A 55718-nucleotide genomic window follows, 5' to 3' on the forward strand; every position below is an offset into this window, starting at 1 on the left:
GCCGCGCGCGTCGAAGGCGGCGAGCGGCACCAGCATCACTGTGGGGTCGAGCACCTCGGCCTCCTCATGCGGGCCGACCGTGCCGAAACCCATCTCGACCATCGGCGCGCCGCGCACCAATTCGCGAAAGACGATGGTGGTCTTGTCGAGGATCGCCGGCAGGCAAAGCCTTGCCCCTTGCTCGCGCAAGGCAAACATCAGCGGCCGGACGTCGACTTCCGAACGCATCGGCCAGAAGCCGGAGACGATCTGACCAGGCTCGACAGCGAGGTGATCGCGCGCCGTCTCCGCCATTTCGAGAGCGATCTCCACCCGCCAGAATTCATCGAGCGCGTCGCGGCGAGCCAGCGCTTCAATGCGCAGGTGTTTCTTCAGGCTTCGTGATTGCATCGTCATGGCGCCTTTATAAAAGCGTCAGTCCCAGATTGTCACTCACCCTAAACCGATGTCGCACTAATGTGCTTCCATGTCCCACCTTTATCCCGCGATCGAACCCTATGAGCACGGCACGCTCGATGTCGGCGACGGCTGCCGCATCTATTGGGAATGCTGTGGCGCGCCGCGGGGAAAACCGGCTGTTGTCGTGCATGGCGGGCCGGGCTCGGGCGCATCAGTGACAGCACGGCGCTATTTCGATCCACAGATCTACCGCATCGTGTTGTTCGACCAGCGCGGCGCCGGGCGCAGCCTGCCCCATGCAAGCGAACCCGGAGTTGACCTTTCGGCAAACACGACCGCTCATCTCGTCGCCGATATCGAACGTCTACGGCTTCATCTCGGCATCGACCGCTGGCTGATACTGGGCGGCTCGTGGGGCTCGACCTTGGCTCTGGCCTACGCCCGGCTGTATAGTGAGCGCATCACCGAAATGATCCTCAACAGCATAGCAACGACGACGCTTGCGGAGATCGACTGGATCAACCGTGGCGTCGGTGCCTTCTTTCCCGATGCCTGGCAGCGCTTTTGCGAAGCGGTGCCGGCCAACGACCGCGCGGGCGATCTTGCCGACGCCTTCCACCGCCTGCTCATGCACCCTGATCCCGATATCCATCACCAGGCAGCCCGCGACTGGTGCGACTGGGAAATGGCCATCGTTGCCGTTCGCAGCGACCACACGCCGAATCCGCGCTACCAGGAGCCGGCCTTCCGGCTGGGCTTTTCCCGCCTTGTCACCCACTACTGGCGCAACCGGGCCTGGCTGGAAGATGGCATCCTGACGCGCGATGCAGATCGGCTCGGGCACATCCCCGCGGTTCTGATTCATGGCCGGCTCGATCTCGGCGGTCCCCTGATAACGCCGTGGACCCTGCACCGAAACTGGCCCGGCAGCGAACTCGTCCTTGTCAGCGACGCCGGACACGATGCGCGCGACCCCGGCATGAGCGAGGCTATAGTCGCGGCTACAGACAGATTTGGCAGGCACGGATAGTGCCCGGTAGCGACTGTATTCGTTTGGGGAAAGTGACGATCCACACAACCGGTGGAGAGAGCGATCCCGGGAACCTACAAAGTAGGTGGGCGCCGTGTGAGAAAACCCACGGGTCTTCCCAGGGACAGCTCCCTAAGGATCGTTAAGGCCCCGGGGAAAATGTTCTCCTGCCGGGAAGCACAGACCGTCCCACCCAATATAGGCTGCTGGTCGACCAAGCGCCAGTGAGACTGGCATTCTTTCCGTGTCGGGTTCACAGCCTCGCCGCCGCCAAAAAGCCACCCTTGCACAGGCAGGGCAGCGTCCTTACGGTCGTCATGACCAACCAGGGAGCAACAATGCGTTTCGAAGGCACGGCGGCCTATGTCGCCGACAAGGATCTGATGGTGGCGGTCAACGCGGCGATCGCGCTGGAACGGCCCTTGCTGGTCAAGGGCGAGCCCGGCACCGGCAAGACGGAACTCGCGCGCCAAGTTGCGGCGGCACTCGGCCTCGACCTCATCGAATGGCACGTCAAGTCAACCACAAGGGCGCAGCAGGGCCTCTACGAGTACGACGCCGTCTCGCGGCTGCGCGACAGCCAGCTTGGCGATGACCGCTTTAACGACATCAGGAACTACATCAAGCGCGGCAAGCTTTGGGAGGCTTTCGCGGCCGGCAAGAAGGTCGTGCTTCTGATCGACGAGATCGACAAGGCCGATATCGAGTTCCCCAACGATCTGCTGCAGGAGCTCGATCGGATGGAGTTCTTCGTCTACGAGACCGGCGAGACGATCCGCGCCGCGGTCAGGCCGATCGTCATCATCACCTCCAACAACGAGAAGGAGCTGCCGGACGCCTTCCTGCGCCGCTGCTTCTTCCACTATATCCGCTTCCCGGACGTCGACACGCTGCACAAAATCGTCGACGTGCACTATCCCGGCATCAAGCAGAACCTGGTGCGGGCGGCGCTGACGCAGTTCTACGAGATCCGCGAGGTGCCCGGCCTGAAGAAGAAGCCATCGACCTCCGAGGCGCTCGACTGGATCCGCCTGCTGGTCGCCGACGACATCGCGCCGGAAGACCTGCGCGCCGACCCGAAGAACGCCCTGCCCAAGCTGCATGGTGCGTTGCTGAAGAACGAACAGGACGTGCATCTGTTCGAGCGGCTGGCCTTCATGGCGAGGCGGCAGGGCTAGGGCGATCCGCGCAGGTGTCGAGCGGCTACGAGCAGACCTCGCCAGCGGTCTGAGCGGAATGCTGCCCCCTTCCCTCCTTCGGCGCGACAGTCTTCGCGCCGAAGATGATGAAGCTGATGACGGCGAGAGCAAGAACGCCGATCCCGCTATAGAGCATGACCCAGCCAAAACCGTTGACCAGGGCGGCATGCGCGATGGCGCCGGATGGATCGAGGGTCGCGAGCCTGGGCGAGCCCTGCGCGAGGCTGTCGAGGTTTCCGGTGGCGATCTTTTCCGCCAGCGCGCAATTCGCCGGGGTCGAAGGCGCCGGCTCGAAGAGAAGCTCGGGGCGCGTTTGATCGAACGAACCCCGCGCCGCGTTCGCCTGTCGGCAAGGGGAGCGGTTTTTCTCCCGGCGGCCCGCGAATTCCTTGCCGCCCACGAACGCGCCATCACGGAGTTTTCCGAGGCGCCGTGTCGCCTTGCACTCGGCTTTGTCGACCACGTCGCGGGGCCCGAGCTTTCCATACTGATAGCCCAGCTTCATGCCCACGATCCGTCGCTCGCGCTCAGTATAAGGATCGATACCAGTTCTTTGCTGGAGGAAGCTTTCGATCGCGGCGAACTCGATGCGGTGATCGTGCACCAGGAAGATGACAGTCGCGGGGGCGAAGCCTTGTCGCGCACCCATTATGGCTGGTTCGCGGCCCCAGCCTTCGAATGGCGACCCGGAACACCCTTGCGCCTGGCTCTTTTAAGCACCGTATGCAACTGCCCGGACCGCCTGAGAGCGGTCGAGGCGCTGGATAAAGCAGGCATTGCCTGGAACGTGGCTTTCGTCGGCGGCGGCGGCGCGGCTGTCAACATCGCGGTATCGGCCGGCTTCGTCGTTTCCGCCCTCGCCCAGCGTGTCGTTCCCCCTGGCTTGGTCGAGGTAGGCCGCGAACTCGGCCTGCCACCCATTCCCCCTTCCGAGATCGTCTTGCATTCGCACGCCTTGGCGCCGCGGGCGCGAGAGGCGCTGCATATGCTCGCGACCGCTTTTCGCGAGTATAATTTGCCGGCGGGGTAGGCCGGCGGGGTAGGCAAGGGTGTTCCTGATCCCGGTTCTGTTGGTATGGATCGGGTCCAGACTTCAGAGAGGGATCGAAATGACCGAGATCACTGTCCGCCCGCTTGCTCAGTCCGACCACGCCGACTGGCGGCGTCTGTGGACCGACTACCTGACCTTCTACGAAACCAAGCTGCCGGAGGAAGTCTACGTCGTCACCTGGAAGCGGCTGTTCACGGCGGGTGAGTTCGAGCCGAAGGGTTTTATCGCCACGCTTGACGGCAAGGCCGTCGGCCTGACCCATTATCTCTATCACCGCTCCTGCTGGGCGGAGCAGAACAACTGCTATCTGCAGGACCTGTTCGCCGACCCGGACGTGCGCGGCAAGGGCATCGGTGCGGCGCTGATCGAGGCGGTTAAGCAGGAAGCAGCCGGGATCGGCGTCAAGAATGTCTACTGGATGACGCACGAGACCAATGCCACGGCACGCAAGCTCTACGACCATGTGGCGCGCCGGACCGGCTTCATCGAGTATGATTTGCTGTAGATAGACCATGTTCATCCCCTTCTTCCTCGAACTGAAGGCAGCGCGCGTTCCCGTTTCGCTGCGGGAATATCTGTCGCTGCTGGAGGGGCTGGAAGCCGGGCTGGTCGACTATGACGTCGAGGGTTTCTACTATCTCGCCCGCACCGCACTGGTGAAGGACGAACGCCATATCGACCGCTTCGACCAAGTGTTTGCCCATGTCTTCAAGGGTGTCGAAGCGCTCGGCGGACCGGATGCCGTGGACGTCGCGAATCTCCCGGAAGAATGGCTGCGCCGCCTCGCTGAGAAGCACCTGACCGACGAGGAGAAAAAGCTGGTCGAGGCACTCGGCGGTTTCGAAAAGCTGATGGAGACCTTGAAACAGCGGCTGGAGGAGCAAAAAGGCCGCCACCAGGGCGGCTCGAAATGGATCGGCACCGGCGGCACCTCGCCCTTTGGCGCCTATGGCTACAATCCCGAAGGCGTGCGCATCGGCCAGCACGAAAGCCGCAACCGCCGCGCTGTAAAAGTCTGGGACAGGCGCGAGTTCAGGAATTTCGACGATGCCGTCGAACTCGGCACCCGCAACATCAAGATCGCGCTGAAGCGGCTGCGCCGCTGGGTGCGCGAGGGCGCCGAGGAGGAGTTCGACCTGCCCGGCACCATCCACGCCACCGCCGAGCATGGCTATCTCGACGTGCGAACGCGGCCGGAACGACGCAACGCCGTGAAGCTTCTGATGTTCTTCGACGTCGGCGGCTCGATGGACGACCACATCAAGAGTGTCGAGGAGCTGTTTTCGGCCGCCCGCGCCGAATTCCGCCAGCTCGAATATTTTTATTTCCACAACTGCCTCTATGAGGGCGTGTGGAAGGACAATCGCCGCCGGCATGCCGAGACGATCCCGACCTTCGACCTGCTTCACAAATATGGGCCGGACTACAAGGTGATCGTGGTCGGCGACGCCTCGATGAGCCCTTACGAGATTGCGCACCCCGGCGGCTCCGTCGAACACTGGAATCCTGAAGCAGGCAGCGTCTGGCTCGGCCGCCTGCTGCAGCAATGGCCCAACGCGGTATGGCTGAACCCCGAGAGCCAGAAGAACTGGGGCTTTACCCATTCGATTGCCATGATCCGCGACATCTTTGGCGGCCGCATGTTCCCGCTGACGCTGGCCGGGCTGGAAGGCGCAACGAAGCAGCTTTCAAGGAAGCATTAAATAGCTACTGACAGGAAAAACGATGACCTGCTTTCTCTGCCTGCAATGCGGCGTCCAGTTCGCGGCAACAGAGGCACCGCCGAACCGCTGCCCGATCTGCGAGGACGAGCGGCAATATGTGCGCTGGGAAGGCCAGGCGTGGATCACACCGCAAGAGCTCGCTGCCGGTCACCGGGTTATGGTCAGGGACGACGCCGGCGTTCTTGCCTTCGGCATTGAGCCGCGCTTCGCCATCGGCCAGCGCGCGTTGCTGGCGCAGACGCCGCACGGCAACGTGCTGTGGGACTGCATCTCGATGGTCAGCGACGAGGCGGTGGCCGAGATCAACCGCCGCGGCGGCCTGGCAGCGATCGCCATCTCGCACTGCCACTTCTACTCGGCGATGATCGAATGGAGCGAGGCGTTTGGCGGCGTGCCGATCTATCTCCATGCCGACGACCGCCAATGGATCCTACGGCCGCACAAGGCGATCGTCAGTTGGGAGGGCGAGACGCGCGCGATAAACCCATCGCTGACACTCATCCGCTGCGGTGGTCATTTTGCCGGAAGCCAGGTGCTGCACTGGAAGCGCGATGGCGGCAACGCCATCCTGACCGGCGATACGGTGCAGGTGACGCCGACGCGCCGCCATGTCAGCTTCATGTACAGCTATCCCAATTACATTCCGCTCAACGCAGCGGCCGTGCGCCGCATCGCGGTGGCGCTGGACTCGTTCGCATTCGACGATATCTACGGCGCATGGTGGAACCAGAATGTCATTGGGGATGCAAAAGCGGCATTCGATACATCGGTCGCACGCTATCTTGCAGCCATCGCATGAAAGCGCGATCGAAAATGCGGGCAAACCCGGTAACAAATGCCTATCTTGGTGCGAATATGAGCTTGCAATCAACAACGAGCCGGCAAGGCTGAGGAGATCAAATGGACACCCACACCTACCCCGTCACCCGCACCGACGCCGAATGGCGCGCCCGGCTGACGCCGGAGCAATACGCCGTCATGCGCGGCCACGGCACCGAGCGGCCGGGAAGCTGTGCTTTGCTCTACGAGAAGCGCGCCGGCACGTTTTCCTGCGTCGGCTGCGACCAGCCGCTGTTCGAATCCAAGCTGAAGTTCGAGAGCGGCACCGGCTGGCCAAGCTTCAACGACCCGGTGCCGGGCTCGGTCGAGAACACCGTCGACCGCAGCTATGGTATGGTCCGCACCGAATGCCATTGCGCCCGCTGCGGCAGCCATCTCGGCCATGTCTTCGAGGACGGCCCGCCGCCGACCGGCCTGCGCTACTGCATCAATGGCGTGGCGCTGAAATTCGAGCCGGCGGCTTAAGCCCAACACGATCGCTGGATGGATGGGAAGGGCGGCTGCGGCTGCCCTTTTTGGTTGCGCGGCAGGAAGCCCGGCGAACGCGCCAGGCGCCATGTCCGCGCTGTCAGACCACAACCACCAGGATCAGCCACAATGTGGCGCCAAGCGTCATCAATGAGGCCTTGGCGCCTCTAACCTTTTCCGTGGTCCGCCATACGGCAAAGGTCAGAAAGATGCTGTAGGGCACAGGCGCGAAATGCACCGCCAGAGCCAGTGCGAGCGGCAGCTTCAGTGTGAGCAGGATGATCGCGGCCACCGACGATGCGACGTTGATCGCGGTGCCGACAAGGACGAGGTCGCGCCAGAACAGTCGATCGAGCGGCACCAGGCCTTGCCAGCGTGCGCGGAAGAAGCCCCCGCTTGCCGTGTCGTTCTCGTCTTCGGGAAGCTTTGAAACGTTCATCAGGCGCAACCCTCTGTTCGGCTTCGGCAGGGACGTCAAACGCAAAAAACTGTCAACACCAGGCGACGATGGACATGTGACCTGACCAGATGTCATCACACGGTCGCGAAACCTTTCTACGCCGCTTCTTTTCGATATACTTTTGCCAAGCGGCGACGTCCCGACGGAATTTGCCGCCCAATCATCCAGTCGCCTGCCGGGGAGGTCTTGAGATGAGCGACAATTTCTACAATGTGCTGTTTCTGTGCAACGCCAATTCGGCGCGATCCATCATGGGGGAAGCCATCCTCAACCGGATCGGCGCCGGTAAGTTCAGGGCCTTTTCCGCCGGCTCGCAGCCGAAGGGCACGGTCAATCCCTACGCACTTCAACTGCTCGAAACCCTCAGCTTCGACACCGGCTTCGCCCGCTCGAAAAGCTGGGACGAATTCGCCGCGCCCGACGCACCGGAAATGCACTTCGTCTTCACCGTCTGCGACAACACCGCGAACGAAGCCTGTCCTATATGGCCCGGCCATCCGATGACGGCACTCTGGGCGATACCGGACCCGGCCAAGGCCCTCGGCACCGATGCCGAGGTGCACCTCGCCTTCGCCGATGCCTTTCGCATGCTCAGCAATCGCATCTCGCTGTTCGTCAATCTGCCGATGGGCACGCTCGACCACATGACGCTGCAGCACCATCTGGACGAGATCGGCCGCGATACGGCGAAGTCGAACTGATCGCAAAACGCTCGCCGTGTCGGCGTCCGGCAGGCGCGAATTTCACGCTCAGGCCTGGTCTCCGTCCGCCAGAACCTCGGTGACCACGCGCTCGATGCGCGAGGCCTCCGTCACCAGCCAGTCGGTCATCGCCGGCCAGTTGTCCTCGGCAAAGCAATTCACCCGCCACATCGAATTGATGCCAAGGCCCTCGCAACTCTGTTCCGGCCTGAGCTTCAACTTGCCTTCGATCGCCGATTGGAACGGCTTCAACCGCGACCACGCTCCCGTGGCGCCGAACTTCTCGTTGCGCCCAAAGAAGACGCCGACATGGTTCTGCGCCGGCGCGACATACATGGAAAGGACCAATGCGAAGTCGGGCAGCCCGCGCTGCCAGAACCAGGGTCCGCGCCTCGCCAGCAGAGCCTTTTCCTCCGGATGCCGTTCGTCGAACAGCGTCCAGAAGCCGCGCTGGCGGAATTCAGAGGCGCGGCGGGCGCCGAAGTCGAATTCGCTCATGGTTCGATGCCGCTCCAGCATCACGCCCAGGCTGAGACTGTTGCCAGCCTCTAGAGACTGTTTCGAAATTCGCTTCGGCGAGCCATCAGATGGCCGCCGGAGTAGAATTTCCGAACAGGCTCTTACACCATGCCGAGCGCGGCCTTGTACAGGTCGAGGATGGTTTCCTCCTCCTGCCGCTCGGCCTGATCCTTCTTGCGCAGCCGGATGATGGTGCGCATCGCCTTGGTGTCGAAGCCGGTGCCCTTGGCCTCGGCGAACACTTCCTTGATGTCGTCGGAAATGGTCTTCTTCTCTTCCTCGAGCCGCTCTATGCGTTCGATGAAGGCACGCAGCTGGCCGGCGGCTACAGTCTGGCTGGTCTCGGTGATATCGTCGGCCATGTTTTTCTCCACGTCTTTTATGCATCACGACTCGGAAGCCGACCGTGACGGATTTGAGCGGGTTCGATGCCCGACCAAGCGCGGCGGGTCAAGATAATATCGGTGCGGCATGAAGGGTTGGGCACACCCAGAGGTGTGTTGAGATTCAGGTCAGGCCAAGTCGGAGTCGAGACGGGCGCGAAGACCAAACAAGGTGGCTTCCGAGAACCGAGTGGAGCGTACTTAAAGTACGTGAGCACCGGAAGCGCAGGAAGCCGGCGTTTGCAGGCCGGCATCACCTGAATATCAACACACCTCAGTTGAAGGCGATCAAAAGATCCTTCGCATCGATCTGATCGCCGGCCTTGACCAGCACCTCGGCGACCGTGCCGTCGCGCTCGGCATGCAGCGCCGTCTCCATCTTCATCGCTTCGATGGAGAGCAGCACGTCACCGGCCTTCACGGCCTGGCCGGCGGCAACCGAAAGCGCCGAAACGACGCCCGGCATCGGCGCGCCGACATGCGCCTCGTTGCCCGGCTCGGCCTTGCGGCGGGCCTTGGCGGCGGACGCGCCATGCGCCCTGTCGGGCACCTTGACGCGCCGCGGCTGGCCGTTGAGCTCGAAGAACACGGTGACCATGCCTTTGTCGTCGACATCGCCGATGGCCAGGCAGCGCACCACCAGCGTCTTGCCCTTCTCGATGTCGACGAAGATCTCGTCTTCCGGCTTCATGCCGTAGAAATAGGTCGGCGTCGGCAGGACGCTGACCGGTCCGTAGGTCTCCTGCGCGCCGGCGAAGTCGGAAAACACCTTCGGATACATCAGCCACGAGGCGAATTCGAACTCCGAGAGCTTGCGCTCGAGCTTCTCCTCGATTTCCTTGCGACTGGCCTTGAGATCGGCCGGCTTGAGCAGCGAACCGGGCCGCACCGTGATCGGTCTGTCGCCCTTCAGCGCCTTCTTCTGCAGCGCTGCCGGCCAACCGCCGGGCGACTGGCCGAGATCGCCGCGCAGCATCGAGACGACCGAATCCGGAAAGGCGATATCCCTGGCCGGATTTTCGACATCGGCAACCGTCAGATCCTGGCTGACCATCATCAATGCCATGTCGCCGACGACCTTGGACGACGGCGTCACCTTGACGATATCGCCGAACATCAGGTTGACGTCATGATAGGTCTGCGCCACCTCGTGCCAGCGTGTCTCGAGACCGAGCGAGCGCGCCTGTTCCTTGAGATTGGTGAACTGTCCGCCCGGCATTTCATGCAGGTAGACTTCCGAGGCCGGTCCCTTGAGGTCGCTTTCGAAGGCGGCGTACTGGTTGCGCACCGCTTCCCAGTAGAAGGAGATCTTGCGGATCCATTGCGGATCGAGGCCCGGGTCGCGCTCGGTGCCCTTCAGCGCCTCGACGATCGAGCCAAGGCAAGGCTGCGAGGTGTTGCCTGAGAAGGCATCCATCGCCGCGTCGATGGCATCGACGCCGCTCTCCACCGCCGCCAGCACCGTCGCCGCCGACAGGCCCGACGTGTCGTGGGTGTGGAAATGGATCGGCAGCTCGGTCGCCTCGCGCAGCGCCTTGAACAGCGCGCGGGCAGCACTCGGCTTGAGCAAACCAGCCATGTCCTTGACGGCGATGATGTGGGCGCCGGCCGCCTGCAATTCGCCAGCCAGGCCGACATAGTATTTGAGATCATATTTGGCTCGCGCCGGGTCGAGTATGTCGCCGGTGTAGCACATCGCCGCTTCGATCAGTTTGCCTTCGGCGCCGACCGCGTCCATGGCGACGCGCATGTTCTCGACCCAGTTCAGGCAGTCGAACACGCGGAACAGGTCGATGCCGCCGCTTGCTGCCTGCTTGACAAAATGTTGCACGACATTGTCGGGATAATTGGTGTAGCCGACGCCATTGGCACCGCGTAGCAGCATCTGCAGCAACAGATTGGGCGCTGCCTCGCGCACCAGCGACAGCCGCTCCCATGGATCCTCGGTGAGGAAGCGCATGGCGACGTCGAAGGTGGCGCCGCCCCAGCATTCAAGCGACAGAAGCTGCGGCAGGGCGCGCGCATAGGTGCCGGCGATGCCGGCGATGTCATGCGTGCGCACACGTGTCGCCAGCAGCGACTGATGACCGTCGCGCATCGTCGTGTCGGTGACCAGCACCTCCTTCTGCTCGCGCATCCAGGCGGCGAATTTTTCCGGTCCGAGCACGTCCAGTTTCTGCTTGCTGCCGCCCGGCACATTGCCGTTGAGATACGGCACCACGGGAGCGGCCGCGTCGGCCTTCGGCTGCGGCCGGCCGCGCGTCTCGGGATGGCCGTTGACCGACACGTCGGCCAGATAATTGATGAGCTTGGTCGCGCGGTCCTGGCGCTTGACCTGCTGGAACAGTTCCGGCGTCGTGTCGATGAACTTGGTCGTGTAGGAATTGTCGGCGAAGCTCGGGTGGTTGATGATCGCTTCGAGGAAGGTCAGGTTGGTCGCGACGCCGCGGATGCGGAACTCGCGCAGCGCCCGGTTCATGCGGGCAATGGTCTCGGCCGGCGTCGGCGCCCAGGCCGTCACCTTCTCCAGCAGTGGATCGTAGAAGCGGGTGATGACCGCGCCGGAGTAGGCGGTGCCGCCATCGAGGCGGATGCCGAAGCCGGTGGCTCCACGATAGGCGGTGATGCGGCCGTAGTCGGGAATAAAATTGTGCTCGGGGTCTTCGGTGGTGATGCGGCACTGCAAGGCATGGCCGTTCAGCCGGATGTCCTGCTGCGCCGGCACGCCCGATTCCGGCGTGCCGATGGCAAAGCCGTCGAGGATGTGGATCTGCGCCTTGACGATGTCGATGCCGGTCACCTGCTCGGTGACGGTGTGCTCGACCTGGATGCGCGGATTGACCTCGATGAAATAGAACTTGGCGGTATCGGCATCCTGCAGGAACTCGACCGTACCGGCACCGATGTAGCTGGTCTCGCGCGCGATCTTCAGCGCGTAGCCGCAAAGCTCCTCGCGCTGCGACATTTCGAGATATGGCGCCGGCGCCCGCTCGACGACCTTCTGGTTGCGGCGCTGGATCGAGCAGTCGCGCTCGAACAGGTGCACCGCATTGCCATGCGTGTCACCCAGCACCTGCACCTCGACATGGCGGGCGCGCTCGATCAGCTTTTCGAGATAGACCTCGTCCTTGCCGAAGGCCGCTTTCGCCTCGCGCTTGCCTTCCATGACCTCGCGGGCAAGATCGGCCTCGGAGCGGATGGCGCGCATGCCGCGCCCGCCGCCACCCCACGATGCCTTCAGCATCACCGGATAGCCGATCCCCTTGGCCAGCTTCTTGACCGCGTCGATGTCGTCCGGCAACGGATCGGTGGCGGGGATCACCGGCACGCCGACCTCGATCGCCAGATTGCGCGCGGCAACCTTGTTGCCGAGCCGGCGCATCGTGTCCGGCTTCGGCCCGATGAAGGTGATGCCGGCGACCGCGCAGGCTTCGGCGAATTCGGGGCTTTCCGACAAAAGCCCGTAGCCGGGATGGATGGCATCGGCGCCCGAAAGCCTGGCGACGCGGATCACCTCCTCGATCGACAGGTAGCTTTCGATCGGTCCCATATCCCGGGTCAGGTGCGGTCCGCGCCCGACCTGGTAGCTCTCGTCGGCCTTGAAGCGATGCAGCGAATACTTGTCCTCCTCGGCCCAGATCGCCACGGTTTTGAGGCCAAGTTCGTTGGCGGCGCGAAAGACGCGAATGGCGATTTCGGATCGGTTGGCGACGAGGATCTTCGTAATGGCCAAGGACGAACTCCGGACAGTGTCGGGGAGGAAACTGGGCGTCATGATTAGCGCGAAAATGCTGCAGTGCAAACAAAATTGACGCTGAATTAAATCGATTTAAACGGAATCTTTGCGCCAAAGCTGGTCGCATTCGGTCGAACGCGCAAGAAAGCGCCGGCGCTGCCGTTCAAGGCATGATCCTTTTCCGGCTAAAGGCCGGCTGTATCGGCTTGCCGGGTTCATCTGAAAGGGAGCAAGGCTCAAAAGAAAAATGCCCGGCGCGAAGCGCCGGGCATTCCATAAAAATCGAGGCCGACAGGCTTACATCTTCTGGATGTAAGTGTACTTGCCGTCGTCGCCCTTCTTCCATTCGTACATGACGTAGCCGGGCAGCGTCGGATCGCCCTTGGCGTCATAGGACAGGTCGCCGAGCACGGTCTTGAACGGGCCATTCGCATGCAGCGCCTTGGCAACTTCCTGCGGGTCGTTCGACTTGGCGGCCGTCGCTGCTTCCGAAAGCGCCTGCACGGCAGCGTAAGCGTAGAGCGTGTACGCTTCCGGCTCGAAACCCTGCGCGCGGAACTTCTCGACGAGTTCCTTGTTGGCGGGGATCAGGCGCGGATCCGGGCCGAACGTGTTGAGCGTGCCCGCAACCGCGTCGCCCGCGATCGAAGCCAGCTCGTTCGACACGATGCCGTCACCGGAGATCAGCGTCGCCTTGAGGCCCTGGTCAGCCGCCTGGCGGATGATCAGGCCGGCTTCGGTGTGGAGGCCGCCCCAATAGATGATGGAGACGCCGGCTTCCTTCATCTTGGCGATCAGCGCCGAGAAGTCCTTGTCGCCGACATTGATGCCTTCATACATGACTTCCGTCACGCCCTTGGCGTTCATCGCCTTCTTGGTTTCGTCGGCAAGGCCCTGGCCGTAGGTGGTCTTGTCGTGAACGACGGCGATCTTGGCGTCCTTGAAGTTCGCGGCGAGATAGGCGCCGGCAATGCTGCCTTGCTGGTCATCGCGTCCGCAGGTGCGGAACACGTTCCACAGGCCACGCTCGGTGAACTGCGGGTTGGTCGCGGCCGGCGTGATCTCGACGATGTTGTTTTCCGCATAGACTTCCGATGCCGGGATCGAGACGCCCGAGTTGAAGTGGCCGACCACGAACTTGACGCCGTCGCCGACGAACTTGTTGGCGACCGAGATGCCCTGCTTCGGATCGGAGACGTCGTCGCCAACCTCGAGCTTGATCTGCTCGCCATTGATGCCGCCCTTGGCATTGATGTCGGCGACAGCCGCTTCCGCACCCTTCTGAAGCTGTGCGCCGAAGGCTGCGTTCGGACCGGTGATCGGACCGGCGACGCCGATCAGTACATCAGCCCACGCGTTGCCGCCGAACGCGACGAGCGCGGTCAGGGCGACGGCGGACAAAAGTGACTTTTTCATTTAAACGCTCCCATTTACGGAGTGGGCGTGGATGAAGCTTTCATGCGATGCCCACCCTTATCGCAGAAAGCATAGTTTGCCGATTTTCAGGCCCTTGTCACGCCGATTCATCCCCGAAGCGGCGTTAATGATGAACGTCAACCTTTCGGTTTCCAGCTCAAGATTGAAGCTCTTTCATAGAGCCAATTATACTGCGTCACCATCTGGTTGGTGCGCGTGTATTGATAGCCGACGAAGCCGAGGATCATCAGCACGATGGTGTCGACAATGTAATAGTGCAGCGAGAACATCGTGCCGCCGAACAGCGCGTGATGGATGAAGCGGATGCCGATGCCAAGGCCGAGCATATAGGCGAACAGATGCATGAAGCTGCGCCATGTCTGAGCGCTGGCCTTGCCTGTCATCCAAGCCGCCCAGCCGCCGAGCAGACAGGTGACGAAGAAGAATTGCCAGATCGACGGCTCCTCGTAGAGAATGCCCTGCATGGTGAAGTCTCCTGAGCTCAGTGGTGTCCGCCTTCGAGATAGGCGGCGCGCACTTCCGGATTGGCGAGCAGTTCCTTGCCGGTGCCGCTCATCGTCACATTGCCATTGACCATGACATAGCCGCGCGTGGCGAGCTTGAGCGCGCCGAAGGCGTTCTGCTCGACCAGGAACACGGTCAGCCCCTGGGTGCGGTTCAGCTCACGGATGGCGTCGAAGATCTGCTTGACGATCAGTGGCGCCAGGCCGAGCGACGGTTCGTCGAGCAAAAGCAGCTTCGGCCGCGCCATCAGCGCGCGTCCGATCGACAGCATCTGCTGCTCCCCGCCCGAGAGCGTGCCGCCGCGCTGGGCGATGCGCTCCTTCAGCCGTGGGAACAGCGTGAACACCTTCTCGACGTCCTCGTCATAGTGTTTGAGGTTGTCGAGGCTGGCGCCCATCTGCAGGTTCTCCATCACCGTCATGCGCGGGAAGATGCGCCGGCCCTCCGGCGACTGAGCAATGCGCATGCGCGCGATCTCGTGCGTCGGCATCTGGGTGATGTCGGTGCCGGCAAAGGTGATGGTGCCGGATCGAGCGCGAGGCGCGCCGAAGATGGTCATCATCAGCGTCGACTTGCCGGCGCCGTTGGCGCCGATCAGCGCCACGATCTCACCCTGGTTGACGCTGACATCGACGCCGTTCAGCGCCCGGATGTTGCCGTAATAGGTTTGCACACCCTTGATATCGAGCAGTGTTGTCCCGGCCATCACTTACCCCCTCCACGCTTGCCCGCCACAGGCTTGGCGGTCTTCCCAGAAGCCGCGCTTGCGGTCTTCCCGGAAGCCGCGCTTGCGGCCTTCCCCGAAGCTGCATTTGCAGTCTTCCCGGAAGCATGGCTGGTCGCCACCTTGCCCGCATCGACGCGGCGCGAGAATTCCGTATCCTTGCCCTGGCCAAGCAGCTTGGCCTGCTTGACCCATTCCTCACGCGCGATGCGCCCGTCAAAGGCGAGATAGGCTTCGGCGGCCTCAACGTCGGCCTTTTTCCAGGCGCCGATCTGGTCGAAGTGGAAGATGCCGTGATCGTTGAGCTTCTTCTCGTTGACCGTACCGATGCCCTTGATGCGGGTCAGATTGTCGGCCTTGCCGCCGCGCGGCGCCGCAAGCCGGTTGGAGATTCCCCCAGCCGTCGCCGTCGGAGTCTTCGTTGTTGCAGTCTTCGTCGCTGGCGCCTTGGCGGTTGCCGGAGCTTTGGCGGCCGGTTTGGCAGGTGCGGGCGCCGCGGTCGACTTCACCGCCGTTCCGGTTGCCGCCTTTGACGCCGCTTTCGGAGCAGGCTTTGCTTTCGCCGCTGGAGCGGGCTTCGCGGCCGGTACCGCCGTCAGCGAGGCCGCCTCGTTCGCCGCGGCGAGCGATCTTGCGTCGACCTGACCGGCCTTTGACGCGCCCTTCGCCACCGTGACCCGTTCGCCTTCGCTGTGGCCGACCGTGTCGGTCACCGGCCCGGCGAGAAACGAAGACGACGTTCCCGGGCCGTGCGCGGCATCCGGCCCCGTATCGAGCTGTTCGATGACGTCTTCGTCGCCGACTTCGGTAAGGACCGCCTCAACCTCCTCGTCGTCGACGCCGAGATAGGCGGCGATGACGCGTGGATCGGTACGCACCGATTGCGGACTGCCGTCGGAGATCTTGCGGCCATATTCCAGCACCACGACATGGTCTGAAATCTGCATGACCACCGACATGTCATGCTCGATCAACAGGATCGAGGTGCCCGTGGTGTTCTTGATGTCGATCAGAAGTTCGTTGAGCGCCGCCGATTCCTTTGGATTGAGGCCGGCCGCCGGCTCGTCGAGGCACAGAAGCTCCGGCCCCGTGCACATGGCGCGGGCGATCTCGAGGCGCCGCTGCGCGCCATAGGGCAGGTCACCGGCCGGATCGTCGGCACGGTCGACGAGATCGGCCTTCTCCAGCCAGTGCCTGGCAAGCTCGACCGATTCGGCCGAGGCCTTGCGGTAGCCGCTGAAGCCGAACAGGCCCAGCACCGTATAGCCCGATGCCTTCATCAGCTTGTTGTGCTGGGCAACCAAAAGATTCTCCAGCAGCGTCATGCCCGAGAACAGGCGGATGTTCTGGAAGGTGCGCGCCACCTTGGCACGCGCCGGGATCTCATGATTGGGCAGCCGCTCGAGCAGATAGCTCGAGCCGTCGTTCCGGTTGAGCGTGATCATGCCTTCCGACGGCTTGTAGAAGCCGGTGATGCAGTTGAACACGGTGGTCTTGCCGGCACCATTGGGGCCGATCAGCGCGGTGATCTCGCCGCGCTTGGCGGTGAAGGACAGGTCGCCGATAGCGACCAGGCCGCCGAACTTCATCGACAGATGCTCGACCTGCAGGATGGCGTCGTTCATGGGTGTGACCGCGTTCATCAGCCGTGGCCCTCCTTGGTGAAGGATCCTGACACGGCCCTGCGTATCTTGAGGAAGGCCGTCGGTTCACGGCTGCCGACGAAGCCGCGCGGCTTCCACAGCATGACGATGACCATGGCCATGCCAAACAACAGCATGCGGTAGAGTTCGGGCGTGAAGTCCGGCCCGAATATCTGCTTGAGGAAGTCGAGTTCGCGCAGCGCCTCGGTGCCGCCGATCATCACAATGGCGGCGACGGCGATGCCGACCAGCGAGCCCATGCCGCCGAGCACGACGATCGCCAGGATAATCGCCGATTCCAGGAAGACGAAGGATTCCGGGCTGACGAAGCCTTGCCGTGCGGCGAAGAACGAGCCGGCGAAGCCACCGAACATGGCACCGGTGGCAAAGGCGGTCAGCTTGGTGGTGGTGGTGTTGATACCCAGAGACCGGCAGGCGATCTCGTCCTCGCGCAGCGCTTCCCATGCGCGGCCAACCGGCAGACGGCGCAGCCTGATGGTGACGAAGGCGGTGAGCAGGCAGAGCCCCAGGATCAGATAGTAGAGGAAAATCTTGTAATAGGCGCCCGATTGGGCGATGCCCAGCACCTTGGCGATGTAGTTCGGGTCTGACACGTTGAACGACATCAGGCCGAAGAAGCTGACCTTGGGAATGCCGGAAATGCCGGACGAACCGTTGGTGACCTCGCGCCAATTGATCAGCACCAGGCGGATGATCTCGCCGAATGCCAGAGTCACGATCGCCAGATAGTCGCCGCGCAGGCGCAGCACCGGAAAGCCGAGCATCACGCCCCAAAACGCGGCCATCATGCCGGCGGCGGGCAGCAGGATCCAGAACGACAGGCCGAAATGCGTGCCGAGAAGCGCATACGAATAGGCGCCAATCGCATAAAAGGCGACGTAGCCAAGGTCGAGCAGGCCGGCGAGGCCGACAACGATGTTGAGGCCCCAGGCCAGCATCACATAGATCAGGATCTGGATGCCGAAATTGTCGACCCATTTCAGCGAGCCCTGCAGCCCTCCGACAATCGACCAAGCGTTCAGCGACAGCACCGCGACCACGAGGATCGGGTACAGCACGAGCGCGGCAACGCCGAGCTTTGTGAAGTTGGCATGGATGAAGGCGCGGAAGTAGTAGATCACGCTAGCCAGCACATAGATGACCGCCAGGGCGCGCAGGAATTGCAGATAGCCGGCCGGTTCTGCTCCCACCCATCCGGCGAGAGAGTTGCTCAACACGAACAGCAGCACCGCCGCGACGACAGCCAGTATGAACGCCGGCAACTGGAAGAAACGTGACCCCACGCTGGCCGGCAACAGGCCGGTGGCGACGTCGGTGATCTTCTGGTTGGCCATGAAGGGCTGGCCATAGGCGACATAGAGGAAGCGTCCGACGGCCGTAGCGATCACCACGGCGGCGAGCAGGCCCCAGCGCTCAGTCAGGACCAGTTCATTGGAAATGTTCTGACCGGTCTTCAGCCCGATGAACAGCACGAACAGGCCAAGCGCAATGGCGCCGGCATAGAACGCTTCCTTGAGGGCGCGTTGGATAGGGGTGGCGACGCTGTCGCGCTCCGGAGATACGGTGACGGCCATGATCTCAGACCTTTTCGACTTCTGGCCGGCCCAATATGCCGGAAGGCAGGAAGATCAGCACGATCGCCAGGATCGAGAACGCCGCGACGTCCTTGTAGTCGATCGAGAAATAGGCCGACCACATGCTCTCGATGAAGCCGATCATCAGCCCACCGAGCACCGCGCCCGGCAGCGAACCGATGCCGCCCAGCACCGCTGCCGTGAACGCCTTCACACCAGGCGTGAAGCCGTCCGAGAAGGCAATGACGCCATAATACATCAGGAACAAAGTGCCGGCGACCGCTGCAAGGGCCGCGCCCATGATGAAGGTGATCGAGATCGTCCGGTCGACATCGATGCCGAGCAGCGCCGCCATCTTGCGGTCCTGCTCGCATGCTCTTTGCGCACGGCCGAGCGACGTCTTGTTGACCAGATACCAGAACAGAGCCAGGAGCAGCGCGGTGACGATGACGATGATGATCTGCTTCAGCGACACGCTGATGCCGCCGATGTCGTAGACCTTCGACACCATCGGCGGGATCGGCTTGTTGCGCGGGCCCTGTGTCACCTGGACGAAGTTCGACAGCGCGATCGACATGCCGATCGCGGTGATCAGCGGCGCCAGCCGGAACGAACCGCGCAGGGGGCGGTAGGCGACCTTCTCGATCGTCCAGTTGTAGAGGCTGGTGAGCAGCATCGCCACGATCATCATGACCAGCAGCGCGATGACCACGGGCACCGAATAGAATAGCGCGCCGAGGACGAGGAAGACGATCAGCGCCGTGAAGGCACCCACCATGAAGATGTCGCCATGGGCGAAGTTGATCATGCCGATGATGCCGTAGACCATCGTGTAGCCGATCGCGATCAGCCCATAGATCGATCCCAGCGTCAGCCCGTTGATAAGCTGCTGGACAAAGTACTGCATGTGTACGTGGCTCCCCTGGAATGTCGCCCATGCAGACGCATTCCTTTTCGTATTTCCCCTAGTCGTAAAGTTTCGAGCCCGGATTGCAACGTCATTTTTCAATCGTCGTGCGTGTTTTGCCGACACGCCGTCCGATTGCCCGTTTTCTCCCATCCGGCCCCTGGACTATCGCGGACCCTACCATTGGCATAACGCAATGTCTTTGACGATTCGACCGCATCATGCGCCCCGTTTCGAAGAAATCGCCGTCAAAATTAGGTGATTAGAAGAATCCTTGCGTTGCTGACAGGGTCCGTTTTTCGTTCTGTTCCTTTCCGCTAGGTCAGGATCCGTGGGCGAACGGATCGCGGTCGTCAACGAAGATGGTGTTCAATCCGGTCATCCCTGCCCTGCCGCCGATCGAGGAATGATGCTCCTCGGGCTCAGTAGGCAGATCCGCCATTCCCGCTCAGGACATGCCGCTCGGTGCCATCAAGGGGAGGATTGAAGACGCTGACCAGGATCATGTCGCTGGCAGCATCGGCACGCAGATAGTGATCGTCATGTTCATTGAGCACATAGATCGTGCCTGGCTCGATACGATGCACTTCACCGGACATGCCTTCGACCTCGCCAGCGCCGGCGATGCAGTAGCAGGCCTCGAAATGCCGCCGGTAGTGGAGGCGTGATTCGCTGCCTGCACGCACCACGGTATGGCAGACAGTGAACCCCATGCCGTCCTTTTGTGTCAGCAGGCGGTGGCTGGTGCCATTGCCCCAATCCACGAAGAAGTCAGATTTTTCTACATCAGCCAATTGCCTGGTGAACATGGTCGTTTTCCCTGCGTATCGTCAAAAGCCCGGAGTCTCCGGTTGCGGATCGGGAACAGGCCCGAAATCCGACTGCAGAAATGCCGCAAGATATGCGCGTCTTCAAATGATTGCTTCTCACCTGATATGTTAGTAAATTTTACATATGGAATATGTCCCGCTGAACGCCGTCCGGGCTTTCGAGGCCGCTGCGCGTCATCTCAGTTTCTCCGCTGCCGGCGAGGAGCTGCACGTCACCCACCCGGCCATCAGTCACCAGATAAGGCGACTGGAGGAGTGGTTGGGCGTGCCGCTCTTCCACCGGGACACGCGCAAGGTACGGCTGACGGATGCAGGGGTAATCCTCCAGGCCTCGGCGAGCGGGGCACTTGGCGAACTCGGCGCCACATGCCGGCGCATTCGGCGCAATGCGGCTGTGGCAACCGTATCCGTGGGTTGCATACCTTCCATTGCCAGCCGTTGGCTCGTGCCCCGCCTGCCGGACTTCACCGCCAGCCATCCCGATATCGGCATGCGGGTGGCTTATGCACGGGCCGAGGAAAGGCTCGGCGATGGTGAGAACGATGTGCTGATCACGCTTGGGGCGGATCCGACTCCCGGCGTCACCAGTCTCAAGCTGTTTTCACGCCTGAACCGGCCGGTGTGCAGCCCCTATTACTTCGCCGGTAAGGACCATCTGCGAACACCCGCGGGAATCGCAGGCGCGGACCTTTTGCATGACGAGAACCGTCAGGGCTGGCGCGAGTGGTTCTCCGAGGCCGGACTACCCAATTTCGACGTCGGCAACGGACCCGTCTTCGCCGACTTCAACATTCTTGCAACGGCGGTCATCGCCGGCCACGGCGTGGCGCTTTGTCCAGTCGACGTTTTTCGGGACGAACTGAAGCGGGGCGATCTGATTGTCTTGTCACAGGTCGCAACCAATCGCGACAAGGGCTACTTCCTGACGATGTCGGTCAATGCTTCGCCCGCCGCGATGACCTTCGCCGACTGGTTTCGCCAGGAGGTCTCGGTCAATGCCGCGGCCGATGATCAGTAGATATCACTTGACGACAAAACCATGTGCGAACGGATCGCGGTCGTCGATGAAGATGGTGTTCAATCCGGTCATCCGCGCCCAGCCGCCGATCGAGGGAATGATCGCCGGCTTGCCGGCGACGGTGACGTCCTTTTCGACCTTGCCCTTGAACAGCGAACCGATGATCGATTCATGGACGAAGCTGTCGCCAGCCTTGAGCTTGCCCTTGGCATGAAGCTGCGCCATGCGCGCCGAGGTGCCAGTGCCGCACGGTGAGCGGTCGATCGCCTTGTCGCCATAGAAGACGGCATTGCGGGCGTCCGCACCCTCCACTGTCGGCTTGCCGGTCCACAGCATGTGCGACAACCGGTTGATGCCGGGGTTCTCCGGATGCACGAAGGAGTACTTTTCGTTGAGCCGCTGCCGCACCACCGGGCTCCAGGCGATGAAGTCGCCGGCGGAATAGTCGGCCATGTCGCGATAGTTCTTCTGTGGCTCGACGATGGCGTAGAAATTGCCGCCATAGGCGACATCGACGGTGATCTCGCCGAGCTGCGGGCATTCGACGGTCAACCCTTCGGCATGGAGGAAGGACGGCACATTGGTGATGCGCACCTCCTCGACATAGTCGCCGACCTGTTTGTACTCGGCGATGACCAGGCCGGCCGGCGTGTCGAGCCTGAGCACGCCCGGCGTCTTCGGTTTGATCAGCCCGTGCTCGATCGCCATCGTCACCGTGCCGATGGTGCCGTGGCCGCACATCGGCAGGCAGCCCGAGGTTTCGATGAACAGGATGGCGATGTCGCAATCGTCGCGCGTCGGCGGATAGAGGATCGAACCCGACATCACGTCATGGCCGCGCGGCTCGAACATCAGCCCGGTGCGGATCCAATCATATTCGGCGAGGAAGTGCGCGCGCCGTTCCATCATCGTCGACCCCTGCAGCAGCGGGCCGCCGCCGGCGACCAGCCGCACCGGGTTGCCGCAGGTGTGGCCGTCTATGCAGAAGAAGGATTTCTTGGCCATGACGCTCCTCGAAAAATCAAAACCCGAAAAATCAAAATCGTTGTGGACTGAAGGGGGCCAGATCGATCGGCGGAGTCTGCCCCAGGACGAGATCGCGGATCAACCGTCCCGTGGCTGCCGCCTGGGTCAGGCCGAGATGGCCATGGCCGAAGGCATAGACCACCGACCGGCCTCCCGGCGCGCGACCAATGACGGGCACCGAATCCGGCAACGAGGGACGGAACCCCATCCATTCGCGCCCGCCGGCCGGATCGAGCCCCGGTAGGAATTTCTGTGCCTTCTGCAGCAGCGCCTTCGATCGCGCATAATTGGGCGGCCGCTCGATACCGCCGAACTCAACCGCGCCGCCGACGCGCAGGCCCGTTTCGAGCGGCGTGATGACGAAGCCATGGCCGGAGAAGATCAGCTGCCGCTTCACGTCGAAGGCAGCCTTCGGCAATGTCGTGTTATAGCCGCGTTCGGTCTCCAGCGGAATGCGATCGCCGAATTGCCTCGCCAGCAGATGCGACCATGCGCCGGCGGCAATGATGAGATGCCTGGCCTGCCTGGTCGTGCCGTCGGCCAGCGTCAATGTCGCGCCATGCTGATCCGTCGCGACGCGCTCGATCCGGGCCATTTCAAAGCGCGCGCCCTTGGTCTGCGCGTAGGCCCACACCGCCTTGCCGAGCAGTTTTGGATCGGCGACCGTCTTCCATCCCGGCACGAATGTGCCCTTGATGAAGCGCGGCGAAAGCCCGGGCTGCAAACCTGCCAGTTCCTCGCCCTCGACATGGCGGAAACCGATGCCGAAGCGCTCGCGGGCCGCCCAGCCGGGCAGTGAGGCACGGAACTCGGCCTCGCTCTCGTAGAGTTCGAGCGAGCCGTCCTCGCGCAGCATGCCTCGCGTGCCGGAACGGTCGAGCAGGCCCATCCATTCCGCTTCGGCGAGTTTCATCATGCCCGCCTGGGCGGCGAGGCTCGCTTCGTATTTTGCCGGCGCGCCGGCGCGCCAGAAGCGTATCAGCCAGGGCAACAGCTTTGGCAGATAGGCCGGCGGAATGCTGAGCGGGCCGAGTGGGTCGGCCAGCCATTTCGGCAGCTGCCGGATCATGCCCTTGTGGGCCATTGGCAGGACGTCGGAAAAGGCGAAGGCGGCGGCATTGCCGGAGCTCGTTTCCTCGCAAATGCCGGTGCGGTCGAAGACCGTGACGTAGCGCCCCGCCTCGGCAAGACAGGCTGCGGCGCAGATGCCGATGATGCCGCCACCGACGATGGCGACATCGATTGAAGCATCGCTATTCATGGCTGCACATCGCGATGCATGTACCGACCTTCGCTTCTATCCACACCATGCAGCCTGCGACATTGCCACTCTCAGAACTGCGGCAGTGTCGGCCGAACCGCCAGTGCGTCCTTGACGATCTTCTCGACTGCCTTGCGGCGCTCGCCCGACAGCGGCTGGCGCGGCATGCGCACGCGGTCATTGGTATTGATTGCAAAAACTTCGGCAAGCTTGATGTTCTGGACCAGATAGGTCGAGACGTCGAGATCGAGCAGCGGCCGGAACCAGCGGTAGATGGCGAGCGCCTCTTCGCGGCGGCCCTGCTTCATCAGCTGGTAGATGGCGACCGTCTCGCGTGGAAACGCGGTGACCAGTCCGGCGACCCAGCCGATGGCGCCGACCGACAGCGCCTCGAAAGCGAGATTGTCGACGCCGGTGAACAGGTCATAGCGGTTGCCGAGACGATTGATGATCTCGGTCGAGCGGCGGATGTCGTCGGAGGATTCCTTGATGGCGACAAAGCGCTTGTCCGATGCCAGTTCCTCCATCTGGTCGACGGTGACGTCGACGCGGTAGGCAAGCCGGTTGGAATAAATCATGACCGGCAGGTCGCCGGCCTCTGCGACGGCGCGCAGCGCCGCAACCGTCTCTTCCGCATTGGTGTGATAGATCGGGCTCGGCACCACCATCAGGCCGTTGGCGCCTTCCTTGGCGGCGCGGCGCGCAATGCTGGCCGCCTCGCGGGTGCCGGCCTCATTGACCGTGAGCAGCACCGGCTTCTTGCCGGCGACCTTCTGCGCGGTCTTCAGCACTTCGATCTTCTCGTCCGGCGACAGCATCGGCCCTTCGCCGAGCGATCCGCAGACGATGATGCCGTCGCAGCCGGCCTCCATCTGCAGGCCAAAGCAGCGCTCCATCTCGGCATGGTCGAGGCGGTCGTCGGCGGTGAATTTGGTCGTAACGGCTGGGAAAACTCCGGCCCACATGGTCATCTCTCCATCTGATATATCAGTGGTATATCTGTTAAGAAACCGCCTGTCAATGAGGATTCTCCTATGATATATCCTGAATATATCAGGAGATCGCCTTTGATATCCATGGAATCAACTACGACATTCGAGCCCGCGGCGGCCAAAGCCTACCGCGTGCTCGAGCACATGATCGTCACGCTCGAACTGGCGCCGGCGAGTTTCGTCACCGAGGGCGCCCTGATCGAAAGGCTGGCGCTCGGCCGCACACCGGTGCGTGAAGCAATCCAGCGACTGGCCTGGGAAGGGCTGCTCGACGTGCGGCCGCGCGCCGGCATCGCGATCGCTCCGCTGCATCCCGGCGACTGGCTGCGCGTTCTGGATGCGCGTCGTGGCGTCGAGGTGGTGCTGGCTCGTTCCGCCGCCCGCTTCGTCACCCGCGAGGCCGCCGACATGTTTCACGAGGCAGCCCTTGCCATGCAAAAGGCAGTGATCGCGGGCAATGTGCTTGCCTTCATCCAGGCCGACAAGGCGCTCGACGAAGCGCTGGCGCTGGCCGCCGACAATCCGTTCGCTGCCCGCCTGGCAGCTCCCTTGCAGACCCACAGCCGCCGCTTCTGGTTCCGCTACAAGGCCGACACCGGGCTTGCCGAATCGGCCGAGCACCATGTCGCGCTGATCCGCTCGATCCTTGACGGCGACGAGGAGGCCGCGGCCAAGGATGCCAAGCGGCTGATGGCGCTGCTGCGCGGCCACGCCGAGGTGGCTGCAACGCGCTGATCGGGCGGTTCAGATCCCTTTCGCCGTTGTGGTCACCGCGAGGGTATTCTCCCAGCCCTCACCGGTCGCGATGATGCAGCTTCGGCCCTGCACGTCGGTTACCAGCATGGTCCATGTCCCACTTGCCGAAACATAGATCTCGACAATGGCGGCTTGCCCGACCACACCGTAGCCGATCTGCTTTTGTTGGAAGGCCTGCGCCAGTCCCGCGACAAGATCGCTGTGGCCGCCGCAGACGAATTGCGCCTGCGCGGACAGCGTCGACATCGCCAGCACGGCGCCGATCGCGGCTATCCTGATCCATCGAAACGAAAAATTGTGTGCCATTTGGCACCTCCTTCGCCTTCACGTTCCGGCAAAGGGAGGCACATAGGCAGCCTCAATATGCCGGAGCGTTCCAGGCCGGGTTCGACGTCTTCATCACGTCACTCCTTCTGGTTTCCGGTCTGTCGTCAGGGAATTTTATCACATTCCCTGGATTCGATATGGTGAGGTCCCTATCCGAAAACAAGCGCCATTTAAGGCCTTGCCGCCACCGGCACCACTGGACAGGATTCTTGTCCGCCGGCACAAACGGAACAAGCTAAACTGCGACCATATTCGATCTTGCGGCGCGCTGCAGGGCGACGATCCGCGTCAGCCTTCCACGGGTTCGCGAAGCGCCGCCCATTTCAGCAGGGCGTCGAGAGCCGGGCATAGCGCCTGCCCCCAATCGGTCAGGCAGTACTCGACTTTCGGCGGCACCTGATGATGCACGATGCGGCGCACGATCCCGTCGCCCTCCATCTGCCTCAGTTGCTGGATCAGCATCTTCTGCGAGATCGCCGGGATCGCCCGTTCGAGGTCCGAAAAGCGCAACACCTTGCCGCCGAACAGGTGAAACAGGATCACCAGCTTCCAGCGGCCTTCGAGGATCCGCAGCACATTCTCGACACCGCTCGCCGCGGACAATGGCGTCAGCGCCTCAACTTTATTTTCCGGCCCAACCTTACTTTCGGACGCGCCCTTACTTTTAGGTAAGTACCTTACTTTTTCGTCGGTTCTTGTCATTTTGTCAGCATATCTCATTTTAGGAGCCGGACAAGGCCGCAGACCTTTGCGTCGATGGCGGGATCCGAAACCGGAGATGAAACCATGACCGTAAAACTTCCGCAGCCGCTGACCGATTATTTTGCCGCCAAGAACAGGCACGACATCGGCGCCATGCTCATCCCCTTCTCGTCGGATGCCACGGTCAAGGACGAAGGCGAAACCCATCTGGGTTCGACCGCCATCCGCAAATGGATGGAAGCAACGACAAGCAAATACCGGGTGACGGTTGAGGTCGCCGACGTGACCGCCAATGGCGATGCGTGGCGGATCGCCGGCATCGTCTCAGGCAATTTCCCCGGCAGTCCGGCGACGCTGCACTACAATTTCACACTGCATGACGGCCGGGTCGCAAGACTGGAGATCGGCGCATGACCATTCTGCACGGCGGAGCTTCAGAATGGAAAAAGGCGGGATAAACCCGCCTTCTTCATACTCAATGTTTTCCGGTCTCAGTTCATCGTCGGGATGACGAACTCCGCACCGTCCTTGATGCCTGCCCGCGCGCCCGCAGCCGAAGGCGAGGACGCGCAAGCAAGAATCGTCCGGCTAGTTCATCGTCGGGATGACGAATTCGGCACCGTCCTTGATGCCGGACGGCCAGCGCGAGGTCACCGTCTTGGTCTTGGTGTAGAAGCGGAACGCGTCCGGGCCATGCTGGTTGAGGTCGCCGAAGGAGGACGCCTTCCAGCCGCCGAAGGTGTAGTAGGCGATCGGCACCGGGATCGGCACGTTGATACCGACCATGCCGACCTGGACCCGCGAGGCGAAATCGCGCGCCGCGTCACCGTCACGGGTGAAGATGGCGACGCCATTGCCCATCTCATGGTCGTTGGCGAGCTTGATCGCACTCTCATAGGTCGGCGCGCGCACCACCGAGAGCACCGGACCAAAGATCTCTTCCTTGTAGATGCGCATGTCTGATGTGACGTTGTCGAACAGGCAGCCGCCCATGTAGTAGCCATCCTCGTAGCCCTGCATGGAGAAGCCACGGCCGTCGACGACCAGCTTGGCGCCTTCCTTGACGCCGGTGTCGACGTAACCCTTGACGCGCTCCAGCGCCTGCGCCGTCACCAGCGGGCCGAAATCGGCCGAAGAGTCGGTCGAAGGTCCGACCTTCAGGCTTTCGACGCGCGGGATCAGTTTTTCCATCAACCGGTTGGCGGTGTCGTTGCCGACCGGGACGGCCACCGAGATCGCCATGCAGCGTTCGCCGGCCGAGCCGTATCCGGCGCCGATCAGCGCGTCGACGGTCTGGTCCATGTCGGCATCGGGCATGATGATCATGTGGTTCTTGGCGCCGCCGAAGCACTGCACGCGCTTACCGGCGGCAGTGCCGCGCGAATAGATGTAGTGGGCGATCGGCGTCGAGCCGACAAAGCCGATGGCCTTGATGTCGGGATCGTCGAGGATCGCATCGACCACGCCCTTGTCGCCATTGACGACGTTGAGGATGCCGGCGGGCAGGCCGGCTTCGATGAACAGTTCGGCGATGCGCATCGGCACGCCCGGGTCGCGCTCCGACGGTTTCAGGATGAAGGCATTGCCGCAGGCGATAGCCGGCGCGATCTTCCACAGCGGGATCATCGCCGGGAAGTTGAACGGCGTGATGCCGGCGACGACGCCGAGCGGCTGGCGCATCGAATAGACATCGATGCCGGGGCCGGCGCCGTCGGTGAATTCGCCCTTCATCATATGCGGTGCGCCGATGCAGACCTCGACCACTTCCAGGCCGCGCTGGATGTCTCCCTTGGCGTCGGCGATCGTCTTGCCATGCTCGCGGGCCAGAATATCGGCCAGCAGGTCATAGTCGCGGGCGACGAGTTCGAGGAACTTCATCAGCACGCGCACGCGGCGCTGCGGGTTGGTTGCCGCCCATTTGGGCTGCGCTGCCTTGGCATTCTCGACGGCCGCGCGCAGTTCCGCCTGCGAAGCGAGCGCCACCGTGCCACGCACCGTGCCGTCCATCGGCTGCATGACATCCTGCTTGCGGCCGCTGGTGCCGGCGACATGCTTGCCGCCGATGAAATGACCGTAGTCGATCATGATTTCTCTCCCTGGGTTTGTGATGGTGCATTGTCCGCCTTTGCCCGGCGGATGGCAACGCGAGTGAGAACGCAACCGTTGTGCATGAAATAGACAACAGAAGCCGGCTGTGCATTAATTGCCGCAAATAACCTGATACTTCGATCGTTCCAAGGATTGAAAGATTGCATTCCTTCCCACCCCCCTCTGGCCTGCCGGCCATCTCCCCCGCAAGGGGGGAGATCGGAAGTCGCCGCCCATGTCGCAAATCTTCGGCGCCGCAAGGGGCGCGCCGTCGGCAGAGCTGCCAATCTCCCCCCTTGCGGGAGAGATGTCCGGCAGGACAGAGAGGGGTGGGCGGGAACGCGACGCGCATCGCTAAGACGGACCATCCCCATGAACTGGGATGACGTCCGCATCTTTCTTGCCGTGGCGCGCGCCGGCCAGATCCTTGGCGCCGCCAGACGGCTGGAGCTCAACCATGCCACCGTCTCGCGCCGCATCGCAGCACTCGAGGATGCGCTGCGGACAAAGCTGTTTCGCCGGCTGACTACCGGCAGCGAACTGACGCCGGCCGGCGAGCGTTTTCTCGACATTGCCGAGCGCATGGAAGGCGACATGATCGCCGCGCGTTCGACCGTTGCCGGCGAAGGCGACGACGTCTCCGGCACGGTGCGCATCGGCGCGCCGGACGGGTTTGGCGTCGCCTTCCTGGCCAAGCGTCTCGGCACACTGACGGCCCTGCATCGCGAGCTGACGATCCAGCTTGTGCCGGTGCCGCGCTCCTTCTCCTTGTCGCGCCGCGAGGCGGACATCGCCATCACCGTCGAGCGGCCGACGGAGGGCCGGCTGGTGGCGGGAAAGCTGGTCGACTATTCGCTCGGCCTGTTTGCCTCGCGCGCCTATGCGCAAGCTCATGGCTTGCCCAAAACAGCAGCCGAGCTCGGCCAACACACGCTCATCGGCTATGTGCCGGACTTGATCGTCAGCCCCTCGCTCGACTACGCGGCCGAATTCAGTCCGGACTGGCGCACCAGCTTCGCCATCTCCTCGGCGCTTGGCCAAGCCGAAGCGGTGCGGTCGGGCGCCGGTATCGGCATCCTGCACACTTTCGTCGCCCGCTCGATGCCGGAACTGGTGTCCGTCGATGTGGTCGCGCCCATCCGCCGTGCCTACTGGCTGGTCTACCACGAATCGGTCCGGCCGCTGCGCCGCGTCCAGATCGTCGCCAGCTTCATCACCAAGGCGGTGGAGCGGGAGAGAAGCCTGTTCGTTTAGACATGCCGCCTTTTCCTCGCCACAAAATCGATGACTGTCACATCGGGCGTGCAATTCTGCCGGTCGCACGGTGGAATTCCTGCTATGGGGACATTCAGAAAGCTGGCGCGGATAAAAATGCGAGCCGTTCTTGCCATCCTGCCGCTGCTTTTCGTTTCCGCTTGCGCCAATCCATGGACCAAGGTGCCGGAGGCCGACCTGCCCAAGCCGATCCGCTACGCCATGGCACGCCCCTCGCCTTTCGTGTTCGGCAATTATTGCGGCCCCGGCACCCGCACCGGCGATCTGTCGGCGCGGCCGGTCGACCGCCTCGATGCGGCCTGCCGGACCCATGACGCCTGTTACATCGCCCGCCACAATCATTGCGGCTGCGATGGTGCCCTCGTCGCCTCGGCGAAAGCGATACGCGACGACAAGACAGCACCGCGCAAGATGCGCGGCGAGGCGGAACTGCTGATCGCCACGTTCGCCGTTCCCGTCTGCAAGGTGTTCCCGCAGGGCTTCATGCCGCCGCGCGACCCGGCACAACTGAGCGTCCTGAAGGCCGGGGCGGCCGGGTGAACGGCCGCGCAGCCATCGTCGTGGCCCTGTCAGGGCTGGCGCTCGTTGTCCTTGCGGGCTGTGCCGGGTCGCCTGGCCGCAATGCCTGCGACCTGCTGCAGGGTCAAGAGGCCTGCGCTCGACCCTCATTGTCGGCCAGCACGCCTGGGCCGCAGGTCGCCGCCGCTCAATTTTTTGGCGACGCCGGCACAAGCGACTATGAAAAGCGGTTCCTGGCGCTGCTTGCCCACCACCAACTCGGCGCCATGGACCGGGCCAACGGCACCGGTTCTTTCGGCCATGACCGCTATGAGATCCGCAACAGCGATTTCCAGGCGACTTACCGGACGCTGCAGCAACTGGCCGGGCCGGTTGCCGAAACGCATCTGCCGCCGGCCAGCGGCAGCGGCGATGGCCATTTCGACGGACGCTGGCGGGTGTCGCGGCAGACGCTCTACATCGACGCGGCGGCACGGCCTTCGGCGCCCAAGACATTCGAATTCTCCGGCCTGCAGGCGCGCAGCGTCGAGATCATGCTGCGCCAGGCGGGCAAACAACCGGCCGACATAGAGGGCTCATGCGATGGCGCGTTGGCGCTCCGCGACGGCGCCGGTTCGCGAGCCATTGCCGCGGGCAGGGCATTCCGCTTTCGCCTGTCTGGCGAGGACGACACGGTCAGCCTGTTCCCGAGTGACAGCCTGAACCGCTGCACTGTAAGAATCCGCTCCAGCCTTGTCCCGGCCGACGCGCCGCTCACCATCCAGCGCGAGGAGACCGCCGATCCGGCGCTCGCCGCCTCCGACAGCCGCTACCAGCGTTGTCCGACGCCCGATCCCGCCGGCCTCGACCCCCTCAGTCGCGCCTTCTACGCCAGCCGCTGGCTGTCGCAGACCTGCGCCTTGCCGATCGGAAAGCCGCGCCTGCTGCGCAAATCGCGCGACGGCTTCAACGCCAAGGTCGAGGCGCTGATGGGAGTGCCGCTGCCCGACAGCGCCATCGACAAGGGCGATCCGGAGCTGCCACTCGACTTCTCGAAGGCGCCAAGGCTAAAGCTGATCTATCTGTCCTCGCTCGAGTTCAAGGCGGATTTTTCCGGCCGCATCATCGAACGGCTGATCCGCCACCATGCCGCGCTCGGCACCAAGGTGCGCATCATGGTCACGGACGTGCTGGAACGCGACAAGGACGATGCACTGCTGCATCGGCTGGCGGCCGAATTCCCCAATGTCGAGCTGCAGGAATACCGTTGGCGGGCCGATCGGGGCGCGCCGATCGACGAGCAGATCTCACAATTGCACAAGACCCACCACATCAAGATGCTGGCAACACTGGCCGAGGATCCCAGGCGCTCGCGCGCCATCATCGGCGGCCGCAACATCCATGACGGCTTCCTGTTCCACCAGCCGATCGATCTGTCGCGCTATCCGGACCTGGAGCAATACGGCAAGACCGACGGGTTCTCGCTGAACTACTATTCGAACTGGAGCGACTTCGACATCGAGTTCACCGACCGGACCACGGTCGAGACGCTCGCCGCGCATCTTTCGACAGTATGGCTGCGCGACGCCGACACCAACATCGCGCGGCCCTTCTCCATTCCGGTCCGGTCCGACGGCCGCCGCCCGTCAGGCACGGCACGGCACTTCATCTCCTTACCCTACGCGGATGGCCATGCGCTGGAGGATTATTTCGTCGAGCTGATCGACGCCGCCCAGCACCATATCCAGATCGTCAATCCCTACCTCAACCTGACGCCGAAGCTCGCCCAGGCTTTTGATCGGGCGTTGGCCCGCGGCGTCAGGATCGACATTGTCGGCCGCATCGATCTCAAGGGCGATATTGGCGGCAAGTTCCTCACCGCGCTCAACAAGCTGTTCGTCGAGAAATATGGCGACCGCATCGACATTCGCGAGTTCAAGGCGCCCGATGTCGTGCTGCATTCCAAGATCATGATGATCGACGAGAGGCTGGTCGCCATCTCCTCGGTCAATCTCAACAACCGCAGCTTCTTCCATGACTCGGAGAATGGCATGATGGTGCTCGACCCGGCCTTCTACACCAGGATGAAGGCGATCTATGACGACTATCTCGCCCACTCCAACCCGGTCCCAACCAACGTGACGATCCCATGGGCCTATCGGCTGCTGTTCGACGAAGACTGGGTCCGGCAGGCCTTTTGACGAATTTGGGCGATACCATCGCCGCCCCCTATCGCAGATAGCGCTCCTGCGCGAGGTCGCGGACATCGATGTCCGGCACCCGGCTGGAGATGATGTCGGCCAGAACCTTGGCCGAGCCGCAAGCCATGGTCCAGCCGAGCGTGCCGTGGCCGGTGTTGAGATAGAGATTGGAAAGCTCGGTGCGCCCGATCAGCGGCGGACCATCCGGCGTCATCGGCCGCAACCCGCACCAGAAAGTCGCGTCCCGCATGGCGCCGGCGCCCGGAAAGAGATCGCCGACCGAGTGCTCCAGCGTGCGGCGTCGCGATTCGTGCAGCCTGAGGTCGAAGCCGGAAATCTCGGCCGTGCCGCCGACCCGGATCCGATCGCCGAGCCGGGTGATCGCCACTTTGTAGGTCTCGTCCATCACCGTCGACACCGGTGCCACAGCGGCATCCTGGATCGGCACGGTGATCGAGTAGCCCTTCACTGGGTAGACCGGGATCGGCCGCTTCACCCGGCGCATGAACGCCGCCGAATAGCTGCCCATCGCCATGACATAGGCGTCGGCGGTCATCCAGCCCTTGCTGGTGCTGAGATTGGCGATGCGGTTGCGGCTGCGCAGGACGCGCCATACCGTCAGATCATATTCGAATTTCACGCCACGCGCCACGCACAGCTCGGCCAGCCTGTCGGTGAACATCTTGCAGTCGCCGGTCTCGTCGCGCGGCAGCCTGAGACCACCGACGAACTTTTCGCGCACGCCCGCGAGGCCCGGCTCCGCCGCGACGCAGCCGTCCTGGTCGAGGATCTCGTAGGGCACGCCATATTTCTTCAGCACCTCGACGTCGCCACCGGTGCCGTCGAGCTGCTTTTGCGTGCGAAACAGCTGCAGCGTGCCCTGGGCACGCTCGTCATAGGCGATGCCGGTCGCTTCGCGCAGCGCCTTCAGCGTATCGCGGCTGTACTCGGCCAGCGGCACCATGCGCGCCTTGTTGATCGCATAGCGGTCGGCCGTGCAGTTGCGCAGCATCTTGATCAGCCATGTCCACATATGTGGATCGAAGGCGGGCCGCACGACCAGCGGGCCATGCTTCATCAGCAGCCATTTGATCGCCTTCAGCGGAATGCCGGGCCCGGCCCAGGGCGAGGCATAGCCGGGCGAGATCTCGCCGGCATTGGCGAAGCTGGTTTCCAGCGCCGGGCCTTTCTGGCGGTCGACCACCGTCACCTCGTGGCCGGCCTCGGCGAGATAGTACGCCGTGGTCACCCCGATGACGCCACCGCCCAGCACCATGATTTTCATCGCACAACACTCCACGGCGTCGCCCAGGCCGGGCATGCCATCTTCTGTCTGCCGGATTTTAAGGCGCCCGCCAAGGGGCTAGCCATCGACGTACCGCCGATGAAAGCGGTGACCGAGGCTGGTCAGGATTTCGTAGCCGATGGTGCCGGCATGGCCTGCCGCGTCGTCGACGCTTTGCGAGGGGCCGAGCAGCTCGACGAGATCGCCCTCACCCAGTCTGCCGGGTGGCAAAGCGGAAATGTCGAGAATGATCGAATCCATCGACACCCGCCCACGGAAGGGCAGCCGCACGCCCTCGAACCAGGCCGCGGACGCCGCCCGGCGATGCCAGCCGTCGGCATAGCCGAGCGAAATCGTCGCGGCCGTGAGCGGAGCCGTGGTGCGGAAAATGTGGCCATAGCCGACACCGACGTCGGCCTCCAGCATGCGGGTCTGGACGACCTTGGCCTGCAGCCGCACCACCGGCAGCATCGGATTCGGCCTGGCCGGGGTCGGATTGATGCCGTAAAGCGCGGCACCCGGCCGGGCGAGATCATAATGAAAGCGCTGCCCAAGGAAGATGCCGGACGAATTGGTGAGCGAGGCCGGCGCCTTCGGCAACATTGCGCGCAGCCGTTCGAATGCCAGTCGCTGCCGCTCATTGGCCGGATGCTCCGGCTCGTCAGCGCAGGCGAGATGGCTCATCACGAAACGGACGTCGATGCCGTCAAAGGCACCGGGATCGGCGGCAACGCGCTCGACATCCTGCGGCGCCATGCCGAGCCGCGACATGCCGCTGTCGACCTGGATTGCCGCAGGCAGCTTTCGGCCGGTGTGGCGGGCCGCCGCACGCCAGGCCGCCAGTTGTTCCGGGCTGTTGACGACAGCGGAAAGGTTTGCAGCCGCGGCGTCCGGCTCGGCACCGGGCGGAATGCCGTTCAGCACGAAAATGCCGGACCCCGGCCCGAGCGAGCGGCGCAAGGCGATGCCTTCGCCCAGAAGCGCGACGAAGAAGATATCGCAGCCTTCGCTCAGCAACGCCGCCGCCACCTGGCTCGCACCAAGCCCGTAGCCGTCGGCCTTGACCACGCCGGCGCAGCGCACGCTGCCCAGTTGCCTTTTCAGCCGCCGGTAGTTTTCACGGATCGCGCCAAGGTCGATGGTGAGGATGGCGCCAGCCACCGCTTCGCTTGTGGCGGCGATGTCCTCGGGCAGCGACCTGTTGGGGGCGTCGTTCATGGCGACCCTTCTTGCGGCGGGTAATGCATGTCGCCCAAAAGTGGCCCCGGTTTTGGGAGGACGACATGCATAAAACAAAGACCTAAAGCGCGTCGCTTGAATCCGCTCAAACGCGACGCGCTTTAGACATCAATAGGACCGCCGGGCCGGCGCGGCAACTGCGGTCGTTTCACGTCGAGGCTATTGCACCAGATGCAGGAACGCCGCCACGACATCCTCATAGACCTTGCGCTTGAACGGCACGACCAGGTCGGGCAGGTCCTGCATCGGCCGCCATGCCCATTTGTCGAATTCGGCGGTGTGGCCGCCCGGCGGCGGATTGATCTGGATCTCGCTGACATCGCCGTGAAAGCGGAAGGCGAACCATTTCTGCGTCTGGCCGCGATACCTGCCCTTGAAGGCGATACCGACGAGGTGGTCCGGCAAATCATAGTTGATCCAGTCCGGCGCCTCGGCGAGCAGCGAGACGCTGCGCATGCCGGTCTCTTCATAGAGTTCGCGCTCGGCCGCCTGCAGCGGCTCTTCGCCCTTGTCGATGCCGCCCTGCGGCATCTGCCAAAGCTGCGTCGTGCCGGCAAATTCACTGTCCGGCTCGGCAATGCGGTGCCCGACCCACACCAAGCCATCGGCATTGAGGATCATCAGTCCGACACAGGGACGATAGGGCAGCGTTTCGCGGTCCACTCTTTTTGTCTTTGCCATCAGTCAATCTTCCAAGTCGTTTTCCGATGGCTAGCCTTTTTGCGGATCGATGGCCACCGCTGAAATCGGCACGATTTCGATACCGCGCTTCTTGGCCTCGGCGACCCAGGACGACACCGTGTCGACAGTCAGGTCGAAGGCCGAGCCGATGCCGACGGCAAAGCCTTTGGCGCGCGCGGTGGCTTCCAGCCCGTCGAGTTTCTTCAGGATGGCGCCGCGATCCTGCACGGCATCGATCGCCGTGTCGCCGGAGACGAAGGGCACGCCGTCTTTCAACGCCAGGTCGGGCGCCAGGCTGCGCGCCGACGAGCCGTCGTCGATATAGGCCAGGCCCCGCTTGCCGAGCTCGGCCATGAACGGCTCCATCGCCGCCGCGTCGGCGGAAAAGCGCGCGCCCATATAGTTCATGACGCCGGTGTAGTTCGTCGTCCGCGACAGCGCCCAGTGTAGGTTCTTCAAATTCTCATCCGCGCTCGCCGCCACCGTCAGCGTGTTGCGGCCGGGGTTGATGTTCGGATAGTCGAACGGTTCGAGCGGCACCTGCATGACGATCTCGTGGCCGGCCTGCCGCGCCGCCTGCATCCAGCGTCCGATGCTGTTGCCTTGCGGCGCGAAGGCCAGCGTCACCTCCGCCGGCAGCTTGGCGATGGCCGCCTGGGTGCCGGTCTGCGAAACCGCAAGCCCGCCGATGACGATCGCCACGCGGGCACCGCGCGCCCCGGACCAGGGCCGCGCATAGACGTCGAAGGGCCGCCGGCCATCGGCGGCGCGGACAGGCAAAGGCCCGGTTTCGCTGGCTTCGATCAACGCCTTGTCGGGAATATGCGCGATCTTCAAATTCTGGCCGAGGGTCGACGGGTCGTGGATGACGATCGCCTTAGGCGGGCCATCGCCCTCTTCCGTCTGCACATGGATGATCTGCGGCCCGCCCGTCTTGGCCGGCGCTTCCGGCTTGGCTGCGGCGACCGGGGCCAAAGCGGCCGGCGCGGCAGCGGGCTCGGCCGCTGCCGTCACTTTCGGCGTCGACACGGCGACCTCTTGCGGCTTGCGGAACGGCTTTTCCCTCAGCGCGATCGCACCGGAGACGCCGACCACCGCCAGCACGACCACGGTTGCCGCGATCGTACCGCCGCCGAGCTTGCCGGCGGCGCGCGGCGACCGGACGGTTTGTCCGAGCGGGCGTTCGATATCCTTGCCTGTGTCAGCCAAGCCGCATCCCCGGGCGCATGGCTCCGAAGGCGAAACTCCTTCGAAAGACATGCGCGAATTCATCAATCCTGGCGCACCCCTGGCGCCGCATCCCAGGGCTTCGCCTTGCCCCGAATCAAACTGCCGGAACCTTTCGGTCCCGGCAGCATCGCATTGCTTTCATCAGGCGGCCAGACCTGTTGTCGGCCCCGAGCATCGGACCCAAAAGTGGAATCCGGTTTTGGGAAAATCCGATGCTCAAACGAAGTTGGAGCGGCGCGTGCGCCGCTCCATCCTTACTGGTTGAGAACGGCCTTTTCCGGATTGGGCGGGAAGGCCGGATCGGTCTTCTGGCCGCGCAGCAGCTGCTCTGCATAGATGAGCTGCAGATCGTCCTTCGGATCCGGCGGCACATAGGCTGCCGAGCCCGAACCGGTCGAGCCCTCGTCGGCGCCCTTGATATGGCCCTTGAGGTCGGATTCGCCGCGCGTCAGGTCCCTGCCCTGCAGTTCCGGCGGCAGCGGCTGGTCGACCTTGATGTCGGGCGTGATGCCTTTGCCCTGGATCGACTTGCCGGACGGCGTGTAATAGAGCGCCGTCGTCAGCCGGAGCGCACCATTCTCGCCGAGCGGGATGATGGTCTGCACCGAACCCTTGCCGAAGGACTGCGTGCCGACCACCGTGACGCGGCGCAGGTCCTGCAACGCGCCGGCGACGATTTCGGAGGCACTGGCCGAGCCGCCATTGACGAGAACGATCATCGGCTTGTCGTTGATGTCGTCGACCTGCTTGGCCTTGGCGTCGAAACGGGTGACGTCCTTCGGATCGCGACCGCGCGTCGAGACGATTTCGCCACGTTTGAGGAAGGCATCGGAGACGCTCACCGCCTGGTCGAGCAGGCCGCCCGGATTGAGGCGCAGATCGAGCACATAGCCCTTGAGCTTGTCGTTCGGCACCTGCTTCTTGATGGTGTCGATGGCGTTCTCGAGGTCATCATAGGTCTTTTCGGTGAACGAGGTGATCTTCATGTAGCCGATGTCGTTCTCGACCCGGAACTTGACCGCCTTGACCTTGATGATGTCGCGCACGACCGTCAGTTCGATCGGCTTGTCGGCACCCTGGCGCAGGATGGTGAGCTTGATTGGCGTGTTGACCAGGCCGCGCATCTTCTCGACCGCGTCGTTGAGGGTCAGGCCGCGAACCTCCTCGCCGTCGATCTTGGCGATATAATCGCCGGCAAGCACGCCTGCCTTGGCAGCCGGCGTGTCGTCGATCGGCGTGATCACCTTGACCAGGTCGTTCTCCATGGTGACCTCGATGCCGAGGCCGCCGAACTCACCCTTGGTCTGGACGCGCATGTCCTGCGCCTGCTCGGCGTTCATGTAGGAGGAGTGCGGGTCAAGCGAGGCAAGCATGCCGTTGATGGCGTTCTCGACCAGCGACTTGTCGTCGGGCGGCGTCACATACTGGGCCCGCACCCGCTCGAAGATATCGCCGAAGATGGCCAGTTGCTTGTAGGTCTCCGACCCTGCAGCGTTCGCCGCCGAGCCGGGTGTGCCATAAACAAGGCTCATGGCGGACGCGCCCATCAGCGCACCGGCAAACAGAAGCGACAGTTTCCGCATCATTTCACGTCCTTCCAGAAAAACGGTCCGCCCACCATGGGGCCGGATCGACGGGTTTTCCATCCTTGCGGAACTCGACATAGAGTTCCGGTGTGGCATTTCCATTCTTCGATACCGAGGTGCTCGCCACCCGGGCCTCTCCCATCGCGCCGACCGGCTCTCCTGCGAGCACTGATTGGCCAGTCGCGACGCTGATTCTGCTCATCCCCGCCAAAACGACATGATAACCGTCGCCTGCGTTCAGGATCAAGAGTTGACCATAAGAGCGAAACGGCCCCGCATAAAGCACATTCCCATCCGCCGGCGCGGTGACGATGGCTCCCGATTGTGTCGCAACCATGTCGCCAAGCATCACTGCGCCGTTACCGTCCTCGGCGCCGAATCGCCTTTTGATGCGGCCGGTCACCGGCAACGCGATCTGCCCCTGCAGCGCCGCAAAGGGTGCCGCGGCGGCAAGTCGATTGCCCTCCGGTACGGGTAGGGACGCCAATTCCGCTGGGGCATCCGCCGGCGCCGATGTCTTGTCGCCGTCGGCCGTCTTTTGCTCGGCGGCCTTGGCCGCATCGGCCGCCTTGCGGCTCTTGTCGGCTTCGAGCGAGGCGATCAATTCCTTCAAGCTGCCGGCCTTGGCCGCCAGCGTCTCGGACCGCTGCTTTTCAGCGGCCATTTGCGTTTGCGTGTCGGCTTCGAGCTGCTGCTTGGCCTCCAGCAGCATGCCGAGCCGCTTCTTTTCCGCCGTCTGGTCGCCGACCGCCGCCGTCAGCCGCGCCCGCTCGGCCTCGATCGAGGCCGTCACCCGTGACTGCTCCTTGAGATCGGCCAGCAATATATCGGTCTGCTGGCGCAGTTCCGGCACCACGGCACCGAGCAGGATGGCGCTGCGCACCGACGACAGCGCGTCCTCCGGCTTGACCAGGATCGCCGGCGGCGGGTTGAGCCCCATGCGCTGCAGTGCGCCCAGCACTTCGGCTAGCACGTCGCGCCGTGCCGCCAGCGAGGTGCGGATCTTCTGTTCCTGGCCCTTCAGCCCTTCCAGCCTGGCGCCGATATCCTCGATGTCCTGGCCGAGCTTCTGCTCGGTCATCGCCGACTGGATCAATGCCGCGGTGATCGAGGCGTGATCCTTCTTGATCGTCGCGATGTCGGCGGCGAGCTTGGCCAACCGCTCCGACGACAGCGTGATCTCCTTCGAGACCTGTTCGTATTCGGCGCGGCTCTGGTCGGGATCGGGGGCAAGGTCGAGCGTGTTCTCGGCCCGCGCCACATGCAGCGACAGCACAAGCACCGCCGCCGCGATGCCGCAGCGCGCGCGCCATGAGCCCGTCCCTGATTTCCAGTCTTTAGACATTGAAGCCCGACTCTATGCGTGGCTTCGTTAACGAACAATCAACCATGTTCGAAAGCCCCCCTAAACCATGTTCGAGAGCCCCAATTGGCGCAGTCTGGCGATGCATTGGGGCGGAAATCCGTGTGAGTCGCACCAATTCACCGGTTTACGAACGATGATAGGGATGGCCCGACAGGATGGTCGCGGCCCGGTACAACTGCTCCCCCAGCATCACGCGCACCAACTGGTGCGGCCAGGTCAGCAATCCGAATGACATCACCAATTCGGCCTGATCGCGCAGCGGCTGATCGTGACCGTCGGCGCCGCCGATGGCGATGACCAGCGCCTTGCGGCCGCCATCACGCAGCTGGCCGATGCGCCCGGCGAAGTCTTCGGAGGAAAAATTCTTGCCGCGTTCGTCGAGCAGGAATAGCGCGGTGCCGGGCTGCAGCTGCCCCTGTAGCTTCTGGCCTTCCTCGCGCCGGCGCTCGTTGGCGGTCTGGGCGCGCCCCTCGGCGATTTCGGCCACGCCGGAAAATTCGAGCCCCACCGCCGGGCCGCTCTTGGCAAAGCGCTCGAAATAGCGGTCGGCGAGCTGCTTCTCGGGGCCGGCTTTCATCCGGCCCACGGCATGAACTGATATCTTCATCCTCGCCTCTATAAGCCGCTAATGCATGCGGTGACATGCATCAAAACAAAGGCGGCTTAGTGGAGGGTCTCTTCCTCGAGATCCGGCGCCTGCCACATCTTTTCGAGATTGTAGAAGTCGCGGACCTCGGGACGGAAGACATGGACGATGATGTCGCCCGAATCGATCAGGACCCAGTCGGCGCCTGCCAGCCCCTCAACGCGCGCCGTGCCGAGACCGGCATCCTTGAGCGCCTTGAGCAGGTGATCGGCGACAGCCGAGACATGACGGTGCGATCGGCCCGACGCGACGACCATGTAGTCGCCGAGGCTCGATTTCCCCTGAATGTCGATTGAGACGATGTTTTCGGCCTTGGAGTCTTCCAGACTGGCAAGGACTGTCTTGATGGCGCGAGACACGGCGTCGTTTACGCTGATCCCGGCCGGCGAAGGCATGATATCGGCCTTCTTCCGCAGTGCTGTTCTCAGTGTATTTCCTTTCGCAGCAAGAACAACCAAATCACCCACAAAAACAGATGACGCCTCATAGATAGGCAGAGTTCCGTTGCAGTTTCAAGACGGCGCCCTGTCGCGCACGAACGTATTGTCGGCCCCCCGGTTCCGCCGCATGCGCGAAAAGATCGGAACCATGGCCGTCCGCATGGGTTATCGGCTCACCGACCAACCGGATTTTCCCAATGCCGATCGACCCTCAAAACGCCCTTCTGACCGTCCAGGCCGGCCTCGCGCAGCTGAGCACGCTGATCGTTTCCTACGCCTTCTCGGCCATCGGTGCCGTCATCCTTTTGGTTGGCGGCTATATCGTCGCCGGACTTGCCGAACGCTCGATTTTCGCCGGCCTCGGCCATATCCACGGTTTCGACGCGACGTTGCGGCACTTTTTCTCCAAGATCGTCCGCTATGCCATCCTGATCCTCGTCACGATCATGGTGCTCGGACAGTTCGGCGTGCAGACGGCGTCGATCATCGCCGCGATCGGCGCCATCGGTCTCGCTATCGGCCTGGCGCTGCAAGGCACGCTGCAGAATATCGCCGCCGGAATCATGCTTCTGGCGCTGCGGCCGTTCCGCATCGGCGAATCCGTCGAGGTCGGTTCGATTGCCGGCTCGATCGAGGAGATCGGCCTCTTTGCCACCAGGCTCAGGGCCGCCGACGGCGTCTATATCCTGGCGCCCAATTCAACGCTGTGGAACCAGCCGGTGCGCAACTTCTCGCGCAACGGCGTGCGCCGCGGTGACATCACGCTCTCGATCGGCTCCTGGAACGACATCGACCGCGCCCAGAAGACCCTGCTTGCCATTGCGGTCGCCGAGCGCCGGGTCAAGCGCGATCCGGCGCCGATCGCTTTCGTGGCGACTCTTGGCGAAAGTACCGTCTCGATTTCACTGCGCTACTGGACATCGTCGGCGGATTTCTTCGCCACCCAGGCCGACCTCACCAAGCGCGCCAAGCAGGAATTCGACGCAGAAGGCATATCGATCCCGCTGCCGCCACCCGAAGCGCCTGCGCAGGAAGCCCGCCGGCAATAATCAATTGCTTCTGTGCCGGGCCTGTTCGTCTGGCGCGAAGGCGAGTTCGACCGGCAAGGGCGCCTGCGCCGTCATCGGCGCGAAACTGCCGGTTTCGGCGGCGGGAACAGCCTGCGTCGTCACCACGCGCAAAAGCACGAACAGGCAGAAGGCGCAGGCGATGACGATCGCCACATAGATGAAGGCCTGTGTCCCGAAGACGGCTGACAGCGCGGTGACGATGCCGGGCACGATGAAGCCCGAAAGCGACCAGGCGAACAACAGCGAGCTGGACAGCGCCACCATGTCGTCCTTGCCGGCGCGGTCGGCGGCATGCGCGCTGGCCAGCGAATAGATCGATTCCGAGGCGCCATCCCAGACGATGTAGATCACCACCAGCGCCGCCAGCGCGCCGCCGTCGAAACCGAGCGCAAACATCCCTGCCGCCGCGGCGAGCGCGGCTGCGGCGATCAGCACATAGCGGCGGTCGGTGCGGTCGGAAATCCAGCCGAGCGGTATCTGCAGGATCAGCGTGCCGACCGGCATCGCCGAAAGCAGCAGGGCGACGTCTGCCTGGCTGTAGCCCTTGGCCGTGGCATGGATCGGCGCGAAGCCGGCGATCGACATCGACAGGCCACCGACGGCAAGCATGCCGGCAACGCCGACCGGCGAAATCCGCCAGGCCCGGCCGAGCGCCACGGAGGCTGCTTGCGGTGCCGGCGGCTGGGCAAGCCTGGTCAACCCCACGGGCAGGATCGACAGCGCCGTGAAGACGATGCCGATCAGCGGCGCGTCCGCGGTTCTGATGTCGACAAGAGCCAGCGTCGCATAGCCGACGCCGAGCCCGGCGACATAGGCAACGTAGAAGAAGGCCATCACCCTGCCGCGGATGGCATTGGCAACGGCATCGTTCAGCCAGCTCTGGGCGACGATGAACAGGCCGCATATGGCAAAGCCGTAGAGCGCGCGGGCCGCGATCCAAATCAGCGGATGCGGGCCGGCGCCGACGGCGGCGTTGGCCAGCGCGATCAGCGCCGACAACACCATGAAGGCGCGGGCATGGCCGACCCTTCGCACCAGCGGTCCGGTCAGGATACAGCCGGCGAGGCCGCCAGCCGAAAGTCCGGTGATGATCAACCCGGCCCAGGTCGGATCGAAGCCCTCGGCGCCGAGCCGGACCGGGATATAGGCAAACATCAGCCCGTTGCCGACGGCGATCAGCGCCATCGACGCGATGACGCTGGCAATCGCGATCAGCGGCGTGGGCTCATCGCCCTGCCCGGCTTCGGTGCGGTTTTTCCTGGGAATCGACATGCCCGCTCAGGATTGCCCATGAAACGGGCAAAGGGAGCGATAAAAGCGACATGGCCGATCTTCCCTTCTCCCCCAGGGGGAGAAGGGAAATCCGCGCGGACGCTACCCCTCGGCCAGCTTGCGGATCGCGCTCGACGACAGCGACGAGCGCGGACCGTGGATGAAGGTCCAGGCCGGCGCCTTCATGCGGGCGAGCCTTGGCGCATCCCCTTCGTCGACGCGGGCATAGTCGAAGGTCTTGGCGACGACAGATGACAGGAACGACAGTGTCGCCCCCGGACGGTCGATGACGGCGATCGGGAAGGTCATGACGATCTCGCGCCAGCGTTGCCAGCGATGGAAATCGCGCAAACTATCGGCGCCCATGATCCAGACGAAATCGACGCCGGGATTGCGCGCCTTGACCAGCGCCAGCGTATCGGCGGTGTAGCGGACATGATGCGCCGCTTCGAAGGCGGTGACCTTGATCTTGGGGTTCTTGGCGATATGTTCCGACAGTTGCAATCGATCGCCGAGCGGCGCCAGTTCGCGCGTGTTCTTCAGCGGATTGCCAGGCGTCACCATCCACCACAACTGGTCGAGCGCCAGGCGTCTGAGCGCAATCTCGGCGACCAGGGCGTGGCCGGCATGCGGCGGGTTGAACGAGCCGCCGAACAGGCCGACAGCGAGCCCCTTTTCGGCATGCGGCATTTTGAGATAGCGGGAGGAAATGAGTTCCTTACCCTCCCCATTGTGGGGAGGGTCGATCCGCGAAGCGGAGCCGGGTGGGGGTGTCGTAGAGTTCAGCGTTATTCCCCCACCCGGCTAGCTATGCTCGCCACCCTCCCCACAAGGGGGAGGGTAAGATCAGCGTTCAAGGCCTCACCTGTCCCGACCCGCGCACGCGGTATTTGAAGGAGGTCAGCTGCTCGACGCCGACCGGCCCGCGCGCATGCATCTTGCCGGTGGCGATGCCGATCTCGGCGCCCATGCCGAATTCGCCGCCATCGGCGAACTGCGTCGAGGCATTGTGCAGCAGGATCGCCGAATCGATCTCGTTGAAAAACTTTTCCACGGCCCGCGCGTCCTCGGCGACGATCGCCTCGGTGTGGTGCGAGGAGAACGTCTCGATATGCTCGATCGCGCCCGCGACGCCATCGACCAGCTTCACCGCGATGATGGCATCGAGATATTCGGTCACCCAGTCGAGATCAGTGGCCGGCTTGGCGTCGGAAAATGCCTTCAGCACCTCGGCATCGGCATGGATCTCGCAGCCGGCGGCGCGCAGGGCGTCGAGGATCGGCACCAGATGCGTGGAGGCAACAGCACGATCGACCAGCAGCGTTTCGGCGGCACCGCAGACGCCGGTGCGCCGCATCTTGGCGTTGACGGCAATCTGGACCGCCATGTCGCGCTTGGCCGAACGGTCGATGTAGAGATGGCAGATGCCTTCGAGATGGGCGAACACCGGCACCCGCGCCTCGGTCTGCACCCGCCCGACAAGGCTTTTTCCGCCGCGCGGAATGATGACGTCGATCGTGCCGGCAAGGCCTTTCAGCATCTCGCCGACGGCGGCGCGATCGGTGGTCGGCACCAGCTGGATGGCGTCTTCCGGCAGGCCGGCGGCCTTAAGGCCCTCGACCAGGCAGGCATGGATCGCCGCCGACGAATTGAGCGAATCCGAACCGCCGCGCAGGATCACCGGATTGCCGGCCTTGAGGCAGAGCGCGCCGGCATCCGCCGTGACGTTCGGCCGGCTCTCATAGATGACACCGACGACGCCGAGCGGCGTGCGCACGCGTTCGATATGCAGGCCGTTCGGCCGGTCCCAGGCGGCGATGACATCGCCGACCGGATCGCGCAGTTCGGCGATTTCCCTGATGCCGTCGGCCATGGCACGGATGCGCGCCGGATTGAGCTTCAGCCGGTCCATGAACGAAGCGGAAAGCCTGGATTGCTCGCCATTCAAGACATCGATGGCGTTGGCGTCGAGGATCTCCTGCTCCCGGGCGACGATCGCCTCGGCCATGGCAACAAGGGCGGCGTTCTTGGCGGCGGTCGTGGCGATGGCCAGCGGCCGGGCGGCAGCGCGGGCGCGGCGGCCGATATCGGCCATCAGCGCCACCGTGTCATCCCCGGATTTTTCATGCAGCTTCAGCATGGCTCATCCTCCGCTCGATACTTCGTCACCCGCCCGTATTTGGTCACCGGCCCGTACTTGGTCACCAGAATGGCTCACCACAAGGTCGTCGCGGTGGATCATCGCCGAACGCGCCTCATAACCAAGCACCGTCTCGATCTCGGCCGTCTTCAGGCCTGCGATCCTTACGGCATCGGCGGCATCATAGGCAACCAGCCCGCGCGCGATCTCGCGGCCCTCGGGCGACAGGATCGCCACCGTATCGCCGCGCGAGAAATTGCCGCTGACCAGCTTGACGCCGGCCGGCAGCAGCGACTTGCCCGACAGCAGTGCGCCGATGGCGCCGGCATCGACCGTCAGCCGGCCGGCGGGTTCGAGCTGGCCGGCGATCCAGGTCTTGTAGCCCTTGACCGGATTGCTGCTCGGCCGGAAGAAGGTGGCGCGTTCGCCGCGCTCGATCGCCATCAGCGGCGACAACCGCGTGCCCGACGTGATGATCATCGCAGTGCCGGCGGCGGTGGCGATCTTGCCGGCATCGAGCTTTGTCCGCATGCCGCCGCGCGACAGTTCGGACGCAGCCGCGCCCGCCATCGCTTCGATGTCCGGGGTGATGCGATCGACCAGCGGAATGAACTTTGCGCTGTGGTCACGCGCCGGCGGCGCGGTATAGAGGCCGTCAATGTCGGAAAGCAGCACCAAAAGGTCAGCGCCCATCATCGTTGCGACACGCGCAGCCAGCCGGTCATTGTCGCCATAGCGGATTTCGGAGGTCGCCACCGTGTCGTTCTCGTTGATGACCGGCACCGCCTTCATCTTGAGCAGCGTCGAGATCGTCGCCCGCGCGTTGAGGTAGCGGCGGCGCTCCTCGGTGTCACCGAGCGTCAGCAGGATCTGGCCCGATTTCAGGCTGCCCTTGCCGAGCGCATCCGACCAGGCGCCGGCGAGCGCGATCTGTCCAACAGCGGCCGCCGCCTGGCTTTCCTCGAGCTTCAAGGCCCGCTTGCCCAATCCAAGGATGGTGCGGCCAAGCGCGATGGCGCCGGACGACACGACGAGGATTTCAGCACCACCCTGGGCAAGCACGGCAATGTCGTCGGCGAGCGAGGCCAGCCAGTCGCGCTTGAGGCCGGTCGCGCGGTCGACCAGCAATGCCGAGCCGATCTTCACGGTGATGCGTCGGTATGTCTTCAGCGACTGCATGGCCTTACTTGTCCCAGCGCGTCTCGACAGGGGCCGATATCTGCGCACGCGCCTCGGCCACCACCGCCATCAGCGCCCGCAGCACCGCCTCGACGCCTTCGCCGGTGACCGCCGACAACAGCATCGGCGCACGGCCGGCGGCGCGCTTCAGCGACGCGACCTTCTTCTTGCGCGCATCGGCGTCGAGCGTGTCGACCTGGGAAAGCGCCACGATCTCCACCTTGTCGGTCAGGCCGTTGCCATAGGCGTCGAGTTCGGCGCGCACGGTCTTGTAGGCCTTGCCCGGGTTTTCCTCCTGCGCCGAGACCAGGTGCAGCAGCACGCGCGTGCGCTCGACATGGCCGAGGAAGCGGTCGCCGATGCCGACGCCCTCATGCGCGCCTTCGATGAGACCAGGAATGTCGGCGATGACGAATTCGCGCGCATCGATGCGGGCGACGCCGAGACCGGGATGCAGCGTGGTGAACGGATAATCGGCGATCTTCGGCTTGGCCGCGGTGACCGCGGCCAGAAATGTCGACTTGCCGGCATTGGGCAGCCCGACCAGCCCGGCGTCGGCGATCAGCTTCAGCCGCAGCCAGATATTGAGCTCCTCTCCCGGCAGGCCGGGGTTGGCGCGGCGCGGCGCCTGGTTGGTCGAGGTCTTGAAATGCTGGTTGCCGAAGCCGCCATTGCCGCCCTTGGCCAGCAGAAAGCGCTGGCCGACCACGGTCAGGTCGCAGATCAGCGTCTCGTTGTCTTCCTCGAACACCTGCGTTCCCGCCGGCACTTTCAGCGTGACGTCGGCGCCCTTGGCGCCGGTCATGTTGCGGCCCATGCCGTGGACGCCGGTCTTGGCCTTGAAATGCTGCTGGTAGCGATAGTCGATCAGCGTGTTCAGCCCGTTGACCGCTTCCAGCCAGACATCGCCGCCACGGCCGCCATCGCCGCCGTCCGGTCCGCCGAACTCGATGAATTTTTCGCGCCGGAACGACACCGAACCGGCACCGCCGTCGCCGGAGCGTATGTAGACTTTGGCTTGATCGAGAAATTTCATGGCGTGTGCAGTTTCTGCTAGTGGCTTTGCGGCATTGCTCTAAACCTTCGGCCTTGCTCTAAACCAAGGCGCGGCGAAGGGCGAGGCCGTTTTGTGACAATGGCCGCGTGGGGTTGGCCGGAGGGGGTGTCGGAATGAAGCTTGTAACCTACAACGTCCAGTACGGCATCGGCCTTGATGGGCAGTACAGTGTCGAGCGCATCACTGATGCCGTGCGCGGCGCCGACGTGATCGCGCTGCAGGAGGTGACCCGCAACAATCCCAGGAACGGCGGCCGCGACATGGTCGCCGAGATCGGCGAGGCGTTGCCCGACTATTTCGCCGTCTATGGCAGCAATTTCGAGGCCAATATCGGGTCGCGCATCGACAACGGCCGCGCCATCACCACGACCTTCCAGCTCGGCAATATGGTGCTGTCGAAGACACCCATTCATCTGTCGCGCAACCTGCTTTTGCCGCGCAGCCGCAGCTTCGAGATGATGAATTTCCAGCGCGGCGCGCTGGAAGCGCTGATCGAGACGCCGCTTGGTTTCATCCGCTTCTATTCCATCCATCTCGATCACCGCAGCCCGGTCGAACGCGCCAGCCAGATCCAGTTCCTGCGCCAGCGCATGCTGAACTATGCGCTCGAAGGCGGCGCCTTGTCCGGCGTCGCCGAGATCGGCTTGCCGGAATTGCCCCATCCCGAAGCCTTTGTCGGCATGGGCGATTTCAACATGCTGGCCGGCTCACCCGAATATGTCGAACTCGCCGGCCGGCCGGACCATGAATTCGGCATGCCGCTGACCGCCGACTTTGCCGTCGATGCCGCCATGCGCCTCAACGTCGCCGGCGACGACCTGGTCAGCTGGGTCGACCCCAAACAGCCCGCCAATGCCAGCCGTCACAAGCGCATCGACTATGTCTTCACCAGCGCTTCGCTTGCCAAATCCCTGAAGCGTCTGTGGGTCGACCGGCAGGCCGTCGGTTCGGACCACCTGCCGGTGTGGGTCGAACTGGGCTGACCTTCATCTTTGGTCCGCAACCGACCTTCACTTGTTCGACCCATGCGCCGAGGTGCATCGAGATTCAGGTCAGGCCGAGCCGAAAACGGTGGTTTTCGAGAACCGGAGCGGAGCGTACTAAAGTACGTGAGCACCGGAAGCACAGAAAACCAACGTTTGCAGGCCGGCCTCACCTGAATATCGATACACCTAAAAATGCACCCAGTTACGGAGGCTGGTCCAGGTCTTCCTGTCGAGCCGGTAGCGCTCGACCGGCACCTGGCCGGCGACGATCGAGTTCAGCATGCCCTGGCCGGCATACTGGAAGCCGCATTTGTGGATCACCCGGCGCGAGGCCGGATTGATGACCCGCGTCGAGGCATGCAGCACCTGGATCGACGTCTTCTGGAAGGCGAGGTCGACCAGCGCGTGGGCGGCTTCCGTCGCATAGCCCTTCTTCCAGTAAGGCTCTCCGATCCAGTAGCCGAGCTCCAGCCCGCGATCGGTGGTGTTGAGACCGGCGCAGCCGACGAAGGTGTCGGTACCGGCCAGCGTCAAGGCATAGACAATGCCGGCACGGCGCGACTTCGCCATGGCAAGGAAGGCGCGTCCCTCGGCCTCGCCATAGGGGTGCGGCATGCGGGCCAGCATTTCGGCGACATGACGGTTGTCGGCAAGCTCGACCAGTTGCGGAATGTCGTCTTCGCGGGGCGCTCGCATCACCAGCCGCTCGGTGACCAGGACCGGGCAGTCTATCGCGTAACTTTCGTCGTCGGTGTCTTCCGCTTCGGCAACCATTTGAAAGTCCTCCAGGCCAAGAAAAAGGGGAGATGGAAACCCATCTCCCCTGATCCTTTTCCTGGCTTTGCCAGACACCGGTTCCCGAGATGGGCGCCGGTGTTCTAGTGCGGAACCGGCTACTCCGCGGCTTTGGTAATCGGGTTGACCGATACGTAGGTTCGGCCGTTGGCTTTTTTGTTGAACGTCACGGCGCCGGTCTCGAGCGCAAAAAGGGTATGGTCCGTGCCCATGCCGACATTGACGCCGGGATGCCAGGTGGTGCCGCGTTGACGAATGATGATGTTGCCCGGGATGACGGCTTCGCCGCCGAACTTCTTCACGCCCAGACGCTTGGAATGCGAGTCGCGACCGTTGCGCGACGAGCCGCCAGCTTTCTTGTGTGCCATCTAACTAACTCCGTTGCGCCGCAAGGCGCCTAAAAGGCCTTATGAACGCGTTCGCGTTCCGTTTCAAGTCCGATTCCGGCGACCTGATCGCCGGAAAATTACTTCGCCGCCAATTCCTTGGCCTGCTCGCGCCAGTCCTTGATCTGGTCGGCGCTGAAGGGCATGTGCTCGTCGATCTTGGCGACATCCTTGTCGGTCAGCTTGGCGAGCTGGGCGAAGGTGATGATGCCCTGCTCGGCGAGGTCCTTGGCTGCGACCGGGCCGATGCCCTTGATCACGGTCAAATCGTCCGGCTCGCCCTTCGGCGCCTTGAACAGCGGCGCTGCCGCGGTCTCGGCTGCCTTGGCCTTGGGCTCCTTCTTCGGCGCGGCTTCCGCCGTCGCTTCAGTCACGGCCTCTGCCTTGGCTTCCTTCTTCGGCGCCTTGACGGCTGCCGTCTTCGTCGGCTTGGCACCACCCAGCAGGATCTCCGAGATCCGCACGGTGGTCAAAAGCTGGCGATGGCCGATCTTGCGGCGCGAATTCTGCCGGCGGCGCTTCTTGAAAGCGATGACGGTGCGGTTCTTGCCCTGCTCGACGACTTCGGCGGTGACAACCGCGCCATCGACGAACGGCGCGCCGAACGTGACATTCTCGCCCTCGCCATGCGCGAGAACGTGGCCGATCTCGACCATATCGCCGACATTGGCTTCGACTTTTTCGATCTTCAGGAGATCGTTGGCGGCAACGCGATACTGCTTGCCACCCGTTTTAATGACTGCGAACATTTTTTGCCTTTCGCTGTTCGGTCGGCCTTGATGAACCGCCTCTGGCGGTTCGGCCGTCTTTTTGTCAGTCTGCGGGTTCAAAAAACAAGCGGCGCGGAAGAACCCTCCACGCCGATTGCGCGCTGTCCCTAACCGAAGGTTGAGTGTGAGTCAAGGCGAAGCCGTTGCCGAGACCGTTATTAGCTCGGTAGCATCTGGCCATAGCAGCATGACTGCACAGCGTTGCCGTCGTCGGCAGGCGTGGTGGCCGGAAATCTGCGTGGGCTTGACCGCAAACACCAATGCGAATCCGTCGCTTGTCCGGGAAGCCAAATAACTCGCGGATTGGCCTTGTAACCTGCCCGTTCAGCCGTTATCTAGTGCGCCGCGCCGGCAACGGCCGACCATGACCGCGGAGAGGTGGCAGAGTGGTCGAATGCACCGCACTCGAAATGCGGCATGGGTGCAAGCCCATCGGGGGTTCGAATCCCTCCCTCTCCGCCATCTTTGAACAAAACCGGGCACGCCCAGGGTATCCAATTTTACGCCAGAGCTAGAGATCGCCACCAAGGTCGGATCAGGTTGCTCTTGGACCCCTGTCCCGCCGCAGTCTTCCCGTGCCTACGGAGGTGGATGATCTGGGCTGTCAAGCCGATGATGGCGGGCCTACGCAGCCTTCCGCCGCGATTGGCTCACGCTCAGCCACACCGCCGAAACCAGGAAGTAGAGAGCGCCTACCGCGGCATAGCCGGCCACGTTGGTGATGGATGGCGGCATCGGCATCCGCGCCTGCACGATGAAAAACGTGCCTGCCAGCGCTGACTGCCCTCCGCTCAGGATCATCGCCCACTGCGCACCATAGCTCCTCCAACGGCGGATTGCGGTGCCGAGTTGAAGCAGACCAGACAGGATCGCCCATACGCCGAACACCCCGAGCACCCAATTCATGCTCATCTTCAGCGCGAGAACCACCGCAAGCGTTGTCGCCACACTGACCACGACGTTGATAGTCTGCGTGCGATTCTGTCCCAACCCTCCGCTGCGCGATGCGTCGACAAAATTGGCAACGGCATCCCATGCGGGATAAGCCACCAGTAAAGCCGCCGCGATCACCCAGGAATGCTGTCCCACCGTGAAGGCAGCAGCCACCCAGGCAGCCGAGAACGCCGTCCGAGCGAAGTAATAGAGCTTGAGCCATTGTTCCTGGCTGGCGCGAGAAAGATCGCCATTGTGAACTGTCATTGGATTGTCCTTTCAACTAGTAGGTAGGGGCTCTCGACGAACGTCGCGGAGCGATTACGGCTATGGTTGTTTGAGATCTAGGACCGTATCTGGAGGGATGCCGGAGCGAGTCGCTGCAAGAGCGGGCCTGTCACGATGCTGAATATCTTCGGATCGCCATAGGCCCGCGCCGAAAGCATCGCGCCGTGAACCGTCGCCATGAACGCTTCAGCCTCGGCACGAGGGGTACTCATCAGTTGAAGTTGGCCGTGCCGCGCGCCGCGCTCCAGCACGGATGTCAGCCACGCTGACAGGGAGCGGAAATGCGCCCGGACCTCCAGGCCAACTTCCTCGGGCAGAACGGGGAGCTGGCTTGCCAGCAGCGCGCAGACACAAAACGGAGCGCTGGCGTCCGCAATGCAGGCTTCCCAATACCCAGCGTAGAACCGAAGCTGTTCGAGCGGATCGGATACCTGAAGTTCAAGATTCGCCATCCCCACTTCAGCTTCTTCCCGATACCGCGCAACCAGCGTTCGGACCAGATCGACCTTGCTCGGGAAATGGTGGTGGATGCTCGCCTTACGAATCCCGACCACATCAGCGATGTCGGCATAACTGAAACCGTTGTAGCCGCCAGCGACGATCAGAGAACGCGCGCAAGCCAGGATGTCGTCAGAGGTGGTCGACAAGTTGCTCATGGCTTAACCTACCTTCTGGTAGGATGGTCGTCAAGCGCTACTCTTGGCCCTCAAGCCGAGCCATCCGATTGATGCCCTGCAATCGTGCTCAGAAAAACCTGGCCAAATTCCTTGAGCTTGGCGGCACCCACGCCATTCACTTCGGCGAAGGCATTGAGATCGCGCGGGCAGCGCTCGGCCATGTCGATCAGCGTGCGGTCGGAGAACACCACATAGGCCGGCACCTGGCGCTCCTTGGCAAGCCGCAGCCGCAATGACTTGAGCGCGGCCAGCAGCGAGGCATCCACGCCTTCCATGTCCGCGGCCTGGGCGGAACGCATCTTGCCGCGCAAGGCGCGGCTGCGCACCTCGACGCGGTAGTGGAACGGCATTTCGCCACGGCCAAGCGCATGGCCCTTTTCGGCAATGGCGAGGCCGCCATGGCCGCCCGGATCCGGCGACAGGAACCCGCCCGCGACGAGCTGCCGAATCAGCGACAGCCAGAAATCCTTCTTGTGCGCCAGTCCGCTGCCGAAGCTGGCGAGCCTCTGGTGGTTCCTGGCGAGGATCTTCTCGGTTTCATGGCCGAGCAGAATGTCGATGACATGGCCGGCACCGAAGCGTTCTCCGCTCTGCGCCATCGCCGCCAGGATGATCCGCGCCTCCATCCCGCCATCGGCGCGCGGCGCCTGGTCGAGGCAGGTGTCGCAATTGCCGCAAGGCGAGGCTTCCTCGCCGAAATAGCCAAGCAGCACCTGGCGGCGGCACTGCGCCGTTTCGCAATAGCCGATCAGCGTGTCGAGCCGGCCATGCGAGCGCCTTTTGTGCTCCGGCGGCGCATCCTCGTCGTCGATGAACAGCCGCCGCATGCGGATATCGCCAAGGCCAAACAGCATATGCGCCTCCGCCTCCCGCCCGTCGCGGCCGGCGCGGCCGATCTCCTGGTAGTAGGCCTCCAGGCTGCCCGGCATATCGGTGTGGAAGACATAGGCGACATCAGGCTTGTCGATGCCCATGCCGAAGGCGATGGTCGCCACCATGACCACGCCGGACAGGGTCATGAAAGCGTTTTGATTCGCATCACGCGCGTCCTTGCTCATGCCGGCATGGTAGGCGAGCGCGGTGACGCCGTTCTTCTCGAGGAAGGCCGCCATCTCTTCCGTCTTCTTGCGCGACAGGCAGTAGACGATGCCGCTGCGGCCGGGGTGACGCTCGACGAAGCGCAGCAACTGCCGCTTGCTGTCCTGCTTGGCCTCGATGCCAAGCTTGATGTTCGGCCGGTCGAAGCCCAGCACCAGGGTTTCGACGCGCTCGGCAAACAGCCGCGCCTCGATGTCGGTGCGCGTACTCTCGTCCGCCGTCGCCGTCAGCGCGATGATCGGCACGTTGGGGAAGATGCCGCGCAGCCGCGACAGATCTTCATACTCGCGCCGGAACGCCGGTCCCCATTGCGAGATGCAATGCGCCTCGTCGACAGCAATCAGGCTGACGTCGAGCCTGGCCAGCGCGTCGAGCATCCGCTCGGTCATCAGCCGCTCCGGCGCAAGATAGAGCAGGCGCGTCTGGCCCGCCGCAACGCGGCGCCAGGCGGCGACATTGGCCTCGCGGTCGATCGAGGAATTGATCGTATCGGCGGCGACGCCGGCAAGGCGCAAGGCGGCGACCTGATCCTGCATCAGCGCGACCAGCGGCGAAACGACAATGGTCAGCCCGCCCAGAACCAGCGCCGGAACCTGGTAGCAAAGCGATTTGCCCGCACCCGTCGGCATGACAGCCAGCACATGACGCCCGGCCAGCAGCGCATCCATGACGTCGGCCTGGCCGGGACGAAAATCGTCAAAGCCGAAAACGTCCTTCAGGACGCGCCGCTTGGGATCTTCGGCCAGGACGCTCGCTGCCTGTGCCTGCATCAGTCGGACACCGGGCCTGAGTTGATTTTTGGTGGATTGGAGAGGATGTGGAAACCGATCAAAACGACTCTCCGCATGGGCACCTTGCCTTAGCGCAGCCGTCATCGGACCACAACAGGAACAGGCCGCTCGCACCGCGAACGCAGCCGGAGCCTGTCCCTTCCCCTGCGACACCGGCACCTCGCTGGATTCCTCCACCCGCTGCGATGTAAGCTTGGCCCGACAGGGCCAGGGAGGGCGCGATGCTGCAGACCAGACAGGATGCTCTCGGCGAGCGGTTCCAGTTGCAGCGTGCCGCCTTCGAGGCGCAGCCTTTCCCGGACATTGGCGTCCGCAAGGACCGTCTGAAGCGCCTGCTGGCACTGACCGAGCGGCATGAGGCAGATATCTGCACGGCGATCGACGCCGACTTTGGTGGCCGCTCTGCGCACGAGACGCGCCTTGCGGAACTGTTTGTCGTCCGCGCCGGCATCCGCCATGCGCTGTCCCATCTCAGGAGCTGGATGCGCGAGCGCCGCGTTGCCACCACCATGCCGTTCCTGCCCGGCAGAAATCGTCTCGTCGCGCAGCCGCTCGGTGTCGTCGGGATCGTGTCGCCATGGAACTATCCCTTCCAGCTCGCTGTCGGGCCGGTAACCGCGGCCCTTGCCGCCGGCAATCGCGTGCTCGTCAAGCCGTCCGAACTGACGCCGGCTTTTTCGGCGTTGCTGGCGCAACTGGCCGACGAGCATTTCGCAGCGGACGAACTCAGCGTCATCACCGGCGATGCGGAGATGGGAAAGGCCTTCGTTTCGATGCCTTTCGATCACCTGCTGTTCACCGGCTCGACCGCGGTCGGCCGCCAGGTCGCGATCGCCGCTGCCGCCAACCTGACCCCGGTCACGCTCGAACTCGGCGGCAAGTCGCCGGCAATCTTCGATCCATCCTGCGACTTCGATGCGGCAGCAGCCAGCATCGCCTATGGCAAGCTGTTGAATGCCGGGCAGACCTGCATCGCGCCGGACTATCTGCTGGTGCCGCAGGGACAGGCAGGCATCGTCGCCGCGAAGCTCGCGACGGCGATAGCGCGGCTCTACCCGACCTTGCGCGACAATCCCGACTATACCGCCATCATCAGCGAGCGGCATCACCAGCGCCTGCGCGACATGATCACGGAAGCCCGCGATGCCGGCGCCGATGTCGTCGAAATCAACCCGGCCGGCGAGGAGTTGGGCTCGGCCAGCCGGAAGTTGCTACCGACCCTGGTCCGCAATGCTGGCCCGAACCTGCGGCTGATGCGCGAAGAGATTTTTGGCCCGGTGCTGCCGATCGTCGAATACGCCACAGTCGACGAGGCGATCGACCATGTGAACCGCGCGGACCGGCCGCTGGCGCTCTACTGGTTCGGGCGCGACGGCGGCAACCGTCAGCGCATCCTGCACGAGACGATCGCCGGCGGCGTCACCATCAACGACTGCATGCTGCATCTGGTGCAGGAGAACCAGCCCTTCGGCGGCGTCGGCGCCAGCGGCATGGGCGCCTATCACGGCG

General features: G+C 63.5%; 54 protein-coding genes, 1 tRNA gene and 1 other RNA gene (2 of these 56 running past the window's edge). 18 read left to right on the forward strand and 38 right to left on the reverse strand.

Translation table 11 applies throughout. The features are described 5' to 3' along the window. Positions 1–390, reverse strand: the 5' portion of a protein-coding gene (locus B5V02_RS34045; protein WP_111548549.1) for a 5-formyltetrahydrofolate cyclo-ligase. Its footprint begins 195 nt before the window's first position; the window shows 390 of its 585 coding nt (coding positions 1–390); the start codon lies at positions 388–390; its stop codon lies beyond the left edge, outside the window. 76 nt (positions 391–466) lie between these two features. On the opposite strand from B5V02_RS34045, the gene pip reads away from it, so the two are divergent. Then, a complete protein-coding gene (gene pip / locus B5V02_RS34050) occupies positions 467–1429 on the forward strand; it encodes a prolyl aminopeptidase (protein ID WP_111548347.1) in 963 nt (320 codons plus the stop codon). 33 nt (positions 1430–1462) lie between these two features. On the opposite strand, the gene ssrS is transcribed toward pip, so the two are convergent. After that, a non-coding RNA gene (ssrS, locus tag B5V02_RS34055) (6S RNA) lies at positions 1463–1618 on the reverse strand. A gap of 149 nt (positions 1619–1767) precedes the next feature. On the opposite strand from ssrS, the gene B5V02_RS34060 reads away from it, so the two are divergent. The 6 genes from B5V02_RS34060 (at position 1768) to msrB (ending at position 6708) form a co-directional block, all read left to right on the forward strand. Next, a complete protein-coding gene (locus B5V02_RS34060; RefSeq protein ID WP_111548550.1) occupies positions 1768–2607 on the forward strand; it encodes an AAA family ATPase in 840 nt (279 codons plus the stop codon). 187 nt (positions 2608–2794) lie between these two features. Beyond that, positions 2795–3658, forward strand: a complete 864-nt coding sequence (locus tag B5V02_RS34065; protein WP_245446357.1) for a LysR family transcriptional regulator — start codon at positions 2795–2797, stop codon at positions 3656–3658. Positions 3659–3737: 79 nt separating this feature from the next. Beyond that, on the forward strand, positions 3738–4184 hold the full coding sequence (locus tag B5V02_RS34070) for a GNAT family N-acetyltransferase (protein WP_111548348.1): 447 nt from the start codon (positions 3738–3740) through the stop codon (positions 4182–4184). Positions 4185–4191: 7 nt separating this feature from the next. Beyond that, positions 4192–5382, forward strand: a complete 1191-nt coding sequence (locus B5V02_RS34075; protein WP_111548349.1) for a vWA domain-containing protein — start codon at positions 4192–4194, stop codon at positions 5380–5382. A 22-nt stretch (positions 5383–5404) separates the two neighbouring features. Then, positions 5405–6202: an MBL fold metallo-hydrolase gene (locus tag B5V02_RS34080; RefSeq protein WP_111548350.1), complete on the forward strand. Its 798-nt coding sequence runs from the start codon at positions 5405–5407 to the stop codon at positions 6200–6202. Positions 6203–6303: 101 nt separating this feature from the next. Continuing rightward, the gene (msrB, locus tag B5V02_RS34085) at positions 6304–6708 is read left to right on the forward strand and encodes a peptide-methionine (R)-S-oxide reductase MsrB (protein ID WP_013529102.1); all 405 of its coding nucleotides are present in this window, start codon (positions 6304–6306) and stop codon (positions 6706–6708) included. Positions 6709–6811: 103 nt separating this feature from the next. Here msrB and B5V02_RS34090 read toward each other — a convergent pair whose 3' ends face one another. Further along, a complete protein-coding gene (locus tag B5V02_RS34090) occupies positions 6812–7150 on the reverse strand; it encodes a hypothetical protein (protein ID WP_111548351.1) in 339 nt (112 codons plus the stop codon). A 212-nt stretch (positions 7151–7362) separates the two neighbouring features. Between B5V02_RS34090 and B5V02_RS34095 the strand changes: the two genes are divergently transcribed. Beyond that, entirely contained in the window at positions 7363–7872 is a 510-nt protein-coding gene (locus B5V02_RS34095; protein WP_111548352.1) for an arsenate reductase ArsC, read from the forward strand. Positions 7873–7920: 48 nt separating this feature from the next. On the opposite strand, the gene B5V02_RS34100 is transcribed toward B5V02_RS34095, so the two are convergent. From B5V02_RS34100 to B5V02_RS34150, 10 genes are all read right to left on the reverse strand, one after another. Further along, positions 7921–8370, reverse strand: coding sequence for a hypothetical protein (locus B5V02_RS34100; protein ID WP_111548353.1), 450 nt, complete (start codon positions 8368–8370; stop codon positions 7921–7923). 122 nt (positions 8371–8492) lie between these two features. Further along, positions 8493–8753 carry a DUF2312 domain-containing protein gene (locus tag B5V02_RS34105; protein ID WP_027027312.1) on the reverse strand — a complete coding sequence of 87 codons (261 nt, stop codon included), beginning with the start codon at positions 8751–8753 and terminating at the stop codon, positions 8493–8495. Between the two features lie 295 nt (positions 8754–9048). Further along, entirely contained in the window at positions 9049–12507 is a 3459-nt protein-coding gene (pyc, locus tag B5V02_RS34110) for a pyruvate carboxylase (RefSeq protein ID WP_111548354.1), read from the reverse strand. Positions 12508–12807: 300 nt separating this feature from the next. After that, positions 12808–13926, reverse strand: coding sequence for a branched-chain amino acid ABC transporter substrate-binding protein (locus B5V02_RS34115; RefSeq protein ID WP_111548355.1), 1119 nt, complete (start codon positions 13924–13926; stop codon positions 12808–12810). Positions 13927–14063: 137 nt separating this feature from the next. Continuing rightward, positions 14064–14411, reverse strand: coding sequence for a DUF6867 family protein (locus B5V02_RS34120; RefSeq protein WP_111548356.1), 348 nt, complete (start codon positions 14409–14411; stop codon positions 14064–14066). 17 nt (positions 14412–14428) lie between these two features. Next, a complete protein-coding gene (locus B5V02_RS34125) occupies positions 14429–15157 on the reverse strand; it encodes an ABC transporter ATP-binding protein (RefSeq protein WP_111548357.1) in 729 nt (242 codons plus the stop codon). After that, on the reverse strand, positions 15157–16818 hold the full coding sequence (locus B5V02_RS34130; RefSeq protein ID WP_111548358.1) for an ATP-binding cassette domain-containing protein: 1662 nt from the start codon (positions 16816–16818) through the stop codon (positions 15157–15159). The genes B5V02_RS34125 and B5V02_RS34130 overlap by 1 nt, the downstream gene beginning before the upstream one ends. Then, a complete protein-coding gene (gene livM, locus B5V02_RS34135; RefSeq protein ID WP_111548359.1) occupies positions 16818–18413 on the reverse strand; it encodes a high-affinity branched-chain amino acid ABC transporter permease LivM in 1596 nt (531 codons plus the stop codon). Before livM ends, B5V02_RS34130 begins: the two co-directional genes overlap by 1 nt. A 4-nt stretch (positions 18414–18417) precedes the next feature. Continuing rightward, entirely contained in the window at positions 18418–19320 is a 903-nt protein-coding gene (locus B5V02_RS34140) for a branched-chain amino acid ABC transporter permease (RefSeq protein ID WP_111548360.1), read from the reverse strand. Positions 19321–19742: 422 nt separating this feature from the next. Beyond that, complete coding sequence (locus B5V02_RS34150; RefSeq protein WP_111548361.1) at positions 19743–20129, reverse strand: ectoine synthase; 387 nt, start codon at positions 20127–20129, stop codon at positions 19743–19745. Between the two features lie 145 nt (positions 20130–20274). On the opposite strand from B5V02_RS34150, the gene B5V02_RS34155 reads away from it, so the two are divergent. Beyond that, positions 20275–21168, forward strand: a complete 894-nt coding sequence (locus tag B5V02_RS34155; protein ID WP_111548362.1) for a LysR substrate-binding domain-containing protein — start codon at positions 20275–20277, stop codon at positions 21166–21168. Between the two features lie 3 nt (positions 21169–21171). Here the strand turns inward: B5V02_RS34155 and B5V02_RS34160 are convergent, their stop codons facing one another. The 3 genes from B5V02_RS34160 to B5V02_RS34170 all read right to left on the reverse strand — a co-directional run bounded on the left by B5V02_RS34160 (position 21172) and on the right by B5V02_RS34170 (position 24420). Continuing rightward, positions 21172–22173: a 4-hydroxyproline epimerase gene (locus tag B5V02_RS34160; RefSeq protein WP_111548363.1), complete on the reverse strand. Its 1002-nt coding sequence runs from the start codon at positions 22171–22173 to the stop codon at positions 21172–21174. 31 nt (positions 22174–22204) lie between these two features. Further along, positions 22205–23455 (reverse strand): NAD(P)/FAD-dependent oxidoreductase, encoded by a 1251-nt coding sequence (locus B5V02_RS34165; RefSeq protein WP_167458784.1) that lies wholly within the window; start codon positions 23453–23455, stop codon positions 22205–22207. A 71-nt stretch (positions 23456–23526) separates the two neighbouring features. Then, positions 23527–24420, reverse strand: a complete 894-nt coding sequence (locus B5V02_RS34170; protein WP_111548552.1) for a dihydrodipicolinate synthase family protein — start codon at positions 24418–24420, stop codon at positions 23527–23529. A 111-nt stretch (positions 24421–24531) separates the two neighbouring features. On the opposite strand from B5V02_RS34170, the gene B5V02_RS34175 reads away from it, so the two are divergent. Then, on the forward strand, positions 24532–25182 hold the full coding sequence (locus B5V02_RS34175) for a GntR family transcriptional regulator (protein ID WP_245446358.1): 651 nt from the start codon (positions 24532–24534) through the stop codon (positions 25180–25182). A gap of 9 nt (positions 25183–25191) precedes the next feature. Here the strand turns inward: B5V02_RS34175 and B5V02_RS34180 are convergent, their stop codons facing one another. After that, a complete protein-coding gene (locus tag B5V02_RS34180; protein WP_111548364.1) occupies positions 25192–25509 on the reverse strand; it encodes a hypothetical protein in 318 nt (105 codons plus the stop codon). Positions 25510–25818: 309 nt separating this feature from the next. After that, positions 25819–26232 carry a winged helix-turn-helix transcriptional regulator gene (locus tag B5V02_RS34185; protein WP_111548554.1) on the reverse strand — a complete coding sequence of 138 codons (414 nt, stop codon included), beginning with the start codon at positions 26230–26232 and terminating at the stop codon, positions 25819–25821. 84 nt (positions 26233–26316) lie between these two features. On the opposite strand from B5V02_RS34185, the gene B5V02_RS34190 reads away from it, so the two are divergent. Continuing rightward, complete coding sequence (locus tag B5V02_RS34190; protein ID WP_111548555.1) at positions 26317–26646, forward strand: nuclear transport factor 2 family protein; 330 nt, start codon at positions 26317–26319, stop codon at positions 26644–26646. A gap of 174 nt (positions 26647–26820) precedes the next feature. Here B5V02_RS34190 and B5V02_RS34195 read toward each other — a convergent pair whose 3' ends face one another. After that, positions 26821–28317, reverse strand: a complete 1497-nt coding sequence (locus B5V02_RS34195) for a CoA-acylating methylmalonate-semialdehyde dehydrogenase (protein ID WP_111548365.1) — start codon at positions 28315–28317, stop codon at positions 26821–26823. A gap of 375 nt (positions 28318–28692) precedes the next feature. Here B5V02_RS34195 and B5V02_RS34205 point away from each other — a divergent pair, with 375 nt between their 5' ends. The 3 genes from B5V02_RS34205 (at position 28693) to B5V02_RS34215 (ending at position 32294) form a co-directional block, all read left to right on the forward strand. After that, positions 28693–29574 (forward strand): LysR family transcriptional regulator, encoded by an 882-nt coding sequence (locus B5V02_RS34205; RefSeq protein ID WP_111548366.1) that lies wholly within the window; start codon positions 28693–28695, stop codon positions 29572–29574. A 117-nt stretch (positions 29575–29691) separates the two neighbouring features. Beyond that, positions 29692–30135, forward strand: coding sequence for a phospholipase A2 family protein (locus B5V02_RS34210; RefSeq protein ID WP_111548367.1), 444 nt, complete (start codon positions 29692–29694; stop codon positions 30133–30135). After that, positions 30132–32294 carry a phospholipase D-like domain-containing protein gene (locus tag B5V02_RS34215; protein ID WP_111548368.1) on the forward strand — a complete coding sequence of 721 codons (2163 nt, stop codon included), beginning with the start codon at positions 30132–30134 and terminating at the stop codon, positions 32292–32294. The genes B5V02_RS34210 and B5V02_RS34215 overlap by 4 nt, the downstream gene beginning before the upstream one ends. Positions 32295–32322: 28 nt before the next feature. Here the strand turns inward: B5V02_RS34215 and B5V02_RS34220 are convergent, their stop codons facing one another. The 8 genes from B5V02_RS34220 to rsfS form a co-directional block, all read right to left on the reverse strand. After that, on the reverse strand, positions 32323–33579 hold the full coding sequence (locus B5V02_RS34220) for a D-amino acid dehydrogenase (RefSeq protein WP_111548369.1): 1257 nt from the start codon (positions 33577–33579) through the stop codon (positions 32323–32325). 78 nt (positions 33580–33657) lie between these two features. Further along, positions 33658–34797, reverse strand: a complete 1140-nt coding sequence (gene alr / locus B5V02_RS34225; protein WP_111548370.1) for an alanine racemase — start codon at positions 34795–34797, stop codon at positions 33658–33660. A 180-nt stretch (positions 34798–34977) separates the two neighbouring features. Further along, positions 34978–35499 (reverse strand): RNA pyrophosphohydrolase, encoded by a 522-nt coding sequence (locus B5V02_RS34230; RefSeq protein WP_111548371.1) that lies wholly within the window; start codon positions 35497–35499, stop codon positions 34978–34980. A 30-nt stretch (positions 35500–35529) separates the two neighbouring features. Beyond that, entirely contained in the window at positions 35530–36708 is a 1179-nt protein-coding gene (locus tag B5V02_RS34235) for a divergent polysaccharide deacetylase family protein (RefSeq protein ID WP_111548372.1), read from the reverse strand. 275 nt (positions 36709–36983) lie between these two features. Then, positions 36984–38315: a S41 family peptidase gene (locus tag B5V02_RS34240; RefSeq protein ID WP_167458786.1), complete on the reverse strand. Its 1332-nt coding sequence runs from the start codon at positions 38313–38315 to the stop codon at positions 36984–36986. 1 nt (position 38316) lies between these two features. Then, entirely contained in the window at positions 38317–39660 is a 1344-nt protein-coding gene (locus B5V02_RS34245) for a murein hydrolase activator EnvC family protein (RefSeq protein ID WP_111548373.1), read from the reverse strand. Positions 39661–39805: 145 nt separating this feature from the next. Continuing rightward, entirely contained in the window at positions 39806–40288 is a 483-nt protein-coding gene (rlmH, locus tag B5V02_RS34250; protein WP_111548374.1) for a 23S rRNA (pseudouridine(1915)-N(3))-methyltransferase RlmH, read from the reverse strand. Between the two features lie 56 nt (positions 40289–40344). Next, positions 40345–40722, reverse strand: a complete 378-nt coding sequence (rsfS, locus tag B5V02_RS34255; protein WP_023678068.1) for a ribosome silencing factor — start codon at positions 40720–40722, stop codon at positions 40345–40347. Positions 40723–40964: 242 nt separating this feature from the next. Between rsfS and B5V02_RS34260 the strand changes: the two genes are divergently transcribed. Beyond that, the gene (locus B5V02_RS34260; RefSeq protein ID WP_111548375.1) at positions 40965–41816 is read left to right on the forward strand and encodes a mechanosensitive ion channel family protein; all 852 of its coding nucleotides are present in this window, start codon (positions 40965–40967) and stop codon (positions 41814–41816) included. Here the strand turns inward: B5V02_RS34260 and B5V02_RS34265 are convergent, their stop codons facing one another. The 5 genes from B5V02_RS34265 to obgE all read right to left on the reverse strand — a co-directional run bounded on the left by B5V02_RS34265 (position 41817) and on the right by obgE (position 47464). Continuing rightward, positions 41817–43109 carry an MFS transporter gene (locus B5V02_RS34265; protein ID WP_111548376.1) on the reverse strand — a complete coding sequence of 431 codons (1293 nt, stop codon included), beginning with the start codon at positions 43107–43109 and terminating at the stop codon, positions 41817–41819. Positions 43110–43211: 102 nt separating this feature from the next. Next, entirely contained in the window at positions 43212–43799 is a 588-nt protein-coding gene (locus tag B5V02_RS34270; protein WP_111548377.1) for a nicotinate-nucleotide adenylyltransferase, read from the reverse strand. 163 nt (positions 43800–43962) lie between these two features. Next, the gene (locus B5V02_RS34275) at positions 43963–45249 is read right to left on the reverse strand and encodes a glutamate-5-semialdehyde dehydrogenase (protein ID WP_111548378.1); all 1287 of its coding nucleotides are present in this window, start codon (positions 45247–45249) and stop codon (positions 43963–43965) included. Positions 45250–45252: 3 nt separating this feature from the next. After that, entirely contained in the window at positions 45253–46428 is a 1176-nt protein-coding gene (gene proB, locus B5V02_RS34280) for a glutamate 5-kinase (RefSeq protein ID WP_111548379.1), read from the reverse strand. Between the two features lie 4 nt (positions 46429–46432). Beyond that, positions 46433–47464, reverse strand: coding sequence for a GTPase ObgE (gene obgE / locus B5V02_RS34285; protein ID WP_111548380.1), 1032 nt, complete (start codon positions 47462–47464; stop codon positions 46433–46435). A gap of 134 nt (positions 47465–47598) precedes the next feature. On the opposite strand from obgE, the gene B5V02_RS34290 reads away from it, so the two are divergent. Next, positions 47599–48468, forward strand: coding sequence for an endonuclease/exonuclease/phosphatase family protein (locus B5V02_RS34290; RefSeq protein ID WP_111548381.1), 870 nt, complete (start codon positions 47599–47601; stop codon positions 48466–48468). A 189-nt stretch (positions 48469–48657) separates the two neighbouring features. Here the strand turns inward: B5V02_RS34290 and B5V02_RS34295 are convergent, their stop codons facing one another. From B5V02_RS34295 to B5V02_RS34305, 3 genes are all read right to left on the reverse strand, one after another. Continuing rightward, on the reverse strand, positions 48658–49245 hold the full coding sequence (locus B5V02_RS34295; RefSeq protein WP_111548382.1) for a GNAT family N-acetyltransferase: 588 nt from the start codon (positions 49243–49245) through the stop codon (positions 48658–48660). Between the two features lie 119 nt (positions 49246–49364). Continuing rightward, the gene (gene rpmA / locus B5V02_RS34300; RefSeq protein WP_015315190.1) at positions 49365–49634 is read right to left on the reverse strand and encodes a 50S ribosomal protein L27; all 270 of its coding nucleotides are present in this window, start codon (positions 49632–49634) and stop codon (positions 49365–49367) included. Between the two features lie 98 nt (positions 49635–49732). Then, the gene (locus B5V02_RS34305) at positions 49733–50401 is read right to left on the reverse strand and encodes a 50S ribosomal protein L21 (protein WP_111548557.1); all 669 of its coding nucleotides are present in this window, start codon (positions 50399–50401) and stop codon (positions 49733–49735) included. A gap of 393 nt (positions 50402–50794) precedes the next feature. Here B5V02_RS34305 and B5V02_RS34310 point away from each other — a divergent pair. Beyond that, positions 50795–50884, forward strand: a tRNA-Ser gene (locus B5V02_RS34310). Between the two features lie 162 nt (positions 50885–51046). On the opposite strand, the gene B5V02_RS34315 is transcribed toward B5V02_RS34310, so the two are convergent. The 3 genes from B5V02_RS34315 to recQ all read right to left on the reverse strand — a co-directional run bounded on the left by B5V02_RS34315 (position 51047) and on the right by recQ (position 54188). After that, positions 51047–51622, reverse strand: a complete 576-nt coding sequence (locus B5V02_RS34315; protein ID WP_111548383.1) for a DUF308 domain-containing protein — start codon at positions 51620–51622, stop codon at positions 51047–51049. 77 nt (positions 51623–51699) lie between these two features. Further along, positions 51700–52299 (reverse strand): TetR/AcrR family transcriptional regulator, encoded by a 600-nt coding sequence (locus tag B5V02_RS34320; protein ID WP_111548384.1) that lies wholly within the window; start codon positions 52297–52299, stop codon positions 51700–51702. Positions 52300–52349: 50 nt separating this feature from the next. Continuing rightward, the gene (recQ, locus tag B5V02_RS34325; RefSeq protein ID WP_111548385.1) at positions 52350–54188 is read right to left on the reverse strand and encodes a DNA helicase RecQ; all 1839 of its coding nucleotides are present in this window, start codon (positions 54186–54188) and stop codon (positions 52350–52352) included. A gap of 242 nt (positions 54189–54430) precedes the next feature. Here recQ and B5V02_RS34330 point away from each other — a divergent pair, with 242 nt between their 5' ends. Beyond that, positions 54431–55718, forward strand: partial view of a coniferyl aldehyde dehydrogenase gene (locus tag B5V02_RS34330; protein ID WP_111548386.1) — the 5' portion only. The gene runs 134 nt beyond the window's last position; the window shows 1288 of its 1422 coding nt (coding positions 1–1288); it begins with the start codon at positions 54431–54433; its stop codon lies off the right edge, out of view.

Source organism: Mesorhizobium kowhaii, from assembly GCF_003253745.1.
GTDB classification, from domain to species: domain Bacteria; phylum Pseudomonadota; class Alphaproteobacteria; order Rhizobiales; family Rhizobiaceae; genus Mesorhizobium; species Mesorhizobium kowhaii.

Bases quoted from the DNA above. Each gene is read 5' to 3' on its own strand.
- pip (WP_111548347.1), top strand. From the start codon at position 467: ATGTCCCACCTTTATCCCGCGATCGAACCCTATGAGCACGGCACGCTC.
- B5V02_RS34060 (WP_111548550.1), top strand. From the start codon at position 1,768: ATGCGTTTCGAAGGCACGGCGGCCTATGTCGCCGACAAGGATCTGATG.
- B5V02_RS34065 (WP_245446357.1), top strand. From the start codon at position 2,795: ATGCGCGATGGCGCCGGATGGATCGAGGGTCGCGAGCCTGGGCGAGCC.
- B5V02_RS34070 (WP_111548348.1), top strand. From the start codon at position 3,738: ATGACCGAGATCACTGTCCGCCCGCTTGCTCAGTCCGACCACGCCGAC.
- B5V02_RS34075 (WP_111548349.1), top strand. From the start codon at position 4,192: ATGTTCATCCCCTTCTTCCTCGAACTGAAGGCAGCGCGCGTTCCCGTT.
- B5V02_RS34080 (WP_111548350.1), top strand. From the start codon at position 5,405: ATGACCTGCTTTCTCTGCCTGCAATGCGGCGTCCAGTTCGCGGCAACA.
- msrB (WP_013529102.1), top strand. From the start codon at position 6,304: ATGGACACCCACACCTACCCCGTCACCCGCACCGACGCCGAATGGCGC.
- B5V02_RS34090 (WP_111548351.1), bottom strand. From the start codon at position 7,150: ATGAACGTTTCAAAGCTTCCCGAAGACGAGAACGACACGGCAAGCGGG.
- B5V02_RS34095 (WP_111548352.1), top strand. From the start codon at position 7,363: ATGAGCGACAATTTCTACAATGTGCTGTTTCTGTGCAACGCCAATTCG.
- B5V02_RS34100 (WP_111548353.1), bottom strand. From the start codon at position 8,370: ATGAGCGAATTCGACTTCGGCGCCCGCCGCGCCTCTGAATTCCGCCAG.
- B5V02_RS34105 (WP_027027312.1), bottom strand. From the start codon at position 8,753: ATGGCCGACGATATCACCGAGACCAGCCAGACTGTAGCCGCCGGCCAG.
- B5V02_RS34115 (WP_111548355.1), bottom strand. From the start codon at position 13,926: ATGAAAAAGTCACTTTTGTCCGCCGTCGCCCTGACCGCGCTCGTCGCG.
- B5V02_RS34120 (WP_111548356.1), bottom strand. From the start codon at position 14,411: ATGCAGGGCATTCTCTACGAGGAGCCGTCGATCTGGCAATTCTTCTTC.
- B5V02_RS34125 (WP_111548357.1), bottom strand. From the start codon at position 15,157: ATGGCCGGGACAACACTGCTCGATATCAAGGGTGTGCAAACCTATTAC.
- B5V02_RS34130 (WP_111548358.1), bottom strand. From the start codon at position 16,818: ATGAACGCGGTCACACCCATGAACGACGCCATCCTGCAGGTCGAGCAT.
- livM (WP_111548359.1), bottom strand. From the start codon at position 18,413: ATGGCCGTCACCGTATCTCCGGAGCGCGACAGCGTCGCCACCCCTATC.
- B5V02_RS34140 (WP_111548360.1), bottom strand. From the start codon at position 19,320: ATGCAGTACTTTGTCCAGCAGCTTATCAACGGGCTGACGCTGGGATCG.
- B5V02_RS34150 (WP_111548361.1), bottom strand. From the start codon at position 20,129: ATGTTCACCAGGCAATTGGCTGATGTAGAAAAATCTGACTTCTTCGTG.
- B5V02_RS34155 (WP_111548362.1), top strand. From the start codon at position 20,275: ATGGAATATGTCCCGCTGAACGCCGTCCGGGCTTTCGAGGCCGCTGCG.
- B5V02_RS34160 (WP_111548363.1), bottom strand. From the start codon at position 22,173: ATGGCCAAGAAATCCTTCTTCTGCATAGACGGCCACACCTGCGGCAAC.
- B5V02_RS34165 (WP_167458784.1), bottom strand. From the start codon at position 23,455: ATGAATAGCGATGCTTCAATCGATGTCGCCATCGTCGGTGGCGGCATC.
- B5V02_RS34170 (WP_111548552.1), bottom strand. From the start codon at position 24,420: ATGTGGGCCGGAGTTTTCCCAGCCGTTACGACCAAATTCACCGCCGAC.
- B5V02_RS34175 (WP_245446358.1), top strand. From the start codon at position 24,532: ATGGAATCAACTACGACATTCGAGCCCGCGGCGGCCAAAGCCTACCGC.
- B5V02_RS34180 (WP_111548364.1), bottom strand. From the start codon at position 25,509: ATGGCACACAATTTTTCGTTTCGATGGATCAGGATAGCCGCGATCGGC.
- B5V02_RS34185 (WP_111548554.1), bottom strand. From the start codon at position 26,232: ATGACAAGAACCGACGAAAAAGTAAGGTACTTACCTAAAAGTAAGGGC.
- B5V02_RS34190 (WP_111548555.1), top strand. From the start codon at position 26,317: ATGACCGTAAAACTTCCGCAGCCGCTGACCGATTATTTTGCCGCCAAG.
- B5V02_RS34195 (WP_111548365.1), bottom strand. From the start codon at position 28,317: ATGATCGACTACGGTCATTTCATCGGCGGCAAGCATGTCGCCGGCACC.
- B5V02_RS34205 (WP_111548366.1), top strand. From the start codon at position 28,693: ATGAACTGGGATGACGTCCGCATCTTTCTTGCCGTGGCGCGCGCCGGC.
- B5V02_RS34210 (WP_111548367.1), top strand. From the start codon at position 29,692: ATGCGAGCCGTTCTTGCCATCCTGCCGCTGCTTTTCGTTTCCGCTTGC.
- B5V02_RS34220 (WP_111548369.1), bottom strand. From the start codon at position 33,579: ATGAAAATCATGGTGCTGGGCGGTGGCGTCATCGGGGTGACCACGGCG.
- alr (WP_111548370.1), bottom strand. From the start codon at position 34,797: ATGAACGACGCCCCCAACAGGTCGCTGCCCGAGGACATCGCCGCCACA.
- B5V02_RS34230 (WP_111548371.1), bottom strand. From the start codon at position 35,499: ATGGCAAAGACAAAAAGAGTGGACCGCGAAACGCTGCCCTATCGTCCC.
- B5V02_RS34240 (WP_167458786.1), bottom strand. From the start codon at position 38,315: ATGATGCGGAAACTGTCGCTTCTGTTTGCCGGTGCGCTGATGGGCGCG.
- B5V02_RS34245 (WP_111548373.1), bottom strand. From the start codon at position 39,660: ATGTCTAAAGACTGGAAATCAGGGACGGGCTCATGGCGCGCGCGCTGC.
- rlmH (WP_111548374.1), bottom strand. From the start codon at position 40,288: ATGAAGATATCAGTTCATGCCGTGGGCCGGATGAAAGCCGGCCCCGAG.
- rsfS (WP_023678068.1), bottom strand. From the start codon at position 40,722: ATGCCTTCGCCGGCCGGGATCAGCGTAAACGACGCCGTGTCTCGCGCC.
- B5V02_RS34260 (WP_111548375.1), top strand. From the start codon at position 40,965: ATGCCGATCGACCCTCAAAACGCCCTTCTGACCGTCCAGGCCGGCCTC.
- B5V02_RS34265 (WP_111548376.1), bottom strand. From the start codon at position 43,109: ATGTCGATTCCCAGGAAAAACCGCACCGAAGCCGGGCAGGGCGATGAG.
- B5V02_RS34270 (WP_111548377.1), bottom strand. From the start codon at position 43,799: ATGCCGCATGCCGAAAAGGGGCTCGCTGTCGGCCTGTTCGGCGGCTCG.
- B5V02_RS34275 (WP_111548378.1), bottom strand. From the start codon at position 45,249: ATGCTGAAGCTGCATGAAAAATCCGGGGATGACACGGTGGCGCTGATG.
- proB (WP_111548379.1), bottom strand. From the start codon at position 46,428: ATGCAGTCGCTGAAGACATACCGACGCATCACCGTGAAGATCGGCTCG.
- obgE (WP_111548380.1), bottom strand. From the start codon at position 47,464: ATGAAATTTCTCGATCAAGCCAAAGTCTACATACGCTCCGGCGACGGC.
- B5V02_RS34290 (WP_111548381.1), top strand. From the start codon at position 47,599: ATGAAGCTTGTAACCTACAACGTCCAGTACGGCATCGGCCTTGATGGG.
- B5V02_RS34295 (WP_111548382.1), bottom strand. From the start codon at position 49,245: ATGGTTGCCGAAGCGGAAGACACCGACGACGAAAGTTACGCGATAGAC.
- rpmA (WP_015315190.1), bottom strand. From the start codon at position 49,634: ATGGCACACAAGAAAGCTGGCGGCTCGTCGCGCAACGGTCGCGACTCG.
- B5V02_RS34305 (WP_111548557.1), bottom strand. From the start codon at position 50,401: ATGTTCGCAGTCATTAAAACGGGTGGCAAGCAGTATCGCGTTGCCGCC.
- B5V02_RS34315 (WP_111548383.1), bottom strand. From the start codon at position 51,622: ATGACAGTTCACAATGGCGATCTTTCTCGCGCCAGCCAGGAACAATGG.
- B5V02_RS34320 (WP_111548384.1), bottom strand. From the start codon at position 52,299: ATGAGCAACTTGTCGACCACCTCTGACGACATCCTGGCTTGCGCGCGT.
- recQ (WP_111548385.1), bottom strand. From the start codon at position 54,188: ATGCAGGCACAGGCAGCGAGCGTCCTGGCCGAAGATCCCAAGCGGCGC.